This window comes from Pseudomonas sp. 1 R 17 (genome assembly GCF_900067035.1).
GTDB lineage: Bacteria > Pseudomonadota > Gammaproteobacteria > Pseudomonadales > Pseudomonadaceae > Aquipseudomonas > Aquipseudomonas marginalis.
Window position 1 is genome coordinate 1 of record NZ_FKLB01000016.1, and the last position, 47430, is coordinate 47430.

General features: G+C 63.0%; 44 protein-coding genes and 3 pseudogenes. 21 read left to right on the plus strand and 26 right to left on the minus strand.

Annotated features, from left to right (window positions below):
- Window positions 1-130: 130 nt before the first annotated feature.
- From BFP99_RS01775 to BFP99_RS01800, 6 genes are read right to left on the minus strand one after another with little or no spacing between them, the layout of a single operon-like run.
- A complete protein-coding gene (locus BFP99_RS01775) occupies window positions 131-1498 on the minus strand; it encodes an NAD(P)-binding domain-containing protein (RefSeq protein WP_065946537.1) in 1368 nt (455 codons plus the stop codon).
- A 20-nt stretch (window positions 1499-1518) separates the two neighbouring features.
- Window positions 1519-2385 carry a formyltetrahydrofolate deformylase gene (purU, locus tag BFP99_RS01780; RefSeq protein ID WP_065939724.1) on the minus strand — a complete coding sequence of 289 codons (867 nt, stop codon included), beginning with the start codon at window positions 2383-2385 and terminating at the stop codon, window positions 1519-1521.
- Window positions 2386-2415: 30 nt separating this feature from the next.
- Window positions 2416-3546 carry an aminomethyltransferase family protein gene (locus tag BFP99_RS01785; protein WP_065946538.1) on the minus strand — a complete coding sequence of 377 codons (1131 nt, stop codon included), beginning with the start codon at window positions 3544-3546 and terminating at the stop codon, window positions 2416-2418.
- Between the two features lie 30 nt (window positions 3547-3576).
- On the minus strand, window positions 3577-4593 hold the full coding sequence (locus BFP99_RS01790) for a heme-dependent oxidative N-demethylase family protein (RefSeq protein ID WP_065926404.1): 1017 nt from the start codon (window positions 4591-4593) through the stop codon (window positions 3577-3579).
- A gap of 11 nt (window positions 4594-4604) precedes the next feature.
- The gene (locus BFP99_RS01795) at window positions 4605-5534 is read right to left on the minus strand and encodes a PDR/VanB family oxidoreductase (RefSeq protein ID WP_065946539.1); all 930 of its coding nucleotides are present in this window, start codon (window positions 5532-5534) and stop codon (window positions 4605-4607) included.
- A complete protein-coding gene (locus tag BFP99_RS01800) occupies window positions 5531-5974 on the minus strand; it encodes a dimethylamine monooxygenase subunit DmmA family protein (RefSeq protein ID WP_065946540.1) in 444 nt (147 codons plus the stop codon). Before BFP99_RS01800 ends, BFP99_RS01795 begins: the two co-directional genes overlap by 4 nt.
- A 250-nt stretch (window positions 5975-6224) precedes the next feature.
- Between BFP99_RS01800 and BFP99_RS01805 the strand changes: the two genes are divergently transcribed.
- From BFP99_RS01805 to BFP99_RS01815, 3 genes are read left to right on the plus strand one after another with little or no spacing between them, the layout of a single operon-like run.
- A complete protein-coding gene (locus tag BFP99_RS01805; RefSeq protein ID WP_065926408.1) occupies window positions 6225-7271 on the plus strand; it encodes an ATP-binding protein in 1047 nt (348 codons plus the stop codon).
- Window positions 7240-7899, plus strand: a complete 660-nt coding sequence (locus BFP99_RS01810) for a response regulator (RefSeq protein ID WP_065946541.1) — start codon at window positions 7240-7242, stop codon at window positions 7897-7899. Before BFP99_RS01805 ends, BFP99_RS01810 begins: the two co-directional genes overlap by 32 nt.
- Window positions 7900-8640: a PAS domain-containing protein gene (locus BFP99_RS01815; protein WP_065946542.1), complete on the plus strand. Its 741-nt coding sequence runs from the start codon at window positions 7900-7902 to the stop codon at window positions 8638-8640. It abuts the gene before it with no gap.
- Window positions 8641-9006: 366 nt separating this feature from the next.
- Here the strand turns inward: BFP99_RS01815 and BFP99_RS01820 are convergent, their stop codons facing one another.
- The 5 genes from BFP99_RS01820 to ribBA form a co-directional block, all read right to left on the minus strand.
- Window positions 9007-10161 carry an ABC transporter ATP-binding protein gene (locus BFP99_RS01820; protein ID WP_065926399.1) on the minus strand — a complete coding sequence of 385 codons (1155 nt, stop codon included), beginning with the start codon at window positions 10159-10161 and terminating at the stop codon, window positions 9007-9009.
- Between the two features lie 17 nt (window positions 10162-10178).
- Window positions 10179-10988: an ABC transporter permease gene (locus BFP99_RS01825; protein WP_010567348.1), complete on the minus strand. Its 810-nt coding sequence runs from the start codon at window positions 10986-10988 to the stop codon at window positions 10179-10181.
- Window positions 10989-10994: 6 nt separating this feature from the next.
- The gene (locus tag BFP99_RS01830; RefSeq protein WP_065946543.1) at window positions 10995-11912 is read right to left on the minus strand and encodes an ABC transporter permease; all 918 of its coding nucleotides are present in this window, start codon (window positions 11910-11912) and stop codon (window positions 10995-10997) included.
- Window positions 11909-12934, minus strand: coding sequence for an ABC transporter substrate-binding protein (locus BFP99_RS01835; RefSeq protein WP_065946544.1), 1026 nt, complete (start codon window positions 12932-12934; stop codon window positions 11909-11911). Before BFP99_RS01835 ends, BFP99_RS01830 begins: the two co-directional genes overlap by 4 nt.
- Window positions 12935-13162: 228 nt before the next feature.
- On the minus strand, window positions 13163-14272 hold the full coding sequence (ribBA, locus tag BFP99_RS01840; RefSeq protein ID WP_065946545.1) for a bifunctional 3,4-dihydroxy-2-butanone-4-phosphate synthase/GTP cyclohydrolase II: 1110 nt from the start codon (window positions 14270-14272) through the stop codon (window positions 13163-13165).
- 69 nt (window positions 14273-14341) lie between these two features.
- Between ribBA and BFP99_RS01845 the strand changes: the two genes are divergently transcribed.
- Window positions 14342-14635: a DUF1330 domain-containing protein gene (locus BFP99_RS01845; protein WP_065946546.1), complete on the plus strand. Its 294-nt coding sequence runs from the start codon at window positions 14342-14344 to the stop codon at window positions 14633-14635.
- A 77-nt stretch (window positions 14636-14712) separates the two neighbouring features.
- Here the strand turns inward: BFP99_RS01845 and BFP99_RS01850 are convergent, their stop codons facing one another.
- The 6 genes from BFP99_RS01850 to BFP99_RS01875 all read right to left on the minus strand — a co-directional run bounded on the left by BFP99_RS01850 (window position 14713) and on the right by BFP99_RS01875 (window position 19601).
- Complete coding sequence (locus BFP99_RS01850) at window positions 14713-15276, minus strand: NUDIX hydrolase (protein ID WP_065926395.1); 564 nt, start codon at window positions 15274-15276, stop codon at window positions 14713-14715.
- Between the two features lie 2 nt (window positions 15277-15278).
- On the minus strand, window positions 15279-16031 hold the full coding sequence (locus BFP99_RS01855; protein ID WP_027603600.1) for a GntR family transcriptional regulator: 753 nt from the start codon (window positions 16029-16031) through the stop codon (window positions 15279-15281).
- Between the two features lie 130 nt (window positions 16032-16161).
- Window positions 16162-16647 carry a flavin reductase family protein gene (locus tag BFP99_RS01860; RefSeq protein ID WP_027603601.1) on the minus strand — a complete coding sequence of 162 codons (486 nt, stop codon included), beginning with the start codon at window positions 16645-16647 and terminating at the stop codon, window positions 16162-16164.
- A gap of 12 nt (window positions 16648-16659) precedes the next feature.
- On the minus strand, window positions 16660-18141 hold the full coding sequence (locus tag BFP99_RS01865; protein ID WP_065946547.1) for an aldehyde dehydrogenase: 1482 nt from the start codon (window positions 18139-18141) through the stop codon (window positions 16660-16662).
- Window positions 18138-18971 (minus strand): alpha/beta fold hydrolase, encoded by an 834-nt coding sequence (locus BFP99_RS01870; protein ID WP_027603603.1) that lies wholly within the window; start codon window positions 18969-18971, stop codon window positions 18138-18140. Before BFP99_RS01870 ends, BFP99_RS01865 begins: the two co-directional genes overlap by 4 nt.
- Window positions 18972-19010: 39 nt before the next feature.
- On the minus strand, window positions 19011-19601 hold the full coding sequence (locus tag BFP99_RS01875; protein ID WP_027603604.1) for an amino acid synthesis family protein: 591 nt from the start codon (window positions 19599-19601) through the stop codon (window positions 19011-19013).
- 252 nt (window positions 19602-19853) lie between these two features.
- On the opposite strand from BFP99_RS01875, the gene ltnD reads away from it, so the two are divergent.
- The 5 genes from ltnD to otnI all read left to right on the plus strand — a co-directional run bounded on the left by ltnD (window position 19854) and on the right by otnI (window position 25059).
- The gene (ltnD, locus tag BFP99_RS01880) at window positions 19854-20756 is read left to right on the plus strand and encodes an L-threonate dehydrogenase (RefSeq protein ID WP_065946548.1); all 903 of its coding nucleotides are present in this window, start codon (window positions 19854-19856) and stop codon (window positions 20754-20756) included.
- Between the two features lie 10 nt (window positions 20757-20766).
- Window positions 20767-22059: a 3-oxo-tetronate kinase gene (otnK, locus tag BFP99_RS01885; protein ID WP_065946549.1), complete on the plus strand. Its 1293-nt coding sequence runs from the start codon at window positions 20767-20769 to the stop codon at window positions 22057-22059.
- Window positions 22056-22700, plus strand: a complete 645-nt coding sequence (locus BFP99_RS01890; RefSeq protein ID WP_065946550.1) for a 3-oxo-tetronate 4-phosphate decarboxylase — start codon at window positions 22056-22058, stop codon at window positions 22698-22700. Before otnK ends, BFP99_RS01890 begins: the two co-directional genes overlap by 4 nt.
- A 97-nt stretch (window positions 22701-22797) precedes the next feature.
- On the plus strand, window positions 22798-24258 hold the full coding sequence (locus BFP99_RS01895; protein ID WP_065946551.1) for a GntT/GntP/DsdX family permease: 1461 nt from the start codon (window positions 22798-22800) through the stop codon (window positions 24256-24258).
- A gap of 15 nt (window positions 24259-24273) precedes the next feature.
- Window positions 24274-25059 (plus strand): 2-oxo-tetronate isomerase, encoded by a 786-nt coding sequence (gene otnI, locus BFP99_RS01900; RefSeq protein WP_065946552.1) that lies wholly within the window; start codon window positions 24274-24276, stop codon window positions 25057-25059.
- 157 nt (window positions 25060-25216) lie between these two features.
- Here the strand turns inward: otnI and BFP99_RS01905 are convergent, their stop codons facing one another.
- The 4 genes and pseudogenes from BFP99_RS01905 to BFP99_RS01915 form a co-directional block, all read right to left on the minus strand.
- Window positions 25217-26038, minus strand: coding sequence for a DeoR/GlpR family DNA-binding transcription regulator (locus tag BFP99_RS01905; RefSeq protein ID WP_065926387.1), 822 nt, complete (start codon window positions 26036-26038; stop codon window positions 25217-25219).
- 91 nt (window positions 26039-26129) lie between these two features.
- Window positions 26130-26666: pseudogene (locus BFP99_RS33915) on the minus strand (methyl-accepting chemotaxis protein); the annotation flags it as partial.
- 327 nt (window positions 26667-26993) lie between these two features.
- Window positions 26994-28073 (minus strand): annotated as a pseudogene (locus BFP99_RS33920) (cache domain-containing protein); the annotation flags it as partial.
- 144 nt (window positions 28074-28217) lie between these two features.
- Window positions 28218-29108 carry a bestrophin family protein gene (locus BFP99_RS01915; protein ID WP_065926385.1) on the minus strand — a complete coding sequence of 297 codons (891 nt, stop codon included), beginning with the start codon at window positions 29106-29108 and terminating at the stop codon, window positions 28218-28220.
- Window positions 29109-29369: 261 nt separating this feature from the next.
- Between BFP99_RS01915 and BFP99_RS01920 the strand changes: the two genes are divergently transcribed.
- From BFP99_RS01920 to BFP99_RS01930, 3 genes are read left to right on the plus strand one after another with little or no spacing between them, the layout of a single operon-like run.
- Window positions 29370-30248: a hypothetical protein gene (locus BFP99_RS01920; protein WP_065926384.1), complete on the plus strand. Its 879-nt coding sequence runs from the start codon at window positions 29370-29372 to the stop codon at window positions 30246-30248.
- Window positions 30233-31279 carry a GGDEF domain-containing protein gene (locus BFP99_RS01925; protein WP_065926383.1) on the plus strand — a complete coding sequence of 349 codons (1047 nt, stop codon included), beginning with the start codon at window positions 30233-30235 and terminating at the stop codon, window positions 31277-31279. Before BFP99_RS01920 ends, BFP99_RS01925 begins: the two co-directional genes overlap by 16 nt.
- Entirely contained in the window at window positions 31276-31734 is a 459-nt protein-coding gene (locus tag BFP99_RS01930) for a metallophosphoesterase family protein (RefSeq protein WP_065946553.1), read from the plus strand. The genes BFP99_RS01925 and BFP99_RS01930 overlap by 4 nt, the downstream gene beginning before the upstream one ends.
- An 8-nt stretch (window positions 31735-31742) precedes the next feature.
- On the opposite strand, the gene BFP99_RS01935 is transcribed toward BFP99_RS01930, so the two are convergent.
- Entirely contained in the window at window positions 31743-32054 is a 312-nt protein-coding gene (locus BFP99_RS01935) for an ArsR/SmtB family transcription factor (protein ID WP_027603612.1), read from the minus strand.
- A 78-nt stretch (window positions 32055-32132) separates the two neighbouring features.
- On the opposite strand from BFP99_RS01935, the gene BFP99_RS01940 reads away from it, so the two are divergent.
- Together BFP99_RS01940 and BFP99_RS01945 are read left to right on the plus strand one after the other, a co-directional pair.
- Window positions 32133-33224 (plus strand): NADH:flavin oxidoreductase/NADH oxidase, encoded by a 1092-nt coding sequence (locus tag BFP99_RS01940; RefSeq protein ID WP_065926381.1) that lies wholly within the window; start codon window positions 32133-32135, stop codon window positions 33222-33224.
- A gap of 278 nt (window positions 33225-33502) precedes the next feature.
- Window positions 33503-35629 carry a TonB-dependent siderophore receptor gene (locus BFP99_RS01945; protein ID WP_065946554.1) on the plus strand — a complete coding sequence of 709 codons (2127 nt, stop codon included), beginning with the start codon at window positions 33503-33505 and terminating at the stop codon, window positions 35627-35629.
- A 251-nt stretch (window positions 35630-35880) separates the two neighbouring features.
- Here the strand turns inward: BFP99_RS01945 and BFP99_RS31635 are convergent, their stop codons facing one another.
- A complete protein-coding gene (locus tag BFP99_RS31635) occupies window positions 35881-36921 on the minus strand; it encodes a hypothetical protein (RefSeq protein ID WP_083221121.1) in 1041 nt (346 codons plus the stop codon).
- An 87-nt stretch (window positions 36922-37008) separates the two neighbouring features.
- On the opposite strand from BFP99_RS31635, the gene BFP99_RS01955 reads away from it, so the two are divergent.
- Window positions 37009-37569 carry a hypothetical protein gene (locus BFP99_RS01955; RefSeq protein ID WP_027603616.1) on the plus strand — a complete coding sequence of 187 codons (561 nt, stop codon included), beginning with the start codon at window positions 37009-37011 and terminating at the stop codon, window positions 37567-37569.
- Between the two features lie 36 nt (window positions 37570-37605).
- On the opposite strand, the gene BFP99_RS01960 is transcribed toward BFP99_RS01955, so the two are convergent.
- Window positions 37606-38328 (minus strand): FadR/GntR family transcriptional regulator, encoded by a 723-nt coding sequence (locus BFP99_RS01960; RefSeq protein ID WP_065926379.1) that lies wholly within the window; start codon window positions 38326-38328, stop codon window positions 37606-37608.
- Between the two features lie 48 nt (window positions 38329-38376).
- Complete coding sequence (locus BFP99_RS01965; protein ID WP_027603618.1) at window positions 38377-40113, minus strand: IlvD/Edd family dehydratase; 1737 nt, start codon at window positions 40111-40113, stop codon at window positions 38377-38379.
- Window positions 40114-40305: 192 nt separating this feature from the next.
- On the opposite strand from BFP99_RS01965, the gene BFP99_RS01970 reads away from it, so the two are divergent.
- Genes BFP99_RS01970 through BFP99_RS01985 form a run of 4 tightly spaced genes read left to right on the plus strand, consistent with a single transcriptional unit; the run spans window position 40306 to window position 45110 of the window.
- Window positions 40306-41628: an MFS transporter gene (locus BFP99_RS01970; RefSeq protein ID WP_053139479.1), complete on the plus strand. Its 1323-nt coding sequence runs from the start codon at window positions 40306-40308 to the stop codon at window positions 41626-41628.
- A gap of 15 nt (window positions 41629-41643) precedes the next feature.
- Window positions 41644-42636, plus strand: coding sequence for an AraD1 family protein (gene araD1, locus BFP99_RS01975; RefSeq protein ID WP_065926377.1), 993 nt, complete (start codon window positions 41644-41646; stop codon window positions 42634-42636).
- A 10-nt stretch (window positions 42637-42646) separates the two neighbouring features.
- A complete protein-coding gene (locus tag BFP99_RS01980; protein ID WP_065946555.1) occupies window positions 42647-44227 on the plus strand; it encodes an aldehyde dehydrogenase (NADP(+)) in 1581 nt (526 codons plus the stop codon).
- Window positions 44228-44246: 19 nt separating this feature from the next.
- Window positions 44247-45110, plus strand: a complete 864-nt coding sequence (locus BFP99_RS01985; protein ID WP_065926375.1) for an SMP-30/gluconolactonase/LRE family protein — start codon at window positions 44247-44249, stop codon at window positions 45108-45110.
- An 11-nt stretch (window positions 45111-45121) separates the two neighbouring features.
- On the opposite strand, the pseudogene BFP99_RS33495 reads toward BFP99_RS01985, so the two are convergent.
- Window positions 45122-45211: pseudogene (locus BFP99_RS33495) on the minus strand (outer membrane lipoprotein carrier protein LolA); the annotation flags it as partial.
- A 67-nt stretch (window positions 45212-45278) separates the two neighbouring features.
- On the opposite strand from BFP99_RS33495, the gene BFP99_RS01990 reads away from it, so the two are divergent.
- Complete coding sequence (locus BFP99_RS01990; RefSeq protein ID WP_065926374.1) at window positions 45279-46286, plus strand: substrate-binding domain-containing protein; 1008 nt, start codon at window positions 45279-45281, stop codon at window positions 46284-46286.
- The coding region (locus tag BFP99_RS01995) for an ATP-binding cassette domain-containing protein (RefSeq protein ID WP_065946556.1) at window positions 46283-47430 on the plus strand (1148 nt) is incomplete at its 3' end. The genes BFP99_RS01990 and BFP99_RS01995, both read left to right, overlap by 4 nt.

Below are 47430 nucleotides of genomic sequence, written 5' to 3' on the forward strand. Positions count from 1 at the left end.
TGCAGGCCGTCGCCGGGCTGCAAGTCGACCAGGGTCACGCCGCCGGCGGCCACTTGGTAGCGTTCCAGGTTCGGCGCGCGGGCAAACAGCCCGGGTTCGCGGGGATGGGAAACACGCGGTGCATTCATCATCAGCCGACCGACTTGATGGGGGTCGCGGGCTCGCCCAGGTACGCCGCCATCGAGTCATCCAGGGCCTGCAACCACGGCGTGTGGTGCGGCGGCGACTGGGTGCCGGTCATCAGCGAGCGATAGGACTTGTCGCGATAGCCCATGATGTTTTCCGCCTTGTCGTGCTTCCAGTGCAGGAAGGTTTCGTTGACGGCGGCGATGTCGAAATTCGGGTAGTCGGTGGCGTCCACCAGTTGCTGGATATAGGCGCCCTGGTACTCGAACATCTGCTGGTTGGTTTCCAGGGCCTGTTCCCGTGCGTGCCACGCTTGGCTGTCGGCGACCATGTCGGCGTGGCCGGGCAACTGAATGCGCCCGAGGATCACGTCGCGGGCATACCAGGCCTGGGCGTCGAACATGTTGAAGGAGTACCACTGGTCCTGCATGCCGAGGTAGATCAGGCGGGGATTGGGTTCCCAGAACACGCCCTTGTAGAGGTTCATCGGCCACAGGCGGTTGTCGGTCTTGAGGCTCAGTGCATCGGGCAGGAACGGGAAGTGGTGCTTGTAGCCGGTGCACAGGATCACCGCGTCGATGTGCTTGCTGCTGCCATCGACAAAGTACGCGCGGTTGTTTTCCAGGCGCTGGAGCAGCGGTTTTTCTTCCCAGTTATCCGGCCAGGCATAGCCCATGGGCGCGCTGCGGTAGCAACTGGTGATGCTGCGCGCGCCGTATTTGTAGCATTGCGAGCCGATGTCCTCGGCCGAATAGCTGCTGCCGACGATCAGCAGGTCCTTGTCCTTGAACTCCAGCGCCTCGCGAAAATCGTGGGCATGCAGGATGCGCCCGGCGAACTGTTCGAAGCCTTCGAAGTACGGCACCTTGGGCGTGGAGAAGTGGCCGCAGGCGTTGATCACGTAGTCGAATGCTTCACAGGTCAAGGTGTCGCTGGTGTAGTCGTGGGCGTAGAGGGTGAAGCGCTGGCTCTGTTCGTCGAAGGTGACTTGGCGCACCACATTGTTGAAGCGGATGTAGTCGCGCACGCCGGCCTTTTCCACGCGGCCCTTGATGTAGTCCCACAGCACTTCACGCGGCGGGTAGGAACCGATGGGCCGGCCGAAATGCTCTTCGAAGGTGTAGTCGGCGAACTCCAGGCATTCCTTGGGGCCGTTGGACCACAGGTAGCGGTACATGCTGCCGTGCACCGGCTCGCCGTTCTCGTCGAGGCCGGTGCGCCAGGTGTAGTTCCACATGCCACCCCAGTCCTGCTGTTTTTCAAAGCACACCAGCTCAGGGATGGCGGCGCCTTTGTCGCGGGCCGACTGGAACGCGCGAAGTTGCGCCAGGCCGCATGGGCCGGCACCGATGATTGCAACACGTAGGGTCATGAGCGTGCCTCCTGAAGGTTTCAGCGAAAGATCACTGTCTTGTCCTGGTTGATGAACACCCGGTGTTCCAGGTGGTATTTCAGGGCTTTGGAAAGGGCCACGGTTTCGGTGTCGCGGCCGATGGCGACCAGCGAGTCGGGCAGGTGGGTATGGTCGACGCGCTGGATTTCCTGCTCGATGATCGGGCCTTCATCCAGGTCGCTGGTGACGTAGTGGGCGGTGGCGCCGATCAGCTTGACGCCACGGTCATAGGCTTGGTGATACGGCTTGGCGCCCTTGAACCCTGGGAGGAACGAGTGATGGATATTGATCGCCCGGCCCGACAGTTGCTGGCACAGGCCGTCGGACAGGATCTGCATGTAGCGCGCGAGCACCACCAGGTCGGTCTGGGTGTCTTCGACGATGCGCATCAGCTCGGCCTCCTGGCCGGCCTTGGTGTCCTGGGTGATCGGCAGGTAGATGAAGCGGATGCCTTCGCGTTCGGCCATCGCCCGCAGGTCCAGGTGGTTGGAGACCACGGCGGTGATGTGCATGTCCATCTCGCCCTTGCGGTGGCGGTAGAGCAGGTCGGTGAGGCAGTGGTCGAACTTGCTGACCATCAGCAGCACGCGGGTCGGTTGGCGCGAGCTGAACAACTGCCAGTGCATGTCGAAGCCACCGGCCAGGTCGCCGAGGCCTTTGCGCAGGGCGCCGATGTCGCCGCTCACGCCGGTGTTGAAACGGAACACCGCGCGCATGAAAAACTGCCCGGTGAACTCATCGTCGAACTGCGCCAGCTCGCTGATGTAGCACTGCTGTTGGGCCAGGCACGCGCTGATCGCGGCGACGATCCCGGACGCCGCCGGGCAGGTGATCTTGAGAATGTAATGTTCGCGGGAGGCGTCCATCGAAAGCTCCTGAGTTCAGTGAAGGAAGGCTCAGCCCTTGGCCGTGCGCTTGGTTTTCTGCGGGTCGTCGAAGGGCAGGGCGTGGGTGCTGGCGCTGGCCTCAAGGCTGCCGCGAACCTGCAAGGCAATACCGGGTTCGGAACAGGCGACGCTCATGCGCGCGATGGCCATCGAGCGTTTGCTCAGGCGCGAATACATGCCGCAGGTGATCACGCCGACTTGTTGGTTGCCTTGCCACACAGTGTCGCCGGCCTCGGCGGCGCGGACGCCCTCAAGCAGCACGCCGGTGATTTTGAAGCGCTCCTGGCCGCGCAGGCGCAGGTGTTCTTCGGCGCCACGGAAGGCGTTCTTGCCAGGTGAAACAGTGAAATCCAGGCCCATTTCCCAGAGGGTGTCGCCGGCCTTCTGGTCGGCGAAGGGGTACATCTGCGAGTTGTCGTAGGGGAAAAACATCAGCGAGCTTTCCACCCGCAGCCAGTCCAGGGCGGTGAAGGCGCAGGGGATGATCCCCAGGCTCGCGCCTTGTTCGAGGATGCTGTCCCACAGGAACGGCGCATCGGCGGCCTTGCAGAAAATCTCATAGCCACGTTCGCCGGTGTAGCCGGTGCGCGAGATCATCACCGGGCGGTCGAACAGGCGGGTTTGCAGGTGGTGGAAGTACGCCAGTTGGCGGATGCCCGGCACGTGTTCGGCGAGGAAATCCACCGCCAGCGGACCTTGCAGCGACAGGTCGTGCAGGTCGTCATCGAACAGCACCGCCACTTGCCGGCCCTGGGCCGAGCGCACGAGCATTTCATGCCCGGTGCCGGCGCCATGCACCACCATGAACGCGTTGGGGCCGGTGCGGTAGACGATGCAGTCATCGACGAACTTGCCGTCCTCGTCGAGCATCGAGGCATACACCGATTTGCCCGGGTAGAGCTTGGCGATGTCGCGGGTGGTAGCCCACTGCAACAGGCTCTCGGCGTGGGGCCCCACGTAATGGACTTTTTTCAGGCCGGACACGTCCATCAGGCCGGCGCGGGTGCGGATCGCCTGGTGGTGGTCGGCGAGGTCACTGCTGTAGGTCCAGGCAGTGCCCATGCCGTTCCAGTCTTCGAGGTTCGAGCCGAGGGCGCGGTGCCGGTCGGCCAATGCAGAAATACGCCATGAGTGGGTCATGTGAGGTTCCTTGTCGTAGAAGAAGGGGCATCAGGCCTGTGGGTCGAACTGGCTCAGCCACTCGACCAGCGTGTGGCGGTAGCGGGTCATGCCCTTGTAGTCGGCGATGGGGTCGGGCAGGTCGCGCAGCACGCGGTGCAGGCGACAGCCCCAGCCGGGTTGCGTGACCAGTTCGTCCAGGCTGATCAGGTAGGTGCGGATGCTGAACATCACCGCGTGGCTGCGCGGCAGGCGCGCCATCACTTGCAGCTCGACCCGCAGGTGCACCTGCTGGCCGACGTTCTGCGCGGTGATCCGGCCGCGATCGGCGCCCCATTCATGGAAGGTTTCCGGCGACGAATCCAGGCGCGGGTTGATGGTCAGGGTCCAGTTCAAGCGCCGTACCGGCTGGCCGACCTGCAGGTTGAGCAGGTACTTCAGCGCCCGTTCGAACACGCCCATCTGATGGGCCATGGGCACCGGTGCGTGCCATTGCTTGAAACTCATGCCGGCGTCGAACGCCAGCGACCAGTCGGCCGGGCTGGTGACCAGGCCGGCGTCCATGTACAGGTCGCCGTCGCGCTGGTCGAGCAGGGCGAAATCCCCCTGCACCTGGCGGCCGATGTACTCCAGCGGCGCACAGGGCAGGCTGCTGGCATCGCCGAAGATGAAGGCCTGGTCGATGTCCAACAGGTGGTTGCGCCACTGCCAGCGCTCGCCGTTTTGCGTCAGGCTGAACGACTGCGGGTAGTCGGCGGCCAGGTGTTCCATGATCATCTGCAGCGCATCCCAGGCCGCCACTTGCATGTGGGGCATCACCAGGTAGCGGCGTGGGTCCTTGTCCAGCACCAGGGCGCGCTCGGCCATTTCCGAGCGGTAGTGCTCGTCGATGTCGAAGGCGTGCTCATAGATCGAGCCGGGGTCGCGGGAGATGGCCGGTTCGATGTTCACCGAGTACAGGTAGCTGTCCTCGATAAAGGGAAAGGGGAAACGCCGGATCGCTGCCGGGCTGTTGCGAAAGCTGAAATCGTCGCGATAGCTCAGCACGGGGCTCGTTTGCAGGGGCATGGCACTCACTCCTATAGGTCCAGCGAAACGCAGGGGCCGCTGCCGCGCGAGACGCAGGGCATCAGAAAGTCGGCCTGCTCGGCCGGGCTGAGGAAGCTGTCGCGGTGTTCGATGGCGCCGCCCTGGTGGCGCGTGATGCACTGGCCGCAGACTCCGCCACGGCACAGGTTGGGCACTTGTAGTCCGGCGTGTTCCAGGGCTTCGAGCAGGCTTTGCTCGGCCTCGACCCGCAGGCGTCGGCCGCTGCGCAGCAGCTGCAGGTCGAATGGTTGGCCGGGTTGTGCGCCCTTGAAGGCTTCCGAATGCACACGCCTGCTCGGCCAACCGAGGCGTGTGGCGTGTTGCTCAACCGCCTCGAGCAAGGGCTGCGGGCCACAGGTGTAGACGTGGCTGCCCAGCGGCCGGTTGCCGAGGATTGGGTTAAGGTCCGGGCGCCGGTCGTAGGTGTGCAGGCGCGGGCCGAGACGCTGTTGCAGCTCGTCGAGATAGGCGTCGCTGAGGCCCCGGCGGAACAGGTAATGCAGCTCGAAGTTGGCCTGCTGTTGTTCCATCGCGGCGATATAGGCCATGAACGGCGTGATCCCGATCCCGGCGGCGATGAGGATATGCAGGTGCGCGGTGCCATGGGGCGCGAACAGATTGGCCGGCGGCGAAATCTGCAGGGTGTCGCCGACCTGCACCTGCCTGTGCAGGTACTGCGAGCCACCGCGCGAGGCATCTTGCAGGCGCACGGCGATGCGGTAGTGCTGGGTGTGCGCCGGGTCGCTGGTGAGTGAATAGGCGTTGCGCACCGTGCCCTCGCCCAGCGGCAGGTGCACCTGCACGTGGCTGCCGGGCGAGAAGCCGGGCAGGCTGCCCGTGGCGGGCGTCAGGGTGAATTCGCGCACCACCGGCGTGAGCATGCGTGCGGCGCTGACCTGGACGTTGAGGGCCGCGCTCATGGCTGGAACCCCGCGTAGGGTTGGTCGGGGTTGATGCACACGCCGAGATACGCCCCCAGGCGCCGGGAAAAATGCGTGCGGACCTCCAGCCCGACGTGGCAGCCGATGCAGTTCAACAGCGGCTCCGGCCCGGCCGCCTGGGTCACGCCGCAGTGTGCGCAATACACCTGGCGCAGGCCGGGGATGCAGGTCATGTCGATCTCGTCGTGTTCCAGGCCAGCGACGCGGGCCTCGCCGTGCACACGCCAGATAAAGGCTTCGTCGCCCAGCAGGTAGAGCCGGCAGCCCACGGTGGCGCTGGCCAGCGCCTGTTGCAGGCGTCGCGCAAACTCGGGGTGTTCGCCGTTCAACAGCACGGGCATGTGCAGTTCGCTGATGAACGCTGCGCTGGCGGCGGCTGATTGAATCACCACGATGGGGCGGCTGCGGGTAGGCGTCATGCGGGCTCTCCACGGTGTGTGTTTGTTTCCTGTTGGGAGAGATACTTTCCTATGGGGAAAATCTTATCAATCTGGAAAAAGGGCTATGCCTTTGGAGATAAGCCTTGCGCGCCGGCCATTCGGGGCATGGAAGTTGCTGGGCCTTTCGACCACACAGAGCAACCGGACGGGGAGTTATCAAAGAGTGCTGACACGACCAAAAGGCTGGCCGCTCTGGTTGGGGCCTGTACGCGCCGAACAGGCGCGCAGCGTGCGCAGGTTGTTGGCCGGGTTGCCCCTGCACGCTGACGGTGCCTTGTCGGGTTTCCTGGACCGTTTCGACGCACTGCTGCCGCCTGCCCGGCTTAACCTGATCCTCGGCGGCGAAGACCTGGGTCCGACGCGGCGAGGGTGGGTCGACGGCTGCCAGGCGGTCGCGCGTTGCCCCTGGCGCGACGCCAGCGTGACGGACGCTCCCCAAGCCTGCGGACCTTGCCGGCAACGGGGCGTGCACCGTCTGGTGTGCGCCTTGCCCGAGGGTGAAAAGGGCGCATTGCTGCTCGACACCCCCCGGCGCGCCGGTGCCAGTTGGCGCCAGTTACTGGAAGAGGCGGCGCAGGCGGTAGGCGTGAGCGTACGCCTGCGCAGCCACAACCGTGAGCAGCAGCGCAAACAGGCGACCTCCCGCCACGGCGCCCTGGCCCGTGAGCTGCACGATTCGGTGGCGCAGCAGTTGGGCTACCTGTCGTTCCAGGCCCATGGATTGCAGTCGCAGCTGGGCGAGCCGGCACTGCAGGACTTGTGCACCGGCCTGAGCCAACTGCAACGCCAGGTGCGCGAGCTGATCACCAGTGCGCGCCTGACCATGGACGGGCGCTCGCTGCGCCAGGCCCTGGCCGATTCGGTCGCGGAGTTCTCGCGGCGCTGCATCATTGTCTTCGAACTCGACAACCGCCTGGCCGACGACGCCCTGAGCCCGGAAACCGAATTGCAGATCCTGCAGATCATTCGCGAGGCCCTGGCCAATGCGGTGCGGCATTCCCACGCGCGCCACGTGCGCATCGAACTGCGCCAGACCCAGGACGGCGACGCCTCGGTGTCGGTGGAAGACGATGGCATCGGCTTGATCCCGGCCTGCGACGAGCACAACCATTTCGGCCTGGCGATTATCCGCGAGCGCGCCGCCAGCATCGGCGCACGGCTGAGCATAGAAGCGATCCGCCCGCACGGGGTGCGCGTGCACCTTGGCCTGCGCCGCCACCACGATCTGCCACAGGGGAGTCTCGATGGACTGCACGACCTTATTACTGATCGATGATCACCCGTTGTTTCGCAAGGGCCTGGCGCAGTTGTTCGATGCCAACGGCGACTTCGAAGTGGTGGGGCAGGCGGCCAGCGGCCGCGAGGGCATCAACCTGGCCGTGAGCCTGACGCCGCAACAGGTGCTGCTGGATTTGCACATGCCCGGCCTCAGCGGCTTGCAGGTGCTGGACGAACTGCGCCAGTTGCGCCTGGATTGCCAGGTGGTGGTGCTCACCGCCTCCATGGACCGCGCCGAGCTGCTCACGGCCTTGCGCCTGGGCGCCAGCGGTTATGTGCTCAAGGAAACCGAGCCGGATGCGTTGCTGGCGTATATGCGCAACTGTCACAAGGGCGCGATCGTGCTGGATTCGAGCCTGATTGCCCTGCTCGCCGACCAGGCCGAGCCCACGCAAGCGTGTGAGGCTGCGGGCAGCGAAAACCTTACCGAGCGCGAAGGCCAGACCCTGGCGCTGATCGCCGCCGGCATGAGCAACAAACAGATCGGCCGGGAGCTGGGGATCAGCGACGGCACGGTGAAAATCTACGTGCGCAGCCTGTTGCAGAAGCTCGGCCTGCATTCGCGCCTGGAGCTGGCGGCCTGGGTGCACAGCGGCGCCTTGATGAAACACGAGGAGCGCCACTAGATGAGGGACAGCCCCGAAGCGTTTGCGCCCCCGCCGATTGACCTGATGGATTGCTTTCCCGCCGCCTTATTGCAACTGCGCGACAACGGCCAGATCGCCCACTTCAACCTGGCCTGGGCCGAGTTGATGGGCCCGCCGGGCGCGGAGCGCAACCTGATGGACTACGTGCACCAGGAAGACCGCCCGCTATGGCGCCAGGCCTTGAATGAACTGCGCCGCCGCCCCGACACCTCATTCAACCAGCGCCTGCGCTTTGTGCACCCCAGTGGCGAACTGCGCTGGTTCGAGATCAGCCTTAAGCGCGGCCCCCAAGGCTTCTATTTGGTGGCCGGGGACGTTACTGCCCACAAGCGCCGCGAAATCGCCTGGCAGGCCAGCCAGCGCAGCAGCATGAGCTTGCTCGACAGCATGCCGGGCCTGATCTATCGCGGCCGCAACAACCGCGACTGGACCATGGAATTCGTCAGCGCCGGCTGCCTGCAACTCACCGGCTACCCTGCCGAACGCCTGGTGGACAACCATGAGTTCACCTACAACAGCCTGATCCTGGCGCAGGACGCTGACTACGTATGGCGCGAGGTGCAATATGCGTTGTCACGGCAGGAGCCGTTCGAGCTCAATTACCGGATTCGCTGCGCCGACCGGTCGATCAAGCACGTGTGGGAGAAGGGCGTGGGGATTTATGCGGATACCCGTGAAGTGCTGGGGATCGAGGGGGCGATTTTCGAGCGCAAGAGTTGACGGATAAACGCACCTCAAATGTGGGAGGGGCGGTGCGACGATTCGACTTGCCCCCGATGAGCATAGGTATCTACACAACTCTTAAAGGCTGACACATAACTCTGTGGTGAGCGGGCTTGCCCCGCGCTGGGCTGCGAAGCGGCCCCAATAAGGTCACCGAAGAGTGCCAGAATCAATCGAGGTGAAGGTTTTGGGGCTGCTTCGCAGCCCAGCGCGGGGCAAGCCCGCTCACCACAGAAGCCTAATTGCCATAGATTTCGTATTCACTGGAAGTTGTGTAGATACCCATGCCCCGATGAGGGAGTGTCAGTGAATGCATCTTTAACTGACACAACGCTATCGGGCAAGCCCCCTCCCACATGGGATTCAATGCGCGCCAGCGGCCTTGTTCAGATCACTCTCCGCCCACTGCGTATACACACACGCATCCGCCGTCGCCCAGCGCACACGCACCGGGTCGCCGGCCTTGAGGGGCATGCCCGCAGCGGACAGCGCCTTGACTGTCATCGATGTGCCGCCGAGGGTTTTCACTGTGCAGGTCTGGCTTTCGCCGAGGAACAGCACCTCACCCACAATCGCCGACACTTCATTCCAGCCCGCCGCCAGCGGTTGCTCAGCGGCCTGTTCGACACTCAGCGCCAGGGCTTTTTCCGGGCGTACCATCAGCAGCACATCCTGCTCGGTGTGCAGGCCGCTGGTCAGGCGGATCGACACGGATCGGCCTTCGAACGCCGCCGCCGCGTTGCCCTGGGCCTTGAGCTTGAGGAAGTTGGAGTTGCCGAGGAACGACGCCACGAACGCGTTCGGCGGGTTCTGGTACAGGTCGAAGCCGCTGCCCAGGCCGACGATCTTGCCGTGGCTGAAAATCGCGATGCGCTGGGACAGGCGCATGGCTTCTTCCTGGTCGTGGGTCACGTAGACGATGGTGATGCCCAGGCGCCGGTGCAGTTGGCGCAGTTCGTCCTGCAGGTCTTCGCGCAACTTCTTGTCGAGGGCGCCGAGGGGTTCGTCCATCAGCAGGATGCGGGGTTCGTACACCAGCGCGCGGGCGATGGCGACCCGTTGCTGTTGGCCGCCGGACAATTGCGAAGGGCGGCGATGCGCAAATTGCTCAAGCTGCACCAGCTTGAGCATGGCGTCGACGCGCTTTTCGCGTTCGGCGCTGGCCAGTTTGCGAATCGCCAGGGGGAAGGCGATATTGTCGCGCACCGACAAATGCGGGAACAGTGAGTAGCGCTGGAACACCATGCCGATGTCGCGCTTGTGCGGCGGTACGTTGACCAGCGATTGGCCACTGACCAGGATCTCGCCGCTGCTTGGCGTTTCGAAGCCGGCAAGCATCGACAGCGTGGTGCTTTTGCCCGAGCCGCTGGAGCCGAGGAAGGTGAGGAATTCGCCGTCCTGGATGTCCAGCGAGATATTGTCCACGGCAGCGAATTCGCCGTAGTGCTTGTTCAGGTTGCGCAGGCTGACCAGGGGTTGGCCATGGCTCTGCGCGACATCGTTGATCACTGCACTCATGTTCTTCTCCTCGGCGCTCAAGCGCGGGTTTCGGTACGCCGGCGAACGGCGGCGGCAATCACCATGACCAGCACCGAGAGGCCGATCAGCAGCGTCGACGCGACGGCGATCACAGGCGTCAGGTCCTGGCGCAGGGTGGTCCACATTTTTACGGGAAGGGTTTGCAGGGTCGGGCTGGCCATCATCACGCTGAGCACCACTTCGTCCCACGAGACCAGGAAGGCGAACAGCGCACCGGCGACCATCCCCGGACGAATCGCCGGAAAGGTCACCTTGAACACCGCCTGCAACCGCGAGGCGCCGCAGATCACCGCCGCGTCTTCGATCGACTGGTCGAACAGTTTCAGCGAGTTGATGATCGAGATGATGGTGAACGGCAGCGCCACGATCACATGGCTGACCACAAAGGCGAACATCGTGCCGGTGTAGCCAAGCTTCAGGAACAGCGCGTACACCGCCACGGCGATGATCACCAGCGGCACGATCATCGGCAGGGTGAACAGGCCGTAGAGCAATTCACGGCCGGGGAAGCGCCCGCGCACCAGGGCAAAGGCGGTGGGCAGGCCGAGGGCGACGGCGAATACGGTGGTCAGCACGGCCACCTTGAGGCTGGCCATGGCTGCGTTCATCCAGTCGGCGTTGGAGAAGAACTGGCCGTACCATTTCAGCGTCCAGCCCGGCGGCGGGAACACCAGCCATTGCGACGAGCCGAACGACAGCAGCACGATGAACACGATCGGCAGCAGCAGGAACAGGCCGATCAACCCGGTGGTGGTGTAGAGGCCCAAGCGCATCCTGCGGCTCATGGCATTGGGGGTCAGGAGCATGACGGCTTACCTCGCGTTGCTGGCGCCAACCGGGGATTCCGGCTGAAGCTTCAGGTAGAAGTAGAACAGCACCAGAGTGATGAAGATCAGCAACGCGGCGCCGGCACTGGCCAGGCCCCAATTGAGGAACGATTGCACCTGCTGGATGATGAACTCGGGCAGCATCATGTTCTGCGCACCGCCGAGCAGTGCCGGGGTGACGTAGTAACCGAGGGACATCACGAACACCATCAGGCCGCCGGAGAACAACCCCGGCCGGCACAGCGGCAGGAACACGCGCAAGAAGTTGGTCCACGGGCTCGCGCCGCAGATCGAGCCGGCCTGCAGGATCATCGGGTCGATGGCCTGCATGGTCGCCTGCAATGGCAGCACGATGAACGGGATCATGATGTAGCTCATGCCGATCACCACGCCGGTGAGGTTATGCACCATCTCCAGGGGCACATCGATGATGCCCATGGCCATCAGCGCCTTGTTGATCACCCCGGAGGCTTGCAGCAAGACCAGCCAGGAGTAAGTGCGGGCGAGCAGGCTGGTCCACATCGACAGCAGCACAATATTCAGGATCCAGCGTCCCCAGCCGCGCGGCACCAGGGTGATCGCCCAGGCCAGCGGAAAGCCCAGCAGCAGGCTGAACAGGGTCACCAGGCCCGCCACCGAAAAGGTGTTGAGCAGCACCCGTGCATAGGCCGAGTTGGCGAACAGCTGTTCATAGTTGCCCAGGCCCGGCACCGGCTCCAGCACACCGCGCAGCAGCAGGCCGATCAGCGGCGCCAGGAAGAACAGGCCGAGGAACAGCAGGGCCGGGATCAGGTTGCTCGAGCCCCGCCAGCGCTGTGCCAGGGACGGCGCCCCGGCCTTGGGCGAAACCGCGCCGGCAGCGCCGAGGGCGCTCCCGGTCGGTGTGGTTGCCGTCATTTTCATTTGACTAGCCATTCATTCCACCGTGTCGCAATGGCCGGACCGTTCTTGGCCCAGTAGGCGAAATCGAGGGTGATCTGGTCCTTGACGTAGGCGGTCGGCAGGTTCGGCGCGAGCACCGAATCCAGGCGCTGCACGCTGTCGATGTTCACCGGTGCATAGGCGGTCAGGTTGGAGAAATCTGCCTGGCCCTTGGCGCTGCTGGCGTTGGCCAGGAACTTCATCGCCGCCGCTTTGTTTTTCGATCCTTTAGGCACGACGAGGATGTCGGCCATGACCAGGTTCTGCTTCCAGCTCACGCCCACGGGCGCGCCGTCTTCCTGCAGGGCGTGGATGCGACCGTTCCAGAACTGGCCCATGCTGACTTCGCCGGAGGCCAACAACTGTTGCGACTGCGCACCGCCGCCCCACCAGACGATGTCTTTCTTGATGGTGTCGAGTTTCTTGAAGGCGCGGTCCAGGTCCAGGGGGTAGAGCTTGTCGGCCGGGACGCCGTCGGCCAGCAGCGCCAGTTCGAGCACGCCGGGGCTTGGCCATTTGTAGAGGGCGCGCTTGCCGGGGTAGGTCTTGGTGTCGAACAGCGCGGTCCAGTCCTGGGGCTTGCCGGCGCCGAGCTTGCCTTCGTTGTAGCCGAGCACGAAGGAGAAGAAGAACGAGCCCACGCCATGGTCGGAGACGAAGCGCGGGTCGATCTTGTCGCGCTGGATCACCGAGAAGTCGAGGGGTTCGAGCAGGCCTTCGGCGGCGGCGCGCAAGGCAAAGTCGGCCTCGACATCCACCACGTCCCACTGCACGTTGCCGCTTTCGACCATAGCCTTGAGTTTGCCGTAGTCGGTGGGCCCATCCTGGACCACGGTAATGCCGCTGGCCTTGCTGAACGGGTCGGCCCAGGCCTGCTTCTGCGCATCCTGGGTGCTACCGCCCCAGCTCACGAAATTGACGCTTTCGGCCGCCATGGCCGCGTGAGTGGCCGTGGCCAATAAACCCGTGAACAGCACTGCGGTTGCACGTTTGTTCAACACCATTTTCACGCCCTCATTTGTTTTGTTATTGAGCGGGCTTGGTAATGCCCGCCTATCGGGAGCAGTAGGTCCATCCGGGGCCTCTAATCGAGGCCCCAAAAGGCGACCGTGCCAAGGGCTGTTATTGGTGCTCTCCCTGGCGGGCGCACTTGGCGGAAGCGTTCGGTCTATGGAATATCATATTATGGTATTCCAAACTTTGTGCAAGCATTTTGCCTTACCGGTTATCCGTCATTCGGTGAAGGGAATGCTCTCGACCACCTCCAGGTCGTAGCCGGTCAGCCCGGCGTATTTGAGGGGCGGGCCGAGGTGACGCAACTTGCCGACGCCGAGGTCCTGCAAGATCTGCGCCCCGGTGCCCACTTCGGAATAGATGCGCGACTGCGAGCGGTTGAACTGACGCGGTGCCTGGGTCAGTTGCGGCACGCGTTCCAGCAGCGCCTGGGACGACTCATGGTTGGCCAGCACCACCACCACGCCGCTGCCTTCAGCGGCGACACGTTGCAAGGCCGCCCACAGCGTCCAGTTGGACGGGCCGCTGTAGTCGGCACCGACCAGGTCGCGCAGCGGGTCGATCACATGCACGCGCACCAGCGCCGGGGTATCGCGGCGCAACTGGCCCATCACCATGGCCATGTGCACGCCGCCGTCGATGCGGTCTTCAAAGGTGATCAGGCGGAACGTGCCGTGCACCGTGGGCAGGTCGCGTTCGCCGATGCGCACCACGGTGCGTTCGGTGCTGAGGCGATAGTGGATCAGGTCGGCGATGGTGCCGATCTTGATGCCGTGCTTGCGCGCGAAGATTTCCAGGTCGGGGCGGCGGGCCATGGTGCCGTCGTCGTTCATCACTTCGACGATCACCGACGCCGGGGTGTGCCCGGCCAGGCGCGCCAAGTCGCAGCCGGCTTCGGTGTGGCCGGCGCGCGTCAACACGCCGCCATCCTTGGCGCGCAACGGGAAGATATGCCCCGGCTGCACGATGTCGGCCGGCCCGGCATTGACATCTACGGCCGCTGCCACGGTGCGTGCGCGGTCGGCGGCGGAGATGCCGGTAGTCACGCCGCTGGCGGCTTCGATGGACACGGTAAACGCGGTGCTGAACACGCTGCCATTGCTCGGCACCATCTGTTCCAGGCCCAGGCGCTGGCAGTGTTCGTCGGTGAGGGTCAGGCAGATCAGGCCACGGGCTTCGCGGGCCATGAAACTGATAGTCTCGGCGGTACAGCAGGCCGCAGGCAGCAACAGGTCGCCTTCGTTTTCCCGGTCTTCGTCGTCCACCAGGAGCACCATCTTGCCTTGGCGGTAGTCTTCGATGATGTCTGCGATGCTGTTGAAGGACATGGAGAGTGCTCGATTTGTTGGTTGTATGTATTATGGTATACCACAAAAACTCAACAAGAGGATGTCACGATGAAGGCCTACTGGATTGCCCATGTGGATGTGTCCGATGCCGAGCAATACACGCAGTACACCCAGCGCGCGCCGGCGGCGTTTGCGAAGTTTGGCGGGCGGTTCCTGGCCAGGGGCGGGCGCAGCGAGGCAATGGAAGGCGGGCCGGCACGGCAGCGTAATGTGGTGATTGAGTTTGAGAGCTATGAGCAGGCGGTGGCGTGTTATGAGTCCGCTGAATATCAGGAGGCGAAGGCGCACCGTGAAGGGGCGGGGCTGGCGCAGATCATCATCGTGGAAGGGCTGGCGCGCTGATTTTTCCAGGTATAAACCGATTCAAATGTGGGAGGGGGCTTGCTCCCTCCCACATTTGGACCCGGTTTACCTGAAGATCAGCGGATAAAGTGGATCTTGCCGCTGTCGTCATTACCGATATAGATGCCATACACCCCAGCCTGGCGTTCCTCGATATACCGTTCGAGAATCTGCCGGATCGCCGGGTAGTAGATGCTCTCCCAGGGAATCTCCTCGGGCGCGAAGAACTTGTAGTCGAGGGTTTCCGGGCCGAACTGGCCGGTGATCTCCAGCGCGATGGCGCGGAAGATGATGTACACCTCGCTGATCCTGGGCACGCTGAAGATCGAGTAGGGCGAGAGGATCTCGGCGCGTACGCCGCTTTCTTCCCAGACTTCACGCAACGCCGCCTGCTCAGTGGTTTCGCCACCTTCCATAAAGCCGGCAGGCAAGGTCCAGGTGCCCGGGCGGGGCGGGATCGCCCGTTGGCACAGCAGGTATTTGCCGTCCTGCTCGATGATGCAGCCGGCGATGATCTTGGGGTTGATGTAGTGGATATAGCCGCAGCCCCGGCACATCAGGCGCTCATGGGTATCGCCCGGTGGCAGCTGGTGACCGAGGTCACTGCCGCCGCATGTCGGGCAAAAACTGGGGCTGGCCAAGGTCAGTGACCTATGCGCGGTTCTTTCAGCGCGATGGGCAGGGTGATTTCCGGAATCTTGCCGGTTTCTTCCTGTTTGCGCTTGAGGTAGTCCAGGGCCACAGCGGCGGCGGCGCGCACGTGATCGACGCAGGCCTGGTGGGCCGCCAGCGGGTCGCCGCTCTTGATCGCCTGGACCATGCGTTCCATTTCCTGGTTACTGGTGCCGCGACGGTTTTCCTGGGACACCGAGGTGGCGCGCAGGTAGCTGATGCGCGCTTGCAACTGGCGCAACTGGGTGGCCGCCACATGGTTGCCCGAACCTTCAAGCAGCACGTCGTAGAAGCCCTGGACCGAGTCGATGACCTGTTGCAGCTCACCGTCCTTGAGGGCCTTGCGGTTTTCTTCCAGGGCTTTTTCCAGGGCCTTGATGTCCTTGGCCTTGGCGCGCAGGGTAAACAGCTGCACGATCAAGCCTTCGAGCACGCAGCGCAGTTCATAGATGTCGACGGCGTCGGCCAGGGTGATGATCGCCACCTGCGGGCCCTTGGCATCGGCGAATTCCACCAGGCCTTCGGACTCCAGGTGACGCAAGGCTTCGCGTACCGAGGTGCGGCTGACGCCGAGGCGGTCGCACAGGTCGCGCTCCACCAGGCGGTCACCGGGCAGCAGTTGGAAGTTCATGATGGCGCTGCGCAGTTTTTCCAGCACGATTTCGCGCAGGGTGACCGGGTTGTGATTGACCTTGAAGCTGTCGTCGAGGGGCGCGCGTTTCATGGGGTCTGCTCTGAATTTAGCGGTTAACTGGAGGCCTCGGCCGGCCGGGGCCGATTGAGGGCCGAAAATCGTGCCCAAGTTTATCATGCTGCGTTCCTTAAGCGACAAACCCTCACGGCCCCCGCGCGCCTCAGGCCAGGGCCGGCAGCGGGCCCAGCTTGCCCTTGTGGTAGATCATCGGCGTGACCGGCTCCTTGGGCAGGATCAGGTTCTTTACCGCGCCGACGATGATCGCGTGATCGCCGCCGTCGTATTCGCGCCACAGTTCGCACTCAATGATCGCCGTGGCCTTGGCCAGCAGCGGGTTGCCCAACTCGCTCAGGTGCCACTCGATGCCCTTGGCCTTTTCCTTGCCTTTGCTGGCGAAAGCATAGGCCTCGGCGGTCTGGTCGGCGGACAGCAAGTGGATCGCGAAGCGCTTGCTGTCGCGCAGGATCGGGTAGGTGTCCGACCCATAGTTAGGGCAGAACAGCACCAGCGCCGGGTCGATCGACAGCGCGCTGAACGCACTGGCGGTAATGCCGACGATACCGCCGTCCGGGTCGAGGGTGGTGACCACCGTGACCCCGGAGGGGAATGAGCTCATGACGTCTTTGTAAATGCCGGGTTCGATCATGGTCGGGGTCTCTTAGCGCATCACGAAAGGATCAGGCATGGGCGCCTGGGAGAGGTTGATCCACACCGTCTTCAGCTCGGTGTAGGCGAGCACCGAATCAATGCCGCTTTCACGGCCGTAGCCGCTGTTCTTGAAGCCGCCGATAGGCGCCATTGCCGACACGGCACGGTAGGTGTTGACCCAGATGATCCCCGAGCGCACGTCCCGCGCCAGGCGGTGGGCGCGGCCGAGGTCGCGGGTCCAGATGCCGGCGGCGAGGCCGAATTGCGAGTCGTTGGCGATGGCCAGCGCTTCGGCTTCGTCCTTGAAACGGATGACCGAGGCCACCGGGCCGAACACTTCTTCCTGCATGATCTTCATCGAGTTGCTGTCGCACTCGAACAAGGTTGGCTCATAGAACCAGCCTTCACCGAGGTTCTGCGGGCGTTTGCCACCGGTGCGCAGGCGCGCGCCTTCAGCGATGGCATCGGCGACCAAGCCCTCGACCACGGCCAGTTGCTGCGCGGTGGCCATGGGCCCCATTTCGCTGGCGTCGTCCTGGGGGTTGCCGATGCGGATGCGCTCGGCACGCGCCACCAGGCGCTCGACGAATTCGTCGTAGATCTCATCCTGCACCAGCAGGCGCGAACCGGACACGCAGCTCTGCCCGGACGCCGCGTAGATACCGGCAATCGCACCGTTGATGGCGCTGTCGAGGTCGGCGTCGGCAAAGATGATATTCGGCGATTTGCCGCCCAGTTCCAGGGACAGCCTGGCGAAGTTCTCCGCGCTGCTGCGCACCACGTGGCGGGCCGTGGCCGCGCCGCCGGTGAAGGCGATCTTGCGTACCAGTGGGTGGCGGGTGAGGGCGGCGCCGGTGCTGGGGCCGTAGCCGGTGACCACGTTGACCACGCCCGCTGGGATCCCGGCTTCGAGGGCCAGGCGCGCGAGTTCGAGGATGGTCGCCGAGGCGTGTTCCGACGGTTTGATCACGATGGTATTGCCCGCCGCCAGGGCCGGCGCGAGTTTGATCGCGGTCAGGTACAGCGGGCTGTTCCACGGAATGATCGCGGCGACCACGCCCATGGCTTCGTGCACGGTGTAGGCGAACAGGTCCGGCTTGTCCAGCGGCAGGGTGCCGCCTTCGAGCTTGTCGGCCAGGCCGGCGGTGTAGTGGAAAAACTCCGGCAGGTAGCTGACCTGGCCACGGGTTTCGCGGATCAACTTGCCGTTGTCGCGGCTTTCGAGCTGGGCCAGTTGCTCCTTGTTGTCGGCGATCAGGTCACCCAGGCGGCGCAGCAATTTGCCCCGTGCGGTGGCGGTGAGGCCACGCCAGGCCGGGCTGTCGAAGGCGCTTTGGGCGGCCTGCACGGCGCGCTCCACGTCGGCCTCATCGGCGTCGGGCAGTTGCGCCCAGGGTTCGGCCAGGGCCGGGTTGAGGCTGTCGAAAGTCTTGCCGGACAGGGCATCGACCCATTCACCGCCGATGCACATCTGGAAGCGTGCGAGTGTCATGCAACGATCCCCTTGATTGGATTGTTTTGGGCGTACACCGTGTCGAGGAAGCCCAGCAGCAACTGGTTGACCAGGCGTGGCGATTCTACCGGCATCATATGCCGTTGCTCGGCCAGCACCGCAACGGTGGCGCCGGGAATACGATCGGCCAGTTGCCGGGCCATTTCCGGGGTTGAACCGGGGTCGAGTTCGCCGGTGGCGACCAGGGTCGGTACGCGCAAGCCCTTGAGGTCGTCGGCGCGGTACATGTCCTGGGTCGCAAACAGTTCGTAGGTAGTCAGGTAGCCCTGGGGGTCGTTGCCCGCCAGGGTTTCACGCAGGGCGGCGATCTGCGCCGGGTTGGCCGCCTGGTATTCACGGCTGAACCAGCGCGACAGCGCAGCTTCGGCATTCGCATCCGGGCCGTGTTCGGCGGCCTGGGCGGTGCGTGCGATCACGCCGGCACGCTGTTCGGGGCTGCGGTTGAACACACTGTTGAGCACTACCAGGGATGTGAGGCGCTCGGGGTAGTGCAGGGCAAACGCCCGGGCGACCAGGCCGCCCATGGAAAAACCGATCACCGTGGCCTGGGGCAATTGCAGGTGGTCGAGCAGCTCCAGCAACTGATCGGCATACCCCAGCAGCGGCGTGCCGGCGGCCGGGCGCGGGCTGGCGCCATGGCCGAGCATGTCATAGGTGATCACGCGGTAATTCGTGGCCAGGCCAACGACTTGCCCGCCCCACATTTCTTTATTCAGGCCCACGCCGTGGATCAAAACCACAGGCTGGCCTTGGCCGGTCGCCAGATAACTGGTGCCAGCCGGGGTGCGTTCAGCGGTGAGCCGAATCATGGAGCGCTCCTGCATGCTTTTTGTTTTGGCCGGTCTTGCTTACTGGGCTTTTTCAGCGGCCAGCTCTTCCAGGTCGATATAGCGGTTGCCGATACGAGGGTGCAGGCGGCCGCCATCGGCGCAGCCCAATACCACGACGATTTCATCGGCACGCGGCGAATCCTCGATGTGCATTTCCAGGGTGATGTAGTGCGAACGCAGGCCTTCGTCGTCCTTGTGCATCATCGGGATCTGGATCGAGGTGCCCGGGCCGCCACGCTTGTTGGTGAAGCTCAGGTAGCTCTTGGCCTTGACCGCTTCACGGTAGTGATTGCCGAAGCGCAGGGTATGGATGATCGCGCTGGCGTGTTCGATCTCGCCATCGGCCCCGACCACAGCAGCCTTGCCATACGCCTCGATGTTTTCGGCGCCGCCAATGATGCCCACCAGGCGCTCGACCATCAGCGCGCCGAGGTCGGAGCAATTGGCCCGGATTTCCGGCTTGAGGTCTTCGACGAAGCCACGACCCAGCCATGGATTCTTCAGCACCACGGCGAGGCCGACCATCTTCACCGGGGTATCCGAGGCCTTGCCGCCTTCGATAAAGGTTTCTTCAACGTAGCTGACGATCTTGCGAATTTCGAAACTCATGAGCGGCTCCATCAGGTGTGGGGGAGTGGATTGCGTATGATGGTATACCATAATACGCAAAGCACAAGCATCGCAAATGAGTTTGCGTGGGTAAGGCGATAAAGGGGGTGTGAAATTCTTCTTGGGGCGATGTTAAAAAATGTTAGATCGAAAAAATACTTCACATAATCCGTTCATTGGTGGATGATCGATCCCAATTCCAACGCGGCTCGCCGGTGTGGTGTCAGCCGCCGTTTTCCCCTGGAGTACCCCATGAATAATAATGTCGGTGTGATCGGTCTGGGCGCGATGGGGCTGGGCATTGCCCGCTCGCTGTTGCACGCAGGTTTCAATGTGCATGCCTGTGATGTACGCGAGGCGGTTACCCGGCAGTTCGCCGGCGAAGGCGGGGTGGCGTGCGCGTCGCCGGCGCAGATGGCCGAGGCCTGTGATGTGCTCATCACCGTGGTGGTCAACGCCGAGCAGACCGAGACCGTGCTGTTTGGTGAGGGCGGTGCCGTGGCGGCGCTGCGTCCCGCCAGCCTGGTGATCGGCTGTGCCACCGTGGCCCCGACCTACGCCGTGGCCCTGGGCCAGCGCTTGGGCGAACACGGCCTGCTGTACCTGGATGCGCCGATTTCCGGCGGTGCGGCCAAGGCCGCCGCCGGTGAGATGACCATGATGACCTCCGGCCCGCAGGCCGCTTATGCCAAGGCCGATGCAGTGCTGGCGGGCATGGCCGGCAAGGTGTATCGCCTGGGCGACGTCCATGGTTTGGGCTCCAAGGTCAAGATCATCAACCAGTTGCTCGCCGGCGTGCACATCGCCGCCTCCGCCGAAGCCATGGCCCTGGGCCTGCGCGAAGGCGTGGACGCCGATGCCTTGTACGAGGTGATCACCCACAGCGCCGGCAATTCCTGGATGTTCGAAAACCGCGTGCCGCACATTCTCAAGGCCGACTACACGCCACTGTCGGCGGTGGATATTTTCGTCAAGGACCTCGGCCTGGTGCTGGATACCGCGCGTGCGAGCAAATTCCCGCTGCCGTTGTCGGCCACTGCGCACCAGATGTTCATGCAGGCTTCCAGCGCCGGTTTTGGCCGCGAGGACGACTCGGCGGTGATCAAGATTTTCCCCGGCATCGACCTGCCGACTGCCAAGCCCGAGCCGGTGTAAGGAACGCTTTATGACTAACCACACCACGCGCCCGTTGCTGGGCTGCATCGCCGACGATTTCACCGGCGCCACCGACCTGGCCAACATGCTGGTGCGCGGCGGTATGCGCACGGTGCAGAGCATTGGCATCCCCAGCCGCGAAGTCGCGGACGGGCTGGATGCGGACGCCATCGTCATCGCCCTCAAGTCGCGTACCACGCCGGTCGCAGAGGCTGTGGAGGAATCCCTGGCCGCGCTGGACTGGCTGCGCGAGCAGGGCTGCGAACAGATTTTCTTCAAGTATTGCTCGACCTTTGACTCCACTGCCGCCGGCAATATCGGCCAGGTCAGCGAGGCCTTGCTCAAGGCGCTGGGCAGTGATTTCACCCTGGCCTGCCCGGCGTTCCCGGAAAACGGCCGGACGATTTTCCGTGGCCACCTGTTTGTGCAGGACCAGTTGCTCAATGAGTCGGGCATGCAACATCACCCGCTGACGCCCATGGGCGACGCGAATCTGGTGCGCGTGCTGCAGAGCCAGACGCAACTGCCGGTCGGGCTGCTGCGGTACGACAGCATCGCCGCGGGCGTCGAGGCGACCCGTAAAAAAATCGCCGCACTGCGCGAGCAAGGCGTGGGCATTGCCATCGCCGATGCGCTGTCCGATCAAGACCTCTACACCCTCGGCAGCGCCTGCGCCGACTTGCCTTTGCTCACGGGTGGCTCGGGCCTGGCCTTGGGTTTGCCAGGCAATTTCCGCCGTGCCGGTAAGCTGCGCGACTTCGATGCGGCGACGCTGCCGACTATCAGCGGTGGCGAGGTGGTGCTCGCCGGCAGTGCCTCGGTAGCGACCCTCGGCCAGGTCGCGGCCTGGTGCGAGGCGGGCCGCCCGGCATTGCGCATTGATCCCATCGCCCTGGCTGCCGGTGAACCGGTGGTGGCGCAGGCGCTGGCGTTTGCCCGCGACAGCGCACACACCGTATTGATCTACGCCACCAGCACCCCCGCCGAGGTCAAGGCCGTGCAAGAGCGGCTCGGCGTCGAACGCGCCGGGGCCCTGGTGGAGAACGCCTTGGGCGAGATCGCCGCGGGCTTGCGCGAGCAAGGCGTGCGGCGTTTCGTGATCGCCGGCGGGGAAACCTCCGGCTCGGTGGTCAAGGCCCTCGGCGTCAACCTATTGCAGATTGGTGCGCAGATCGACCCTGGCGTGCCGGCCACCGTCAGCAGTTCCGCCGAGCCGCTGGCGCTGGCGCTCAAATCCGGCAACTTCGGTGGCCGTGAGTTCTTCGCCAAAGCCCTCGCGCACCTGGCCGGAGGTGCCCAGTGACTGGCATCGACGAACAGGCCCTGCGCGAAGAAATCTGCGATGTCGGCCACAGCCTGTACCAGCGTGGCTACACCGTCGGCAGCGCCGGCAATATCAGTGCGCGCCTCGACGATGGCTGGCTGATCACCCCCACCGATGTCTGCCTCGGGCGCCTCGTGCCAGGCGCTATTGCCAAGGTCAACCTGAAGGGCGAGTGGGTGTCCGGGGACAAACCGTCCAAGACCCTGGCCCTGCATCGCCAGGTGTATGACCGCAACCCCTCGGTGGGCGGTGTGGTGCACACCCACTCCACCCACCTGGTTGCGCTGACCCTGGCAGGTGTGTGGAGCGCGGAGGATATCTTGCCGCCGCTCACGCCTTACCAGGTGATGAAGGTCGGTCACATTCCCTTGATCGGCTATCAGCGTCCGGGTTCGCCCAAGGTCGCCGAGCAGGTCGCGCAACTGGCCAACAGCGTGCGAGGGGTGATGCTCGAACGCCTGGGGCCGGTGGTCTGGGAGAGTTCGGTGGCCAAGGCCAGCTACGCCCTGGAAGAGTTGGAAGAAACCGCACGGTTGTGGTTGATGAGCAACCCCCGGCCGGCGCCGTTGGATCAGGCTGCACTGGATGAATTGCGCGAGACCTTCGGCGCGCACTGGTAACCCGCAAGATGACACGGCAAGTGCTGCACGAGCGCCTGGTTTGACGCTCGACGGACCCGGCTTGCCTAAAAAAACAATAACAACAGGACATTCTTGAATGAGCCCACTGATTTTGATGTTGACCGCTGGCGCGGGTATCGCGCTGCTGCTGTTTCTGGTCCTCAGGTACAAATTCCAGCCGTTTGTCGCGTTGATGCTGGTGAGTATCGTGGTGGCGCTGGTGGCCGGGGTGAAACCGGCTGACCTGGTGGCGACGATCGAGGGCGGCATGGGCAAGACCCTTGGCCATATCGCGATCATCATTGCCCTGGGCGCGATGATCGGGCGGATCATCGAGCTGTCCGGCGGTGCCGAGGCCCTGGCCAAGTCGTTGATCGAGCGCTTCGGCAACAGCCGTACGCCGCTGGCGCTGACCATCGCCGGGTTCATCATCGGCGTGCCGGTGTTCTTTGAAGTCGGGGTGATCATCCTGATGCCGTTGGCCTATGGCGTGGCACGCCGGGCGCGCAAGCCGCTGCTGGTGTTCGCCTTGCCGATGTGTGCGGCGCTGCTCACCGTGCATGCCTTCCTGCCGCCCCATCCGGGCGCCGTGGCCGCCGCCAGCCAACTGGGCGCCGACTTGGGCCGGGTACTGATGTTCGGCCTGCCGATCACCGCGTTGCTGTGCTACATCGGCTACCGCGTGGCGGGGCGCATGACCCGACGCTTCTATCCGATGACTGACGATATCCGTGCAGAAGTCTATGGCCCTCACGTGACCAATGAAGACCTGCGGGCCTGGGCCAACGGCAATCACCAGGCGGTACAACAGAGCGCCGTGGCCGAGTCCCATATGGGATTGGAAGAGTCCACCAGCGCCATTGCCGCCAAGCTGCCAGCGGCGCCTGCACCCGGTTTTGGCCTGATTGTGAGCCTGATCCTGCTGCCGATTGTGCTGATTTTGCTGGGCACCCTGGCCACCTCGCTGCTGCCGATCGAATCGGCGTTGCGTGGGGTGATGACCGTGTTGGGCGCGCCGTTGGTGGCGCTGCTGATCGACACCTTGCTGTGCGCCTGGTTGCTGGGTTCGCGCCGGGGTTGGAGCCGCAGCCAGGTGTCGGATGTGATCGGCTCGGCCTTGCCGGGCGTGGCCATGGTGATCCTGATCGCCGGCGCCGGGGGCGTGTTCGGCAAGGTGCTGGTGGACACCGGCATCGGCGCGGTAGTCTCCGACATGCTGCGCACCACCGGCCTGCCGGTGCTGGCCCTGGGCTTTTTGTTGACCATGCTGCTGCGCGCGGTGCAGGGTTCGACCACCGTGGCCCTGGTGACCACGGCGGGGATCATCAGCCCGCTGATCGTGACCCTCAACCTCACGCCCAACCACCTGGCGCTGCTGTGCCTGGCCATGGGCGGTGGCGGGCTGGCGATGTCGCATATCAACGACGCCGGCTACTGGATCTTCACCAAGCTCGCCGGGCTCAACGTGGCAGACGGTCTGCGCACGTGGACGGTGATCACCACCTTGCTCGGTACCTTGGGGTTCGTGATTACATTGTTGATCTGGCCTTTTGTCTGACTCTTGGGAGCTTTTATGCCTCGTTTTGCTGCCAACCTGAGCATGCTGTACCCGCAACATGATTTTCTCGAGCGTTTCGCGGCGGCGAAGGCCGATGGTTTCGACGCGGTGGAATACCTGTTCCCCTACGACTACAGCGCCGAGGCACTCAAGCAACGCCTGAGTGACAACGGCCTGGTCCAGGCCCTGTTCAATGCACCACCGGGCGATTGGGCGGCGGGGGAGCGCGGCATCGCCACGCTGCCGGGGCGTGAGGCCGAGTTTCGCAGTGGCTTCGACCGCGCGTTGGAATACGCCGCCGTGCTCGGCAACGACCGCGTGCACGTCATGGCCGGCTTGCTGCCCTCGGAAAGCCTGCGCCAGCGCCATCAGGCCGTGTACCTGGAAAACCTCGCCTACGCCAGCGCCGCTGCGGCTGAGGTTGGCGTCACCGTGTTGCTGGAGCCGATCAACACCCGCGACATGCCGGGGTTTTTCCTCAACCGCCAGGACCAGGCCCACGCCATCTGCCGGGAGGTCGGCGCGCACAACCTCAAGGTGCAGTTTGACTGCTACCACTGCCAGATCGTCGAAGGCGACTTGGCCACCAAGCTGCGTCGCGATTTCGACGGCATTGGCCATATCCAGATTGCCGGGGTACCGGACCGTCACGAGCCTGACCTGGGCGAGCTGAACTATGGGTTCCTGTTCGAACTGATGGACCAGTTGGGCTACGACGGCTGGGTCGGCTGCGAATACCGGCCAAAGGGCGACACCTCGGCGGGCCTGCAATGGTTGCGGGACTGGAAAGCGGCTCGGTAGTCGACGAGCCTCTGTGTCGGTTCGGTTCAAATGTGGGAGGGGCGGTGCGACGATTCGACTTGCCCCCGATAGCGGTATGTCAGCCAACACCTCTACCAACCCTGCCACCGCCATCGAAGCCTAGCTAAAGCTCGACCTCTCCTACAAAGGGAGGGCATCACGCCGGCAACGGATCACCCGGCAGCATCAATTCAATCCCGCGCTTGCGGATGCCATCTGCCGCTGCCGGGGCCAGGGCGTCGTCGCTGATGATCACGTCGAACGGTTCCAGCCCGGCGATGCGGTACATGCTGAAGGTGCCGTATTTGGAACTGCTCGCCACCAGCACCACCTGGGACGCCGATTGCATCGCCACTTGCTTGACCTCGACTTTCAGCGCCGAGGGGGTGGTGATGCCACGGTGCAAATCCCAGGAGCTGGTGGACACAAAGGCGATGTCCGTGACCACCTGGCGCAGGGTCGCCACGGCCAGCCCGCCGACGGAAGAATGGTTGTCATGGTCCAGTTGGCCGCCGGTGTGGATCACCGTGACCTGCGTCGCATCCATCAGGGCCTGCACGATCCCGAAGTCGTTGGTGACCACCGTCATCCCCGACAGCGCCTTGATATACGGGACGATCTCCAGGGTGCTGGTGCCGGCATCCAGGTACACCGTCATGTCCGCGTGCAGCAACCGTGCGGCCAGTCGTGCCATGGCCTGCTTTTGCGGCAACTCCACCACTGCTTTGGATTGATGGCTGGGTTCGCTGTGCAACTGGCTGGCGATCCGGACCCCACCGGTGACGGAGTACGCCCGGCCTTCCTGCTCCAGCAGGGCGATATCGCGGCGCACGGTCATGTGCGAGCAGTCGAACATCTCCATCAACTGGTGCACGCTCATCACCTGATGCTTGCGCAACTGCCGCAGGATCTGTTCGCGACGCTGCTCGGGAATCATCGGGGTGCTGCTGTCGGTGGCCGTGTCCTTCGGGTTGGGCATTAAGGCTCCGCAGTGGTTGGGTAAGAGGCGGGGAGTGCGTGGCTATAGTAGCCAATACACGCCCCCGCCGGCGACCCCGGTGTGACAGCGGTCAGAACTTGAACCGCCCCACCAACCCCTTGAGCTGACCGGAAATATCCGTCAACCGCCCAGATCCGGTCTGCGCCGAGTGGGCAAAGCCTTCGACCAGTTGCGCATCGGCATGGATCTGCGCGATGTGCCGGTTGATCTCTTCGGCCACCTGGTGCTGTTCTTCGGCCGCGGTGGCGATCTGGGTGTTCTGGTCGCGGATCGAGTCCACCGAGCCTTGGATCTTGTCGAAGCTGTCGCGGGCCTGCTGGATGCGTTCCACGCTGGTGTGGGACACCAGCAGGCTGCCCTGCATCTGTTGGGTGACTTCCTGGGTGCGGCGGGCGAGGTTGCCCAGCAGGCTGTCGATTTCACCGGTGGAGTCGGCAGTGCGGCGCGCCAGGGCGCGGACTTCGTCGGCGACCACGGCAAAACCGCGGCCCTGGTCACCGGCGCGCGCGGCTTCAATCGCGGCGTTGAGTGCCAGCAGGTTGGTCTGTTCGGCGATCGAGCGGATGGTGTCGAGGATGGTGTTGATGTTCTGGCTGTCCTGCTCCAGCAACTGCATGGTCTGGGTCGACTTTTGCAGGTCTTCGCTGAGCTTGAGCACGCTGCCGGTGGCTTCGCCGATGTGCTGCTGGCCATTGTGCACGTCGCGGTAACCCTCGTCGGCACTCGCGGCGGCGGCGCTGCAGGAGCGCGCGACTTCGTTGGCGGTGGCTACCATTTCGTTGAACGCGGTGCTTACCAGCTCCACGGCTTCACGTTGGCGCCCGGCGGCCTGGTTCATGTTGTTGGCGACTTCGCTGGTGTCGGCGGCGGCGGTTTGCAGGTCGGAAGAGGCGTTGCCGATGCGCTGCACCAGTTGCGCGATCATGCTCAGGAACTGGTTGAACCAGCCCGCCAGGCTGGCGGTTTCGTCTTTGCCTTGCACCTTGAGTTGGCGCGTCAGGTCGCCTTCGCCTTCGGCAATCTCCTGCAGGCCGTCGGCCACCCCGCGAATCGGGCGCACGATCATGCTCGCAAAACTGGCGCCGACAATCGCGAACACCACGGCCAGGGCGGCGGCAATCGCGGCGATCAACCACGTGAGGCTGGTGGCGCCGGCCATGACTTCATCGCGTTTGATCAGGCCGATAAAGCGCCAGCCCAGATCCTTGGAACTGACCACGTTGGCCATATAGGCCACGCCGTCGATGTCGATCTGGGTCACGCCGTCGCCGCGCTTGGCCAGTTCGGCGTAGTTGGGGCCCAGGTCGGCCATCGGCTTGAAGTTGTGCTTGGCGTCGCTGGGGTCCACCAGCACGTTGCCGTTGGCTTCCACCAGCATCAGGTAGCCGCTGTCGCCCAGCTTGATGTTGCGCACCAGCTCGGTGAGCTGCTTGAGCGACACGTCCAGGCCGACCACGCCGAGTATGTTGCCGGTGGCGTCGGCGACGGTGTGCACGGTGCCGATCAGGACCACGTCGTCCGGTGCCCAGTAATAGGCGCCGGTGCGCACGGTGGCGCCTGGCGCGGCGATGGCGGCTTTGTACCAGGGGCGTACGCGTGGGTCGTAGTTGTTCAGTTTGGTGTCATCAGGCCAGCTGGCATAACCGCCGTCGGCGAGGCCCAAAGACAAGTAGGCGGTGCTCGGGTGGCTCTTGGCGAACTGGTCGAAAATCGCCAGCAGGTCTTTGTTGGTCTGGGTCAGGGGGATTTGCGCGGCGTCGGCGCCGGCGTAGCTCTTGAGATCCTTGGCCGCGACAACGCGCGGGTCCTTGGCCACGAAGTCGACGTTCTGGCTGATGCCATCGAAGAACTGCTTCATGCCGTTGTCGATCTGACGGATCTCGCGACCGCTGCTGTCGAGGAAATTGGCCAGGGCCCCCTCGCGCAGATTCAGCACTACCAACACGGCCACCAGGATGACCGGGAGGCACGCGATAGCCGCGAACGCCCAGGTCAGCTTCTGCTTGATATTCATGACTTCACCTGCGGGTATTTATAGTTTTGGCAAGGGGAAACGCTAGTGCTGAATGCCGCATGTGTTGTTATGAAGGGGGTAAGGCCCATGCGTACCTCCGGTTTATCGACCGAAGGGGCACGCACTTTAGGGCGCGGGGCGTGATCAGCCGATTGAGTGGTCGGCCAGGGCGTCGCGGCGCATCGATTGCAGGTTCTTCTCGATGGTTTCGCAGATGGCTTCCATCTGGATCTGGTGTTCGCTGGAGCGGAACGGGCTTTGCAGGTCGGTGCCGATGCGTTCGATGGCCAGCAGCATAAAACCCACCACGGTGGACGCCAGCGGGGTGAACCAGCCCAGGGATTCCACAAGACCCACGGGCACGATCAGGCAGAACAGCGAGATAAACAGGCGTGGGAAATACACGTAAGGGTAGGGCAGTGGTGTGTTGGCGATCCGTTCCATGCCGCCCTGGGCATTGGACAGATCCACCAGGGTCGACTCCAGCCGCGCCAGGCGAATGCTGTCCAGGTGCCCGGCCTTGTATTCGCGGGCCAGCAACGCCGCCGAGCCGGTGAGGATGTCATTGGCAAAGTTGTTGGTGGCGCCGTTGCGGGCGAATTCCTCGGTGGGGATAAAGGCGCGTACTTCATCAGGGCACGGTTCGCCCCTGAGGTGCGCAGCCAGGCAATTTACGTAGGCCACGTGGCGGCGCAGCAGGGTGGACTTGATCGGGTTCACTTCGCCGTCAGGATCGTCCAGCAAGGTCAAAACCTGACGGGCAAAACTGCGCGAATTGTTGACCATCGCACCCCACAGCGTGCGCGCTTCCCACCAGCGGTTATAGGCGCTGCTGTTGCGAAAGCTGATGAGCACGATCAGTGCCGAGCCCAGCAGGGTGAGGGGCATCAGCGGCAAGTTGATCTTGGCGGTGAGGAACAGCATGAAGTCCACGGTGACGGCGACGTCCCACAGCAACAGCCAGAACAGCGACCAGCCCACATAGCCCATGGTCTTGATGATCAGGCGGTACTTTTTGATGATGGCGGCTTTCAAACGACAACCTCGCGGCGAGCAGTAGGCAACAGTGCCTTAGCTCGGACGTCGGCTGGCGGGGAAGGTTCGCTGCGGCGCCTGAAACGGTTAAGCCGCCTGAGTTTTCTGGAACAATTTTGGTAGCGACGGTGTCCTCAGAGCTAATCACGCTAGATTGCGCCCAAGGCAAAACGCCATTATCGGTGCTGCAATTGAGATCAGTGGATCCAAGTTGTTTGATCAGGGCTCTTTCTCATGTGCAGTGGTTCGTTGAAGTTGGCGATGGAACAGTCGGCGCGGGCGTTTGAGCGCCATGTGGAGTTTGAAGCGAGTATTCGTACCCATTATTCGATTTTGCTGGAGTCCTATTCAAAAAGACCGTTTTTCTACAAGACCGCACTGAAGTTCAGTCGCTTGATGGTGTCCTTTACGTTATTGAGCACGTATTTCTCCAAGCCAGTTCCCTTACTGTCCGAGGTGAAAGAGTTTTGTGTGGCGCGCGGGTTCTGTTCGAGAAACAGCCTGGAGTCGATCTTCCTGCTGTTCAGGGTCCTGGGGTTCATGACGGTGTCGAGGCATGCGGATGACAGTCGTTTGCGGGTATTCAGTCCGTCATCCCAAGCCTGCGAGGAGATCAGGCTGATGCTTACGTCCGTGGTCGAGCCACTGGGCGTGATGTGCCCGGAAACCGAGGTGTGCGGGTCAATGGCCGGGTTGGATGATCGCGCCTATCTGGCCCGTTATTTCAAAGGTTTTTCGGTGCTTCTGCGCCAGAACGTGACGATTGACCTGTTGATGCCTGATTGTTATTGGCTGGTAAAACGCGATGCCGGACATATGTTGATGCTGGCGATCTATAACGATGCGTGTGCGCTGGATAATCAAGGGGCAAGTTTCAGGTCTTCGTCCTACCTTTCCATCGCTGAGCAACTCTCGGTGTCCAAGACCCACGTTATTCGTCTGGTGCAAGAGGGGGCCGACCGGGGCTATTTCAAGATTCATTCCAAGACACTGCTTGAAGTCCTGCCACCTTTTATCGTGTTGGTAAGGCGGTTCATGGCGTATTCGTTTGCGACCTGCCTGCACAGTCTTCAACTGAGTCATGTCGATAATAAAGCGGCCACTCATGCACAGGGAGTGACGGGATGCCGGCTAATGTAAAGCTCAGGCCACGGATGCAAAGGCTGCTGTCGCCCGCCATTGCCCAGGCCGAACTGATCGGGATTTTCGCCTGGCTGGCGGTGTTGCTGGTTGATCGCGGGAGGATGTTCGGCTGGCCGGTCGTGCTGGTCACGATGGGTCTGTGCGCGGTGTATGGGGTCCACCGGGTGGTGACTCAGTATGTGCTGTGGCGGGCGCTGGGCGTGGCCTACATGGCGCTGCTGTCCGCAGGTTTTGCCTATGTGGTTCACACCCGGCCTGCGTTGCAGGTGTTTGCCTTGCCGCTGGCCGTGACCCTGGTAATGAGCAGCGCAATCCTGTTTATCGTGGTTCAGGATTTTCTGTTCTGCGCCGCGTTGGTCTGGTTACTGACGTGGCCCCACATTCAGTTGAGCCTTTACGCAGGCGTCGACACCTACGTGTTTATCTTTTGCGCCGCGTCGGTGGCGATCGGTTCTGTCTTGAATGTCTACTACCTGAAAAACCTGCGCTCCGTGTTACTGGTCGAGAGTGAGTTTCGGGAATTGGCCGAGACGGATTACTTGACCTCCATCCTGAACCGGCGCGCCTTTATGGAGAGCTTCGCCAAACTGATTGCGGCCGGTGATACGGGCTACTTCATGATGTTGGATATCGACAGTTTCAAATTGAAGAATGACCAGTTCGGCCATGACGTCGGCGACAGGATTCTCTGTGCGATGGCCGCGTGCCTGAAAGCCACCCCCGGCAGCCACAGTTTCGGCAGGATTGGCGGTGAAGAATTCGGCGTGCTGCTGGTGGGCGATGACCCTGATGTCGCCACCGACTACGCGCTGCGCCTGCTGCAGGGGATTCGGTGCAGTGTCGCGCCGCCCCATCACTACACCTGCAGTGCGGGCATGACGCGCTTTACGGCCGGGGCCGATATGTCGGCGGTCCTCAAACGTGCCGACCGCAACCTCTACGCCGCCAAGGGCAACGGCAAGGACCGTGTATATCTGGATGGCGCGCCGGTGTTTCACCGTTCGATGTCCACCCCGGAGGCCTTATGAAAGTTGGCGTGATTTCCGATACCCATGGCCTGCTGCGGCCTGAAGCGGTGGCGGCCTTGCAGGGATGCGAGCAGATCATCCATGCCGGTGATATCGGCAGCCCTGAGATTCTTCAGCAATTGGCACAGATCGCGCCCCTGCACGTGGTGCGTGGCAACAATGACCAGGACGCGGCGTGGGCGGAGCAGGTGCCCGATCATCTGATGCTGGAGGTGGACGGATGGCGGACGTTGGTGGTGCATGATATCGCCGACGTACCCGCCTTACTCGACACGTCTACTCGGCTGGTGATCACCGGCCATTCGCACAAGCCCCTGATCGAATGGCGGGGCGCAACACTGTACGTAAACCCCGGCAGTGCAGGGCGGCGGCGCTTCAAGTTGCCGGTGACGTTGGCGGTGCTGGACGTGCGGGAAATGACGATCGAGTCGCAGCTGATCGCGCTGCTGGACTGATCCGGCTTTTATCGTTGCGTCAGGATGCTCTGCAACAATCCCGGAAACCGTTCCTCAAGCACCTCGCCGCGCAATGAATTCATGTGGGTAGTGCCCACGCTGCGGGTGTGTACCAGGCCGGCATCGCGCAGGACCCGGAAGTGGTGGGACATGCTGGACTTGGGGCGCCCGCCGTCCAGTTCGCCGCAACTGGCCTCGGGCACGCCGGCCAGGCAGCGGACAATCTCCAGGCGCACCGGATCACTCAGCGCGTATAGCAGGCGCTCGAGGGTCAGGTCTTCCGGGGTGGGGTGTTTAAAGGCTCGCATGAAACGAATCATAACAGGGGGCTATCATCGAATACCATAGTTCGATTACCATCGAACTATCGAATCATCCACTCGCTCCCGGAGTTCTCAATGTCCGCTTTGTTCGAACCGTTCACACTCAAAGACGTCACCCTGCGCAATCGCATCGCCATCCCGCCAATGTGCCAATACATGGCCGATGACGGCATCGTCAACGACTGGCACCTCGTACACCTGGCCAGTATGGCTCGGGGCGGCGCCGGTTTGCTGGTGGTCGAGGCCACCGCTGTAGCGCCTGAGGGGCGTATCACCCCAGGCTGCGCCGGTCTCTGGAGCGACGCCCACGCCGAAGCGTTCGTGCCCATGGTCAAGGCCATCAAGGCCGCCGGTTCGGTGCCCGGCATCCAGATCGGCCACGCCGGTCGCAAAGCCAGCGCCAACCGCCCGTGGGAAGGGGACGACCACATACCTGCCTCCGATGCGCGCAGCTGGGAAACCATCGCGCCGTCGGCCATCGCCTTTGGTGCCAACCTGCCGCAAGTGCCACGCGCCATGACCCTGGACGACATCGCTCGGGTCAAGCAGGACTTCGTCGACGCCGCCCGCCGTGCCCGTGACGCCGGTTTCGAGTGGATCGAACTGCACTTCGCCCATGGCTACCTGGGCCAGAGCTTCTTCTCCGAGCATTCCAACCAGCGCACCGACGCCTACGGTGGCAGCTTCGACAACCGCAGCCGTTTCCTCCTGGAAACCCTGGCTGCCGTGCGCGAGGTCTGGCCGGAAAACCTGCCGCTGACCGCGCGTTTTGGCGTGATCGAATACGACGGCCGGGACGAACAGACCCTGACCGAATCCATCGAACTGGCCCGTAACTTCAAGGCCGGCGGCCTGGACCTGCTGAGCGTCAGCGTCGGTTTCACCATCCCCGACACGAATATCCCGTGGGGCCCGGCCTTTATGGGCCCGATCGCCGAGCGCGTGCGCCGCGAAGCGGGCATCCCGGTGACCTCGGCCTGGGGCTTTGGCACGCCGCAACTGGCGGAAGGTGCGTTGCAGGCTGGGCACCTGGACCTGGTCTCGGTCGGTCGTGCGCACCTGGCTGACCCGCATTGGGCGTACTTTGCGGCCAAGGAACTGGGGGTTGAGAAGTCGTCCTGGACCTTGCCGGCGCCTTACGCCCATTGGTTGGAGCGGTATCGCTGATCGGATCCTGACGACGTATAGAAATCCAAATGTGGGAGGGGGCTTGCTCCCGATAGCGGTGGAACAGCCAGCTTATTTTCAGCTGATCCACCGCTATCGGGAGCAAGCCCCCTCCCACATTGGGTTCGCATCAAACTTCCTGCATGTCGATACCAAGGGGTTACCTGAAAAATAGCGAATGAGAACAGATGTCAAACGCGAATGGATTGGTATACCATTCGCGCGAATTTTTGGCAGGTTTGCCGCCCCATCTGGCTCATTCACTAGGTTCAACATCCATGCGTCGTACCCTGATTTCCCTCTGCGTGCTTCAGGCGTTTTCCCCGTTTACCTGGGCCGAGGTTGTCCCTGCCGACAAGGCCAGTCTTGAGCTGCAAGCCACCAATGTCACCGGCGAGGCGGACTACGAGACGGCTCAAGGGCCGGTCAAGGGCTACCACGCCACACGTTCGGCGAGTGCGACGCGCACTGACACCTCGATTCATGAAACCCCGCAGTCCATCAGCGTCGTGTCCAAGGATGTGGTCGAAGACATCGGCGCCACCCGTTTGCAGGACGCCCTGGACTACGCCGGTGGCGTCGGCCGCGCCAATAACTTCGGCGGCCAGGGGCTCACCACCTTCACCGTACGTGGCTTCACCACCGGCGAGTTCTACCGCAACGGTTTCCCGATCAACCGCGGTTACCCGAACATGCCGGACGCCAACACCATCGAACGCCTCGAAGTGCTGCGCGGCCCGGCGACCATGCTGTATGGCCGTGGCGATCCCGGCGGCACCTTCAACGTGGTGTCCAAGCAACCGCTGGCCGAGCCGACCGTGACCCTCGGCAGCCAACTGGATGACCAGGGCATGCAGCGCGCCACCCTCGACGCTTCCGGCCCGCTGGACGAACAAGGTCGCCTGGCCTATCGCCTGAACGTGGTGGGCGAGGGCGGTGACACGTTCCGTGATCACGTCGAGACCGAACGCTACGGCGTGACCCCGGTGATCACCTGGCAGGCCAGCGATGACACCAAGGTGATCTTCGAAGGCGACTTCATGCGCAACAACCACCCGCTGGACCGTGGCCTGACGCGCTACCCCAATCAAAAAGGCACTGCCTCGCGCGACACCTTCTGGGGTGAAAAAGACGTCGGCAAACTGCACAACGACAACAGCATGGCCCAGCTGCGTTTCGAGCACCTGCTCAATGACAGCTGGACCCTGGGCGGTGGTTTCCAATGGCTGGACGGCACCTTGCAAGGCAATGCCATTGAAGCCAACGGCCTGGCCGCCGACGGTCGCACCCTGGGCCGCAACTTCAACTATCGCAAACTGGAGTGGACCGACAAGGACACTCAGCTCAACCTCACCGGGCATTTCTCCACCGGTGGTTTCGACCACACCTTGCTCACCGGCGTCGAATTCGAAGACTACGACTACAAGTCGATCATCCAGCGCTCCAGCGGCGCAGTGGGTGCTTATTCAATCGACATCTTCAACCCGGTCTACGGCCAGGCGCGCCCGAACCTCACGCGCACGCCGACCCACGACAAGGAAAACCTCAAGACCTACGCGGCCTTCGTGCAGGATCAGGTGGCCCTGACCGAGCGCCTTAAAGTGCTCGCCGGCGCACGCTTCGAGCGCTTTGAACACGACTACCACACCTACGTGCCGGGCGGTAAAAGCTGGGAAGCCAGCGACAACGCCGTCACCCCACGCGTGGGCGTGATCTACGACCTCACCGACACCGTTGCGGTCTACGCCGACGCCGCGCGTTCGTTCAAGCCCAACACCGGCGCCAGTCGCCAGGGCGGTGGTTTTGAACCGGAGAAAGGCAAATCCTACGAGATGGGCATCAAGTGGGAAGCCCTGGACCGTCAACTGAGTGTCGACGCCGCGATCTACCAGATCGAGAAGAAAAACGTGCTCACCACCGACCCTCTCGACTCCACCTTCAGCGTCGCCGCCGGCCAGCTGCGCAGCCGTGGTTTCGACCTGAACGTGGCGGGCAATATCACCCCCGAGTGGCGTGTGATCGGTGGCTACGCCTACGTGGATGCCGAAGTGACCAAGGACAACACCCTGCGCAGCGGCACGCGCTTGCTGAACATCCCGCGTAACAGCTTCAGCCTGCTCAACGTCTACGAGTTCCAGGACGGCGCCCTCAAGGGCCTGGGCCTCGGCGCGGGTGGCAAGTATGTGGATGAACGGGCCGGGCAGACCTCCAACAACGCCTTCTCGATGGATGCCTACACCGTGGTCGACCTGCTCAGCTACTACAAGGTCAACGACAAGGTGCGGCTGAACCTGGACGTGAAGAACCTGTTCAATCGCGACTATGAAGAAGGTGCGTTCGGCAACGTATACGCCTACCCCGGCGAACCGCGCACGGTGCAGGTCGGCATCGCCTACACCCTCTAACGGCCTACACGGTTTCAATGTGGGAGGGGGCTTGCCCCCGATGACCATGGGTATCTACACATTCTCGACGTGATATTGCGCGGTATTTGATAAGACGGTATCTATGCGCAAGCTTGCTCAAAATGTGTAGATACCTATGCCCCGATGACGGTAGATCGGCCGATGACGCTGTGACTGATCCACCGCGCCCATCCGGGCTTGGCATACACCAAGCCCTTGGCGTTAAGTTTCACAAGGCGTCGTCAGGTCCTTCAATTCTGCCAGCACTGCGCATACCGCTCACACACGCCATAACGCTTATCCAATTCGGCCATGTGTGCCCAGTTGTCGGCCATTGCTTCTTTCTCCAGCAATCCATTCAACTGCCGGTAGTACTGCAGCATCGCACCGTTGACAGCCAATGCCTGAGTGATGTCGGTGGCCGGGGTATCGGGCACCAGGGTTCTTAACGTGGGCGTGTCCAGCCGTGAGAGGCGCGCACGGTACTCAACCTTGTACTGCTCAAGTGCTTTGGCCTTTACGCCCTGAGCCTGGACCAGGTAGTTCACGACGTTCTGACGATACTGCGCCCAATAGGCATCCGGCAGATCAAGGTTCATCTGGGCCTTGCGCTTGTTGACCACCAGATCAGTTGCGTGATCGCGCGCGCTGTCGTCCAGCGGGCTGGCCTGGGGTTTCATTTCCGCAATGATGCTCGGGGCGATAATCTGCTCGGCCAAGGCATCACGCTCCGGGGTGGCGGGGAGGCCTTTCGGCGGCGCGGGGAACAGCGCATTGGCACCTACGCAGCTGGGCAGCCCTTTATTGATCACCGGGACCGGTGAGCGCACCACCTGGCCTTTTACTGAATGCAGACGTTTGAGTGTCGTCACACACTGGCGGCCTGCGCCAGTGAACGTCACCTCGTATTCCGCGCCGTTTTGCGGAGTGAGGGTGAAAGCCATGCCGCACACCGAACCTGTGCCTTGGGTATTCAAGTGCAGGAACAGTTCTTTGTTGGCGGGCAAGCGGATTTCCAGGTAGGGCGTTTTTTCGGAGACCGGCGGCATCGACATGTCCGCCCGCCTGCGGGTGTTGGCCAGGAACAGATTGTTAAGGATGCCGGTGGTCTGTCCATCGCAATGTTGCGCATCTATTACACTCAGCGTGGCGCTGCTCATGTCGCTGACAAATCGTAGCTTGGCAGCATCCGGTCCGGTGGCATCGGGGTACGTACCCGACACGCTGCAGCCGCTCAATATCAACGCGAAAAATGTTGCGCCGAGCGCACGGCCTGCAAATAAATTACTCATGGAAGGGGGGTCATCCTTAACGCCGATGTTGAGAAGTGCCGCATGATACTGGCAAAGTTGAACTTTTTTCGATGGACCGAGGATTGAATGCGCAAAATAAGTCAGTTGTTTGTGATCGGAACCGTGGCCTTGATGAGTGCCTGCTCGGCATTGCCACCTGAAATGGCATTGGATTCAAAAGTCTATTCCGCCGAAAACGCAGGTCTTGTCCTGGGCGCACTGATCGAGGGTGGGCCCTACGGAACCTGGATGAGCTTTCACAATGTGGACACCGGCAAAGACTATGGCTGGGGCCCCAAGGACTACTACTCGGCATGGTTGCCTGGAGGCACCTATGAAGTCAGTGACCTTGGCTCGCGTCGTGGCGTGATGGGACCCTACTCGAAGCCGCTGCGCTTTACCGTCACCAATGGACAAATCAATTACGTGGGCGAAATGACCTATGGTTGCCCGCTCGCGGCTCGCCCGGCCGCGATCTATGGCGTGAAAAACTGCGGACTCCTTGCGTTGGGGACCTGCACCGTTGATTACCCCAGCATTGGCATCTGTGTGGTGGATCGACAGGAGCAGTCCGTTCGCACCTTCGTCAAGCAGCACCCGCAATATTCCGAACTACCGGTCAAGTCGGCCGTGATGTCGACGCGTTGACCCTTGCGCCGAGTTGAGCGTGGAGGCTCTATCGGGTTATAGCGGCGTCAGCACATTCATCACCGTATCCAACGCCACCCGCGTGTCATCCAGCTGCACCAGCGACGCATGCCGCGCGCCGAGGGCGTCGCGGTTCTGGATCGCGGTGAGGATCGCCTTGTGCCGGGGCAGGCTCAGGCCCTGGATGTCCGGGCGGCGGTTGGTGATGTTGATCGACTCGCGCAGCGGCAACGACAGCATGTTGCACATATAGGCGAGCAGGTCGTTGCGGGTGGCATCGGCAATGGCGCGGTGGAAGTCCAGGTCGGCCTGCAGCAGCTGTTCGTGGGTCTGCGCGGTTTCCATGCCCTGGTAGGCTTTTTCGATGGTGGCGATGTCTTCATCGGTGGCGGTGGTCGCGGCCATGGCGGCGATCTCCGGCTCGAGGATGCGCCGCACACCGGCCAGGGTATTGAAGAATTCACTGTGGGGCGTGGACTGCATCAGCCAGGACAACACGTCCGGGTCGAGCAGGTGCCATTTCAAGCGCGGCCGCACCACCGCGCCCACCCGCGGCTTGGAATACACCAGGCCCTTGGCGCTGAGCACCCGGGTCGCCTCGCGCAACACCGAACGGCTGACCTTGTACTCCTCGCAGAGCGTGGCCTCCATGGGCAGCCGTTCTTCGGGCTTGAAGCGACCTGAAACGATGTGCATGCCCAAGTCCTGAACGATCTGGGCATGCATGCTCTTGCGCGGCTTGGGCGGCTGGTGATCCATAACGACAGGGATGCTCTGACTTAAATTCGCGGCATCATAGCATCCCAATTAGTGGGAATGCCGGGGGACTTCAGCCCCACGGCAACCCACCAGGAAGTCAAAGTCGCAACCCTGGTCGGCCTGCAGCACATGATCGATGTACAACTGGCGGTAGCCGCCGACGATCAGGTTCTGCGGCGGTTTCAGGTCGGCCATGCGCGCCGCCAGCTCTGCGTCGGGGATGTCCAGGTGCAGGCGGCCATTGGCGCAGTCGAGTTCGATCCAGTCACCTTCCTTCACGGTGGCCAACGGTCCACCGGCAGCGGCTTCCGGCGCCACATGCAAGACCACGGTGCCGTAGGCGGTGCCACTCATGCGCGCGTCGGAGATCCGCACCATATCGGTCACGCCTTGGGCCAGCAGTTTCGCCGGCAAACCCATGTTGCCGACTTCGGCCATGCCTGGGTAACCCTTGGGCCCGCAGTTTTTCATGACCAGGATCGAGTTGGCGTCCACGTCCAGTTCAGGGTCGTTGATGCGCGCCTTGTACATGTCGAAGTTCTCGAACACCACCGCACGGCCGCGATGCTGCATCAGCTCGGCGCTGGCTGCCGACGGCTTGAGCACCGCGCCGAGTGGCGCCAGGTTGCCGCGCAACACGCAAATGCCGCCGTCGGCGCGGATCGGGTTGTCGAGGGTGCGGATCACTTCGTCCTGGCCGTAGATCGGCGAGTCCTTGGTGTTCTCGCCGAGGGTCTTGCCGTTGACGGTCAAGGCGTTCGGGTGCGGGATCAGGTTGGCTTCACCGAGGCGACGCAGCACGGCGGGCAGGCCGCCGGCGTAGTAGAACTCTTCCATCAGGAAGCGCCCCGACGGTTGCAGGTCGACGATGGTCGGCATGCCGCGACCGATGCGGGTCCAGTCGTCCAGGTCGAGCTCGACGCCGATGCGCCCGGCGATGGCTTTCAAGTGGATCACGGCGTTGGTCGAACCACCGATGGCGGCGTTCACGCGGATGGCGTTTTCAAACGCCTCCTTGGTGAGGATCTTCGACAGCTTCAAGTCTTCGCGCACCATCTCTACCGCACGCATGCCGGACATATGGGCCAGCACATAACGCCGCGCATCCACCGCCGGGATCGCCGCGTTGTGGGGCAGGGACGTGCCCAGTGCCTCGGCCATGCAGGCCATGGTCGACGCAGTGCCCATGGTGTTACAGGTGCCCGCCGAGCGCGACATGCCGCCTTCGGCCGCGAGGAAATCATCCAGGGTAATGGTGCCGGCCTTGACCTGTTCACTGAGCTGCCACACCACGGTGCCCGAGCCGATGTCCTGGCCCTTGTGCTTGCCGTTGAGCATCGGCCCACCGGTGACCACGATGGCCGGTACGTCGCAACTGGCGGCGCCCATCAGCAGGGCTGGGGTGGTCTTGTCGCAGCCGGTCAGCAACACCACACCGTCAATCGGGTTGCCGCGGATGGCTTCCTCCACGTCCATGCTCGCCAGGTTGCGAGTGAGCATGGCGGTGGGGCGCAGGTTGGATTCGCCGTTGGAGAACACCGGGAATTCCACCGGGAAGCCACCGGCCTCGATCACGCCACGTTTGACGTGCTCGGCGATCTGGCGGAAATGCGCATTGCACGGGGTCAGCTCCGACCAGGTATTGCAGATGCCGATGATCGGCTTGCCATGGAACTGATGGTCGGCAATGCCCTGGTTCTTCATCCAGCTACGGTACATGAAGCCGTTTTTGTCGGCGGTACCAAACCACTGGGCGGAGCGTAGGCCGGGCTTTTTATCAGACATGATCGATTCTCTTATTGTATGACTATATGTTCTATGCGTGCTTAAACATAAGCGCAAAATCGATGCTTTGGAAGAGTTGTTTTGCAAATAGTCCTACTATATAGTCTGGCTTAACTGAGGTATGACCCTGGCGGATTTCCGCGAGAGGCGTCCCCCGAGCTTCTATAAAAACAACAATCGGAGATCGACCCCATGAGCCAGGAACTGCGGCTTATTCGGCGCATCACGCTGAAACTGATTCCCTTCCTGATCCTGCTGTACCTGATCGCCTACGTGGACCGTTCCGCCGTGGGGTTTGCCAAGCTGCACATGGGCGCCGACGTCGGTATCGGCGATGCGGCCTATGGCCTGGGCGCGGGGTTGTTCTTCATTGGCTACTTCCTCTTCGAGATCCCCAGCAACCTGATGCTCGACCGCTTCGGCGCACGGCGTTGGTTCGCGCGGATCATGATCACCTGGGGCGCGATCACCATCGGCATGGCCTTCGTGCAAGGGCCGCACAGCTTTTATGTGATGCGCTTCCTGCTCGGCGCTGCCGAAGCCGGGTTCTTTCCCGGCGTCCTGTACTACATCACCCAATGGTTCCCGGTGCGCCATCGCGGCAAGATCCTCGGGCTGTTCATCCTCTCCCAACCGATTGCGATGATGATCACCGGCCCGGTGTCCGGCGGCCTGCTGGGCATGGACGGCATCCTCGGCCTGCATGGCTGGCAGTGGCTGTTCATCGTGATCGGCACCCCGGCGATCCTGCTCACCTGGCCAGTGCTGCGCTACCTGCCGGATGGCCCCAAGCAGGTCAAATGGATGAGCGACGCGGAAAAAACCTGGCTCACCGATGAATTGGCCAAGGACCTGCAAGCCTACGGCCAGACCCGCCACGGCAACCCGCTGCATGCCCTCAAGGACAAACGCGTGTTGCTGCTGGCGCTGTTCTACCTGCCGGTGACCCTGAGCATTTACGGCCTGGGCCTGTGGTTGCCGACCCTGATCAAACAGTTTGGCGGCACCGACCTGGTCACCGGCTTTATCTCCGCCGTGCCGTACATCTTCGGCATCATCGGCCTGCTGATCATCCCGCGCAGTTCCGACCGCCTGAATGATCGCTACGGCCACCTGGCCGTGCTGTATGTGCTGGGCGCCATCGGCCTGTTTTTCAGCGCCTGGCTGAGTGTGCCGGTGCTGCAAATGGCCGCGCTGTGCCTGGCGGCGTTTGCGATGTTTTCCTGCACCGCCGTGTTCTGGACCTTGCCGGGGCGCTTCTTTGCCGGCGCCAGTGCGGCGGCGGGCATTGCCTTGATCAACTCGGTGGGCAACCTCGGCGGCTATATCGGTCCGTTCGTGATCGGTGCGCTCAAGGAATACACCGGCAACCTCGCCTCGGGCTTGTACTTCCTGTCCGGGGTCATGGTGTTCGGGCTGGTCTTGACCGGCGTGGTCTACCGCCTGCTGGAGCGCAAGCACGTACTGCCCGCCGATCAATTCGCCGCCAGCGCCCGTGGCGCCACACGTACTTAATCTGGGAGAAGTCTGATGCGTTTAGTTCAGTTCGAGTCAAGCAACGGTGAACGCCGGGTCGGCGTTGTAGAAGGCGCCACAGTGCGCGAAGTGCGTACCGCGCGCAGCGTGCGCGAACTGGCGCTGGCCGCCATCGAGGCGGGCGTCAAGTTGCAGCAGCAGGTCGAGAGCCTGGGCCTGGGCGACAGCCATGACTACGCCGCACTGCTGGCCGACCTGAAGATTTTGCCACCGCTGGACCACCCGGACCCGGCCCATATGCTCATCAGCGGCACCGGCCTGACCCACCTGGGCAGCGCCTCGGCGCGGGACAAAATGCACCAGCAGGCCGGCGATGAGAGCGCCTTGACCGACACCATGCGCATCTTCAAATGGGGCGTGGAGGGCGGCAAGCCCGCTGCCGGCCAGGCCGGTGTGCAACCGGAATGGTTCTACAAGGGCGACGGCAGCATCGTCGTGCGCCCAGGCGAAGCCTTCCCGGTGCCACCGTTTGCCGAAGACGCCGGTGAAGAACCGGAAATCGGCGGCCTGTATGTAATCGGCCCGGACAGCAAGCCCTATCGCCTGGGGTTTGCAGTGGGCAACGAGTTCTCCGACCACATCATGGAGCGCAAAAACTACCTGTACCTGGCCCATTCCAAGCTGCGCAGCTGCAGCTACGGCCCCGAACTGCGCGTGGGCGAGTTGCCCCAGCACCTGGCCGGCACCAGCCGCATCCTGCGTAACGGCGAGGAAATCTGGCGGAACGAATTCCTCAGTGGCGAGGCCAATATGTGCCACAGCCTGGAAAATCTTGAGTACCACCACTTCAAATACCGCCAGTTCCTCAAGCCGGGCGATGTGCATATTCACTTCTTCGGTACCGCCACGCTGTCATTCGCCGATGGTATACGTACCCAACCGGGCGATGTGTTCGAGATCAGCCAGGCCGAGTTCGGCGCGCCGTTGGTCAATGGCGTCGGCAGCAGCGATGCGGCCTTTGAACCCGGCCAAGTCACCCCCCTTTAAGGAGATCAACATGACCCAGTTCCTCGGCCACAACTACATCGGCGGCCAGCGCAGCGCCAACGGCAGCGTCAAGCTGCACAGCGTCGATGCCAGCACGGGCGAAACCTTGCCGCAGGATTTCTATCAGGCCACGCCGGAAGAAGTCGACGCCGCCGCCAAGGCCGCCGCCGCTGCGTATCCGGCGTACCGTGCGTTGAGTGCCGCGCGCCGTGCGCAGTTCCTGGACGCGATCGCCGACGAGCTGGATGGCCTGAGCGATAACTTCATCGAGCTGGTCTGCCGCGAAACCGCGCTGCCTGCCGCCCGTATCAAAGGCGAGCGTGGGCGTACCAGTGGCCAGATGCGCCTGTTCGCCACGGTGCTGCGTCGCGGTGATTTCTACGGCGCACGCATCGACAAGGCGTTACCCGATCGCCAGCCGCTGCCACGCCCGGACCTGCGCCAATACCGCATTGGCCTGGGCCCGGTGGCCGTGTTTGGCGCGAGCAACTTCCCCCTGGCGTTTTCCACGGCCGGTGGTGATACCGCTGCGGCGCTGGCGGCGGGCTGCCCCGTGGTGTTCAAGGCCCACAGCGGGCATATGGCCACGGCTGAACAGGTGGCCAATGCCATCATCCGTGCGGCTGAAGCCACCGAGATGCCCGCCGGTGTGTTCAATATGATCTTCGGCGGCGGCGTCGGTGAGGCGCTGGTCAAGCACCCGGCGATCCAGGCAGTGGGCTTTACCGGCTCGCTCAAGGGCGGTCGCGCCTTGTGCGATATGGCCGCGGCACGCCCGCAGCCGATCCCGGTGTTTGCCGAGATGTCGAGCATCAACCCGGTGATCGTCCTACCCCAGGCCCTGCAAGCGCGGGCGGATGCTGTCGCTCGGGATCTGACCGCGTCGGTGGTGCAAGGCTGCGGCCAGTTCTGCACCAACCCTGGCCTGGTGATCGGTATCGCTTCGCCGCAGTTCACCGCGTTTACCCAACAGGTCGCCCAACTGATCGGTGAGCAACCGGCGCAAACCATGCTCAATGCCGGCATCCTGAGCAGCTACGGCAAAGGCCTGGAAAAACTCCTGGCGCACCCTGGCATTCAGCATTTGGCCGGTAGCACCCAGGCGGGCAATCAGGCGCAACCGCAGCTGTTCAAGGCCGATGTGCGCTTGCTGATCGATGGCGATGAAGTGCTGCAGGAAGAAGTCTTCGGCCCTACCACGGTGTTTGTCGAAGTTGCTGATCAAGCCCAACTCAGCGCTGCCTTGCACGGCCTGCACGGCCAGCTCACGGCGACGATCATTGGCGAACCGGCAGACTTTCAACAGTTCGCCGAACTCACGCCGCTGCTGGAACAGAAAGTCGGGCGCATCCTGCTCAACGGCTACCCGACCGGCGTCGAAGTCTGCGATTCGATGGTGCACGGCGGCCCGTATCCGGCGACGTCGGATGCCCGTGGCACCTCGGTCGGCACCTTGGCCATCGACCGTTTCCTGCGTCCGGTGTGCTTCCAGAACTACCCGGATAGCCTGCTGCCTGACGCGTTGAAAAACGCCAACCCGTTGCGCATCCAGCGCCTGGTGGATGGCACGCCATCCCGCGACTCGCTGTAAACACTTATCAGGAGGCGTCATGTCGTGTACCGCTGTCACTGAGCACCGTGCGCAACTGGGGGAAGGCCCGTTCTGGGACGTGCCGACCCAGGCGCTGTACTGGGTCAATATCGCCGGCAAACAGGCCCTGCGCCTGATGGACGGGCAGTTGCAGATCTGGCAGTTGCCCGAGCACGTTTCGGCGTTTATCCCGTGCGAACGCGGTGATGCGCTGGTGACCCTGAGCAGCGGTGTCTACCGTCTGGACCTGGCCACCGAAGCCCTGACCCTGTTGTGCGTGGCCGACCCGCAACCGGGCAACCGTGGCAATGAAGCGCGCTGCGATGCCCTGGGCCGCCTGTGGCTGGGCACCATGCAGAACAACATCGGCGAACACGGCGAAGACTTGCCGATCACGCGGCGCTCCGGCGGCCTGTTTCGCATCAATGCGGATGCGCAGGTCACGCCGTTGCTTCACGGCCTGGGCATTCCCAACACCTTACTGTGGAGCGAGGACGGCCGCCAGGTGCATTTCGGCGACAGCCTGGACGCCACGCTCTACCAGTATTCGATCCAGGCCGACGGCCAACTCGAGCCGGCACAGGTGTGGTTCGGCCCCCATGAGCGTGGCGGGCCGGACGGCTCGGCCATGGACAGTCAAGGCTACATCTGGAACGCCCGTTGGGACGGCAGTTGCCTGCTGCGCCTGACGCCCGAGGGGGAGGTGGACCGCATTATCGAGTTGCCCGTGAGTCGCCCCACCAGTTGCGTATTCGGTGGCCCCAACCTCACCACTTTGTATATCACCAGCGCCGCCAGCCCATTGGATCACCCTCTGGACGGTGCGGTGCTGGCCATCGAAGTCGATGTACCCGGCATGCCTTGCCATCGCTTTGCCGGTTAGCTGCACCGCTTCACTGTAGGAGCGAGCTTGCTCGCGAAAAGCCTGAGCGCGCCGCGTGCATTCAGGATGTACGCGTCATCGTTAACGTTTTTCGCGAGCAAGAACTAGGCGTCCCCCTCGCTCCTACAAAAAACAGCAAACAAAAAACAACAACAAGGAGTCACCCGTATGAATCATCGTCGTCGTGGTATCCGTTCCCTGTGCTGCGCCGCTGTGGCGGTCTCGGCCATGAGCTTGAGCGGGCTGTTGCTGGCCGCTGAAGAAGTGAAGATCGGCTTCCTGGTCAAACAGGCCGAGGAACCGTGGTTCCAGACCGAATGGGCCTTTGCCGAAAAAGCCGGCAAGGAACATGGCTTTACCGTGATCAAGATCGCCGTGCCCGATGGCGAGAAAACCCTCTCGGCCATCGACAGCCTGGCCGCCAACGGCGCCAAGGGCTTTGTGATCTGCCCGCCGGATGTGTCCCTGGGCCCGGCCATCGTCGCCAAGGCCAAGGCCAACGGCCTGAAAGTGATTGCCGTGGATGATCGCTTTGTCGACGCCAAGGGCAACTTCATGGAAGACGTGCCGTACCTGGGCATGGCCGCGTTTGAAGTGGGCCAGAAACAAGGCGCGGCCATGGCCGCCGAAGCGAAAAAACGCGGTTGGGACTGGAAGGACACCTACGCGGTGATCAACACCTTCAATGAACTCGACACCGGCAAAAAACGCACCGATGGCTCGATCAAATCCCTGGAAGAAGCCGGCATTCCCAAGGACCATATCCTCACCGCCGCGCTGAAAACCCTCGACGTCCCCGGCAGCATGGACGCCACCAACTCGGCCCTGGTCAAGCTGCCCAGCGGCGCGAAAAACCTGATCATCGGCGGCATGAACGACAACACCGTGCTCGGCGGCGTGCGCGCCACTGAAAGCGCCGGTTTCGCCGCCGCCAATGTGATCGGCATCGGCATCAATGGCACCGACGCCATCGGCGAATTGAAGAAGGCCAACAGCGGCTTCTTCGGCTCCATGCTGCCAAGCCCGCACATCGAAGGCTACAACACCGCGCTGATGATGTACGAGTGGGTCACCAAGGGCACCGAACCGCCGAAGTACACGGCCATGGATGAAGTGACCCTGATCACCCGCGCCAACTTCCAGGAAGAACTGACCAAGATCGGGCTGTGGAAATGACGGCGGCGGCCCTGCGTTTCGACGCTATCGGCAAAACCTTTCCCGGGGTCAAGGCGCTGGACGGCATCAGCTTCACCGCCCACCCGGGGCAGGTGCACGCCCTGATGGGCGAGAACGGTGCGGGCAAGTCGACGCTGCTGAAGATCCTCGGCGGCGCCTATATTCCCAGCAGCGGCACGGTGCAGATCGGCGCGCAGACCATGGCGTTCAAATGCGCCGCCGACAGCATCGCCAGCGGCGTGGCGGTGATCCACCAGGAGCTGCACCTGGTGCCGGAAATGACCGTCGCCGAAAACCTGTTCCTCGGGCATTTGCCCTCGCGCTTCGGCGTGGTCAACCGGGGCCTGTTGCGCAAGCAGGCCCTGGCTTGCCTCAAGGGCCTGGCGGATGAAATCGACCCCGAGGAAAAACTCGGGCGCCTGTCCCTGGGCCAGCGCCAACTGGTGGAAATTGCCAAGGCGCTGTCCCGTGGCGCCCATGTGATTGCCTTCGACGAACCGACCAGCAGCCTGTCGGCGCGGGAGATCGACCGCTTGATGGCGATCATTACGCGCCTGCGGGACGAGGGCAAAGTGGTGCTCTACGTGTCGCACCGCATGGAAGAGGTGTTCCGCATCTGCAACGCGGTCACGGTGTTCAAGGACGGCCGTTACGTGCGCACCTTCGACGACATGAGCGCGTTGACCCACGACCAGTTGGTGACCTGCATGGTCGGCCGCGACATCCAGGACATCTACGACTACCGCCCGCGCGAGCACGGTGAGGTGGCGCTCAAGGTCGACGGTTTGCTGGGTCCGGGTTTGCGTGAGCCGGTCAGTTTTGAGGTGCGCAAGGGCGAGATTCTCGGTCTGTTCGGCCTGGTGGGGGCAGGGCGCACGGAGTTGTTCCGTTTGCTCAGCGGCTTGGAACGCGCCAGCGCCGGCAGCCTTGAGTTATGCGGGGAGGCCCTGCAACTGCGCTCACCCCGCGACGCCATCGCCGCCGGTGTGCTGCTGTGCCCGGAAGATCGCAAGAAGGAAGGCATCATTCCGCTGTCCAGCGTCGCCGAGAACATCAATATCAGCGCCCGTGGAGCCCACTCTTCGTTCGGCTGGTTGCTGCGCGATGGCTGGGAGAAGGGCAATGCCGACCAGCAGATCAAGGC

Bases quoted from the DNA above. Each gene is read 5' to 3' on its own strand.
- BFP99_RS01775 (WP_065946537.1), bottom strand. From the start codon at position 1,498: ATGACCCTACGTGTTGCAATCATCGGTGCCGGCCCATGCGGCCTGGCG.
- purU (WP_065939724.1), bottom strand. From the start codon at position 2,385: ATGGACGCCTCCCGCGAACATTACATTCTCAAGATCACCTGCCCGGCG.
- BFP99_RS01785 (WP_065946538.1), bottom strand. From the start codon at position 3,546: ATGACCCACTCATGGCGTATTTCTGCATTGGCCGACCGGCACCGCGCC.
- BFP99_RS01790 (WP_065926404.1), bottom strand. From the start codon at position 4,593: ATGCCCCTGCAAACGAGCCCCGTGCTGAGCTATCGCGACGATTTCAGC.
- BFP99_RS01795 (WP_065946539.1), bottom strand. From the start codon at position 5,534: ATGAGCGCGGCCCTCAACGTCCAGGTCAGCGCCGCACGCATGCTCACG.
- BFP99_RS01800 (WP_065946540.1), bottom strand. From the start codon at position 5,974: ATGACGCCTACCCGCAGCCGCCCCATCGTGGTGATTCAATCAGCCGCC.
- BFP99_RS01810 (WP_065946541.1), top strand. From the start codon at position 7,240: ATGGACTGCACGACCTTATTACTGATCGATGATCACCCGTTGTTTCGC.
- BFP99_RS01815 (WP_065946542.1), top strand. From the start codon at position 7,900: ATGAGGGACAGCCCCGAAGCGTTTGCGCCCCCGCCGATTGACCTGATG.
- BFP99_RS01820 (WP_065926399.1), bottom strand. From the start codon at position 10,161: ATGAGTGCAGTGATCAACGATGTCGCGCAGAGCCATGGCCAACCCCTG.
- BFP99_RS01825 (WP_010567348.1), bottom strand. From the start codon at position 10,988: ATGCTCCTGACCCCCAATGCCATGAGCCGCAGGATGCGCTTGGGCCTC.
- BFP99_RS01830 (WP_065946543.1), bottom strand. From the start codon at position 11,912: ATGAAAATGACGGCAACCACACCGACCGGGAGCGCCCTCGGCGCTGCC.
- BFP99_RS01835 (WP_065946544.1), bottom strand. From the start codon at position 12,934: ATGGTGTTGAACAAACGTGCAACCGCAGTGCTGTTCACGGGTTTATTG.
- ribBA (WP_065946545.1), bottom strand. From the start codon at position 14,272: ATGTCCTTCAACAGCATCGCAGACATCATCGAAGACTACCGCCAAGGC.
- BFP99_RS01845 (WP_065946546.1), top strand. From the start codon at position 14,342: ATGAAGGCCTACTGGATTGCCCATGTGGATGTGTCCGATGCCGAGCAA.
- BFP99_RS01855 (WP_027603600.1), bottom strand. From the start codon at position 16,031: ATGAAACGCGCGCCCCTCGACGACAGCTTCAAGGTCAATCACAACCCG.
- BFP99_RS01860 (WP_027603601.1), bottom strand. From the start codon at position 16,647: ATGATCGAACCCGGCATTTACAAAGACGTCATGAGCTCATTCCCCTCC.
- BFP99_RS01865 (WP_065946547.1), bottom strand. From the start codon at position 18,141: ATGACACTCGCACGCTTCCAGATGTGCATCGGCGGTGAATGGGTCGAT.
- BFP99_RS01870 (WP_027603603.1), bottom strand. From the start codon at position 18,971: ATGATTCGGCTCACCGCTGAACGCACCCCGGCTGGCACCAGTTATCTG.
- BFP99_RS01875 (WP_027603604.1), bottom strand. From the start codon at position 19,601: ATGAGTTTCGAAATTCGCAAGATCGTCAGCTACGTTGAAGAAACCTTT.
- ltnD (WP_065946548.1), top strand. From the start codon at position 19,854: ATGAATAATAATGTCGGTGTGATCGGTCTGGGCGCGATGGGGCTGGGC.
- otnK (WP_065946549.1), top strand. From the start codon at position 20,767: ATGACTAACCACACCACGCGCCCGTTGCTGGGCTGCATCGCCGACGAT.
- BFP99_RS01895 (WP_065946551.1), top strand. From the start codon at position 22,798: ATGAGCCCACTGATTTTGATGTTGACCGCTGGCGCGGGTATCGCGCTG.
- otnI (WP_065946552.1), top strand. From the start codon at position 24,274: ATGCCTCGTTTTGCTGCCAACCTGAGCATGCTGTACCCGCAACATGAT.
- BFP99_RS01905 (WP_065926387.1), bottom strand. From the start codon at position 26,038: ATGCCCAACCCGAAGGACACGGCCACCGACAGCAGCACCCCGATGATT.
- BFP99_RS01920 (WP_065926384.1), top strand. From the start codon at position 29,370: ATGGAACAGTCGGCGCGGGCGTTTGAGCGCCATGTGGAGTTTGAAGCG.
- BFP99_RS01925 (WP_065926383.1), top strand. From the start codon at position 30,233: ATGCCGGCTAATGTAAAGCTCAGGCCACGGATGCAAAGGCTGCTGTCG.
- BFP99_RS01930 (WP_065946553.1), top strand. From the start codon at position 31,276: ATGAAAGTTGGCGTGATTTCCGATACCCATGGCCTGCTGCGGCCTGAA.
- BFP99_RS01935 (WP_027603612.1), bottom strand. From the start codon at position 32,054: ATGATTCGTTTCATGCGAGCCTTTAAACACCCCACCCCGGAAGACCTG.
- BFP99_RS01940 (WP_065926381.1), top strand. From the start codon at position 32,133: ATGTCCGCTTTGTTCGAACCGTTCACACTCAAAGACGTCACCCTGCGC.
- BFP99_RS01945 (WP_065946554.1), top strand. From the start codon at position 33,503: ATGCGTCGTACCCTGATTTCCCTCTGCGTGCTTCAGGCGTTTTCCCCG.
- BFP99_RS31635 (WP_083221121.1), bottom strand. From the start codon at position 36,921: ATGAGTAATTTATTTGCAGGCCGTGCGCTCGGCGCAACATTTTTCGCG.
- BFP99_RS01955 (WP_027603616.1), top strand. From the start codon at position 37,009: ATGCGCAAAATAAGTCAGTTGTTTGTGATCGGAACCGTGGCCTTGATG.
- BFP99_RS01960 (WP_065926379.1), bottom strand. From the start codon at position 38,328: ATGGATCACCAGCCGCCCAAGCCGCGCAAGAGCATGCATGCCCAGATC.
- BFP99_RS01965 (WP_027603618.1), bottom strand. From the start codon at position 40,113: ATGTCTGATAAAAAGCCCGGCCTACGCTCCGCCCAGTGGTTTGGTACC.
- BFP99_RS01970 (WP_053139479.1), top strand. From the start codon at position 40,306: ATGAGCCAGGAACTGCGGCTTATTCGGCGCATCACGCTGAAACTGATT.
- araD1 (WP_065926377.1), top strand. From the start codon at position 41,644: ATGCGTTTAGTTCAGTTCGAGTCAAGCAACGGTGAACGCCGGGTCGGC.
- BFP99_RS01980 (WP_065946555.1), top strand. From the start codon at position 42,647: ATGACCCAGTTCCTCGGCCACAACTACATCGGCGGCCAGCGCAGCGCC.
- BFP99_RS01985 (WP_065926375.1), top strand. From the start codon at position 44,247: ATGTCGTGTACCGCTGTCACTGAGCACCGTGCGCAACTGGGGGAAGGC.
- BFP99_RS01990 (WP_065926374.1), top strand. From the start codon at position 45,279: ATGAATCATCGTCGTCGTGGTATCCGTTCCCTGTGCTGCGCCGCTGTG.